This window comes from Methylobacterium sp. J-088, from assembly GCF_022829295.1.
GTDB lineage: Bacteria > Pseudomonadota > Alphaproteobacteria > Rhizobiales > Beijerinckiaceae > Methylobacterium.
This window is the reverse complement of sequence record NZ_JAKSYH010000281.1, coordinates 1-41,310: the sequence shown is the minus strand read 5'-3', so window position 1 is coordinate 41,310 and position 41,310 is coordinate 1. Positions and strand designations below refer to the sequence as shown.

At 70.3% G+C, this 41,310-nt stretch carries 44 protein-coding genes and 1 pseudogene; 24 read left to right on the top strand and 21 right to left on the bottom strand.

The genetic code is table 11. The annotated features are described in order from the left end of the window. Both MKK63_RS31565 and MKK63_RS31560 read right to left on the bottom strand, forming a co-directional pair. A partial coding sequence (locus tag MKK63_RS31565; RefSeq protein ID WP_244008399.1) for a Y-family DNA polymerase occupies window positions 1–1,405 on the bottom strand: 1,405 nt, incomplete at its 3' end. After that, the gene (locus MKK63_RS31560) at window positions 1,332–2,111 is read right to left on the bottom strand and encodes an ImuA family protein (RefSeq protein ID WP_244008398.1); all 780 of its coding nucleotides are present in this window, start codon (window positions 2,109–2,111) and stop codon (window positions 1,332–1,334) included. The genes MKK63_RS31560 and MKK63_RS31565, both read right to left, overlap by 74 nt. Before the next feature lie 232 nt (window positions 2,112–2,343). On the opposite strand from MKK63_RS31560, the gene MKK63_RS31555 reads away from it, so the two are divergent. After that, window positions 2,344–3,144, top strand: coding sequence for a collagen-like protein (locus MKK63_RS31555; RefSeq protein ID WP_244008397.1), 801 nt, complete (start codon window positions 2,344–2,346; stop codon window positions 3,142–3,144). 10 nt (window positions 3,145–3,154) lie between these two features. On the opposite strand, the gene MKK63_RS31550 is transcribed toward MKK63_RS31555, so the two are convergent. Continuing rightward, window positions 3,155–4,372 (bottom strand): TIGR03862 family flavoprotein, encoded by a 1,218-nt coding sequence (locus MKK63_RS31550; protein ID WP_244008405.1) that lies wholly within the window; start codon window positions 4,370–4,372, stop codon window positions 3,155–3,157. Window positions 4,373–4,578: 206 nt separating this feature from the next. Here MKK63_RS31550 and MKK63_RS31545 point away from each other — a divergent pair, with 206 nt between their 5' ends. Further along, window positions 4,579–6,093: an MDR family MFS transporter gene (locus MKK63_RS31545; protein ID WP_244008396.1), complete on the top strand. Its 1,515-nt coding sequence runs from the start codon at window positions 4,579–4,581 to the stop codon at window positions 6,091–6,093. 20 nt (window positions 6,094–6,113) lie between these two features. On the opposite strand, the gene MKK63_RS31540 is transcribed toward MKK63_RS31545, so the two are convergent. Beyond that, on the bottom strand, window positions 6,114–6,791 hold the full coding sequence (locus tag MKK63_RS31540; RefSeq protein ID WP_244008395.1) for an HD domain-containing protein: 678 nt from the start codon (window positions 6,789–6,791) through the stop codon (window positions 6,114–6,116). Between the two features lie 117 nt (window positions 6,792–6,908). On the opposite strand from MKK63_RS31540, the gene MKK63_RS31535 reads away from it, so the two are divergent. Continuing rightward, window positions 6,909–7,868 carry a GlxA family transcriptional regulator gene (locus MKK63_RS31535; protein ID WP_244008394.1) on the top strand — a complete coding sequence of 320 codons (960 nt, stop codon included), beginning with the start codon at window positions 6,909–6,911 and terminating at the stop codon, window positions 7,866–7,868. A 137-nt stretch (window positions 7,869–8,005) separates the two neighbouring features. Then, window positions 8,006–9,034, top strand: coding sequence for a TerC family protein (locus tag MKK63_RS31530; RefSeq protein ID WP_244008393.1), 1,029 nt, complete (start codon window positions 8,006–8,008; stop codon window positions 9,032–9,034). Window positions 9,035–9,101: 67 nt separating this feature from the next. On the opposite strand, the gene MKK63_RS31525 is transcribed toward MKK63_RS31530, so the two are convergent. From MKK63_RS31525 to MKK63_RS31515, 3 genes are all read right to left on the bottom strand, one after another. Then, entirely contained in the window at window positions 9,102–9,860 is a 759-nt protein-coding gene (locus MKK63_RS31525; RefSeq protein WP_244008392.1) for an N-acetylmuramoyl-L-alanine amidase, read from the bottom strand. Between the two features lie 537 nt (window positions 9,861–10,397). After that, complete coding sequence (locus tag MKK63_RS31520) at window positions 10,398–11,138, bottom strand: TerB family tellurite resistance protein (protein ID WP_244008391.1); 741 nt, start codon at window positions 11,136–11,138, stop codon at window positions 10,398–10,400. Between the two features lie 149 nt (window positions 11,139–11,287). Continuing rightward, window positions 11,288–11,557 (bottom strand): hypothetical protein, encoded by a 270-nt coding sequence (locus MKK63_RS31515; protein ID WP_007560631.1) that lies wholly within the window; start codon window positions 11,555–11,557, stop codon window positions 11,288–11,290. Window positions 11,558–11,779: 222 nt separating this feature from the next. Between MKK63_RS31515 and MKK63_RS31510 the strand changes: the two genes are divergently transcribed. Further along, a complete protein-coding gene (locus MKK63_RS31510; RefSeq protein ID WP_244008390.1) occupies window positions 11,780–12,379 on the top strand; it encodes an urease accessory protein UreE in 600 nt (199 codons plus the stop codon). Window positions 12,380–12,745: 366 nt separating this feature from the next. Beyond that, on the top strand, window positions 12,746–13,549 hold the full coding sequence (locus MKK63_RS31505) for an outer membrane protein (RefSeq protein ID WP_244008389.1): 804 nt from the start codon (window positions 12,746–12,748) through the stop codon (window positions 13,547–13,549). 153 nt (window positions 13,550–13,702) lie between these two features. Here MKK63_RS31505 and MKK63_RS31500 read toward each other — a convergent pair whose 3' ends face one another. Continuing rightward, window positions 13,703–13,915 carry a hypothetical protein gene (locus MKK63_RS31500; RefSeq protein ID WP_244008404.1) on the bottom strand — a complete coding sequence of 71 codons (213 nt, stop codon included), beginning with the start codon at window positions 13,913–13,915 and terminating at the stop codon, window positions 13,703–13,705. A 477-nt stretch (window positions 13,916–14,392) separates the two neighbouring features. On the opposite strand from MKK63_RS31500, the gene MKK63_RS31495 reads away from it, so the two are divergent. Next, on the top strand, window positions 14,393–15,268 hold the full coding sequence (locus tag MKK63_RS31495; protein ID WP_244008388.1) for an SDR family oxidoreductase: 876 nt from the start codon (window positions 14,393–14,395) through the stop codon (window positions 15,266–15,268). Window positions 15,269–15,362: 94 nt separating this feature from the next. Here MKK63_RS31495 and MKK63_RS32325 read toward each other — a convergent pair. Next, a pseudogene (locus MKK63_RS32325) lies at window positions 15,363–15,472 on the bottom strand (methyl-accepting chemotaxis protein); the annotation flags it as partial. A 332-nt stretch (window positions 15,473–15,804) separates the two neighbouring features. Between MKK63_RS32325 and dusA the strand changes: the two are divergent. Further along, window positions 15,805–16,872 (top strand): tRNA dihydrouridine(20/20a) synthase DusA, encoded by a 1,068-nt coding sequence (gene dusA / locus MKK63_RS31485; RefSeq protein WP_409564584.1) that lies wholly within the window; start codon window positions 15,805–15,807, stop codon window positions 16,870–16,872. Between the two features lie 10 nt (window positions 16,873–16,882). On the opposite strand, the gene MKK63_RS31480 is transcribed toward dusA, so the two are convergent. Genes MKK63_RS31480 through cobS form a run of 3 tightly spaced genes read right to left on the bottom strand, consistent with a single transcriptional unit; the run spans window position 16,883 to window position 18,662 of the window. After that, complete coding sequence (locus tag MKK63_RS31480; protein ID WP_244008385.1) at window positions 16,883–17,575, bottom strand: TIGR02281 family clan AA aspartic protease; 693 nt, start codon at window positions 17,573–17,575, stop codon at window positions 16,883–16,885. Next, window positions 17,572–17,784 carry a DUF1289 domain-containing protein gene (locus MKK63_RS31475; protein WP_244008384.1) on the bottom strand — a complete coding sequence of 71 codons (213 nt, stop codon included), beginning with the start codon at window positions 17,782–17,784 and terminating at the stop codon, window positions 17,572–17,574. The genes MKK63_RS31480 and MKK63_RS31475 overlap by 4 nt, the downstream gene beginning before the upstream one ends. Before the next feature lie 53 nt (window positions 17,785–17,837). Further along, a complete protein-coding gene (gene cobS, locus MKK63_RS31470) occupies window positions 17,838–18,662 on the bottom strand; it encodes an adenosylcobinamide-GDP ribazoletransferase (RefSeq protein ID WP_244008383.1) in 825 nt (274 codons plus the stop codon). A 117-nt stretch (window positions 18,663–18,779) separates the two neighbouring features. On the opposite strand from cobS, the gene cobT reads away from it, so the two are divergent. Further along, window positions 18,780–19,811, top strand: a complete 1,032-nt coding sequence (cobT, locus tag MKK63_RS31465; protein WP_244008382.1) for a nicotinate-nucleotide--dimethylbenzimidazole phosphoribosyltransferase — start codon at window positions 18,780–18,782, stop codon at window positions 19,809–19,811. 122 nt (window positions 19,812–19,933) lie between these two features. Here the strand turns inward: cobT and MKK63_RS31460 are convergent, their stop codons facing one another. After that, window positions 19,934–21,526, bottom strand: a complete 1,593-nt coding sequence (locus MKK63_RS31460) for an ABC transporter substrate-binding protein (RefSeq protein ID WP_244008381.1) — start codon at window positions 21,524–21,526, stop codon at window positions 19,934–19,936. Between the two features lie 116 nt (window positions 21,527–21,642). Here MKK63_RS31460 and MKK63_RS31455 point away from each other — a divergent pair, with 116 nt between their 5' ends. From MKK63_RS31455 to MKK63_RS31435, 4 genes are all read left to right on the top strand, one after another. Continuing rightward, on the top strand, window positions 21,643–22,332 hold the full coding sequence (locus MKK63_RS31455) for a GntR family transcriptional regulator (RefSeq protein WP_244008380.1): 690 nt from the start codon (window positions 21,643–21,645) through the stop codon (window positions 22,330–22,332). A 329-nt stretch (window positions 22,333–22,661) separates the two neighbouring features. Continuing rightward, window positions 22,662–23,018 (top strand): 6-carboxytetrahydropterin synthase QueD, encoded by a 357-nt coding sequence (queD, locus tag MKK63_RS31445; protein WP_244008379.1) that lies wholly within the window; start codon window positions 22,662–22,664, stop codon window positions 23,016–23,018. After that, window positions 23,008–23,727 (top strand): 7-cyano-7-deazaguanine synthase QueC, encoded by a 720-nt coding sequence (gene queC / locus MKK63_RS31440; RefSeq protein WP_244008378.1) that lies wholly within the window; start codon window positions 23,008–23,010, stop codon window positions 23,725–23,727. The genes queD and queC overlap by 11 nt, the downstream gene beginning before the upstream one ends. A 396-nt stretch (window positions 23,728–24,123) precedes the next feature. Further along, complete coding sequence (locus tag MKK63_RS31435) at window positions 24,124–25,122, top strand: helix-turn-helix domain-containing protein (RefSeq protein ID WP_244008377.1); 999 nt, start codon at window positions 24,124–24,126, stop codon at window positions 25,120–25,122. Between the two features lie 158 nt (window positions 25,123–25,280). On the opposite strand, the gene MKK63_RS31430 is transcribed toward MKK63_RS31435, so the two are convergent. Then, window positions 25,281–25,844 carry a TetR/AcrR family transcriptional regulator gene (locus MKK63_RS31430; protein WP_244008376.1) on the bottom strand — a complete coding sequence of 188 codons (564 nt, stop codon included), beginning with the start codon at window positions 25,842–25,844 and terminating at the stop codon, window positions 25,281–25,283. Window positions 25,845–25,971: 127 nt separating this feature from the next. On the opposite strand from MKK63_RS31430, the gene MKK63_RS31425 reads away from it, so the two are divergent. The 4 genes from MKK63_RS31425 (at window position 25,972) to panB (ending at window position 29,336) form a co-directional block, all read left to right on the top strand. Further along, window positions 25,972–26,940 carry a quinoprotein relay system zinc metallohydrolase 2 gene (locus MKK63_RS31425; protein ID WP_244008375.1) on the top strand — a complete coding sequence of 323 codons (969 nt, stop codon included), beginning with the start codon at window positions 25,972–25,974 and terminating at the stop codon, window positions 26,938–26,940. Window positions 26,941–26,982: 42 nt separating this feature from the next. Next, the gene (locus MKK63_RS31420; protein WP_244008374.1) at window positions 26,983–27,810 is read left to right on the top strand and encodes a quinoprotein dehydrogenase-associated SoxYZ-like carrier; all 828 of its coding nucleotides are present in this window, start codon (window positions 26,983–26,985) and stop codon (window positions 27,808–27,810) included. A gap of 12 nt (window positions 27,811–27,822) precedes the next feature. Then, entirely contained in the window at window positions 27,823–28,410 is a 588-nt protein-coding gene (locus MKK63_RS31415) for a rhodanese-like domain-containing protein (RefSeq protein WP_244008373.1), read from the top strand. Between the two features lie 107 nt (window positions 28,411–28,517). Then, on the top strand, window positions 28,518–29,336 hold the full coding sequence (gene panB / locus MKK63_RS31410; protein ID WP_244008372.1) for a 3-methyl-2-oxobutanoate hydroxymethyltransferase: 819 nt from the start codon (window positions 28,518–28,520) through the stop codon (window positions 29,334–29,336). A gap of 8 nt (window positions 29,337–29,344) precedes the next feature. On the opposite strand, the gene MKK63_RS31405 is transcribed toward panB, so the two are convergent. Further along, window positions 29,345–29,905, bottom strand: a complete 561-nt coding sequence (locus MKK63_RS31405) for a sugar O-acetyltransferase (protein WP_244008371.1) — start codon at window positions 29,903–29,905, stop codon at window positions 29,345–29,347. Window positions 29,906–30,126: 221 nt separating this feature from the next. Here MKK63_RS31405 and MKK63_RS31400 point away from each other — a divergent pair, with 221 nt between their 5' ends. Then, on the top strand, window positions 30,127–30,288 hold the full coding sequence (locus MKK63_RS31400; protein WP_244008403.1) for a hypothetical protein: 162 nt from the start codon (window positions 30,127–30,129) through the stop codon (window positions 30,286–30,288). Window positions 30,289–30,303: 15 nt separating this feature from the next. Next, window positions 30,304–30,582 carry a helix-turn-helix domain-containing protein gene (locus MKK63_RS31395; protein ID WP_244008370.1) on the top strand — a complete coding sequence of 93 codons (279 nt, stop codon included), beginning with the start codon at window positions 30,304–30,306 and terminating at the stop codon, window positions 30,580–30,582. Window positions 30,583–30,635: 53 nt separating this feature from the next. On the opposite strand, the gene MKK63_RS31390 is transcribed toward MKK63_RS31395, so the two are convergent. Next, window positions 30,636–31,631 (bottom strand): NUDIX hydrolase, encoded by a 996-nt coding sequence (locus MKK63_RS31390; protein ID WP_244008369.1) that lies wholly within the window; start codon window positions 31,629–31,631, stop codon window positions 30,636–30,638. 285 nt (window positions 31,632–31,916) lie between these two features. Between MKK63_RS31390 and thiE the strand changes: the two genes are divergently transcribed. From thiE to MKK63_RS31375, 3 genes are all read left to right on the top strand, one after another. Further along, the gene (thiE, locus tag MKK63_RS31385; protein WP_244008368.1) at window positions 31,917–32,624 is read left to right on the top strand and encodes a thiamine phosphate synthase; all 708 of its coding nucleotides are present in this window, start codon (window positions 31,917–31,919) and stop codon (window positions 32,622–32,624) included. Further along, window positions 32,621–33,436, top strand: coding sequence for a bifunctional hydroxymethylpyrimidine kinase/phosphomethylpyrimidine kinase (gene thiD, locus MKK63_RS31380; RefSeq protein WP_244008367.1), 816 nt, complete (start codon window positions 32,621–32,623; stop codon window positions 33,434–33,436). Before thiE ends, thiD begins: the two co-directional genes overlap by 4 nt. A gap of 107 nt (window positions 33,437–33,543) precedes the next feature. Beyond that, window positions 33,544–34,170: a helix-turn-helix domain-containing protein gene (locus MKK63_RS31375; protein ID WP_244008402.1), complete on the top strand. Its 627-nt coding sequence runs from the start codon at window positions 33,544–33,546 to the stop codon at window positions 34,168–34,170. Between the two features lie 7 nt (window positions 34,171–34,177). Here the strand turns inward: MKK63_RS31375 and MKK63_RS31370 are convergent, their stop codons facing one another. The 5 genes from MKK63_RS31370 to MKK63_RS31350 all read right to left on the bottom strand — a co-directional run bounded on the left by MKK63_RS31370 (window position 34,178) and on the right by MKK63_RS31350 (window position 39,263). Next, a complete protein-coding gene (locus MKK63_RS31370; RefSeq protein ID WP_244008366.1) occupies window positions 34,178–34,759 on the bottom strand; it encodes an ABC-type transport auxiliary lipoprotein family protein in 582 nt (193 codons plus the stop codon). 121 nt (window positions 34,760–34,880) lie between these two features. Next, window positions 34,881–35,963, bottom strand: a complete 1,083-nt coding sequence (locus tag MKK63_RS31365) for an MlaD family protein (protein ID WP_244008365.1) — start codon at window positions 35,961–35,963, stop codon at window positions 34,881–34,883. Between the two features lie 95 nt (window positions 35,964–36,058). Continuing rightward, window positions 36,059–36,859 carry an ABC transporter ATP-binding protein gene (locus MKK63_RS31360; protein ID WP_244008364.1) on the bottom strand — a complete coding sequence of 267 codons (801 nt, stop codon included), beginning with the start codon at window positions 36,857–36,859 and terminating at the stop codon, window positions 36,059–36,061. Between the two features lie 25 nt (window positions 36,860–36,884). After that, the gene (locus MKK63_RS31355; protein ID WP_409564583.1) at window positions 36,885–38,036 is read right to left on the bottom strand and encodes an ABC transporter permease; all 1,152 of its coding nucleotides are present in this window, start codon (window positions 38,034–38,036) and stop codon (window positions 36,885–36,887) included. A gap of 51 nt (window positions 38,037–38,087) precedes the next feature. Further along, on the bottom strand, window positions 38,088–39,263 hold the full coding sequence (locus MKK63_RS31350) for an MFS transporter (RefSeq protein WP_244008400.1): 1,176 nt from the start codon (window positions 39,261–39,263) through the stop codon (window positions 38,088–38,090). Between the two features lie 133 nt (window positions 39,264–39,396). Here MKK63_RS31350 and MKK63_RS31345 point away from each other — a divergent pair, with 133 nt between their 5' ends. Further along, window positions 39,397–40,413: a hypothetical protein gene (locus tag MKK63_RS31345; protein ID WP_244008363.1), complete on the top strand. Its 1,017-nt coding sequence runs from the start codon at window positions 39,397–39,399 to the stop codon at window positions 40,411–40,413. Between the two features lie 125 nt (window positions 40,414–40,538). After that, window positions 40,539–40,979: a DUF1489 family protein gene (locus MKK63_RS31340; protein ID WP_244008362.1), complete on the top strand. Its 441-nt coding sequence runs from the start codon at window positions 40,539–40,541 to the stop codon at window positions 40,977–40,979. The last annotated feature ends 331 nt before the right edge of the window (window positions 40,980–41,310 follow it).

Genomic DNA, 41,310 nt, shown 5'->3' with positions numbered 1-41,310 from the left:
CCTGCGCAGCAGGGGGGGAGAGGGGAGCGACGGTGCAGATCGGGGCGCCGGCTTTCATGAAGGTCACGCTACATCCGGAAGCGTCGCTCCCCTCTCCCGACCCCTGCTGACGCAGGGACCACCCTCCCCCGCAGAGGGGGGAGGGAGGAGGCGCCTGTGTCCGGTCGAGGTCCAAACTCGGCACCGATCCGTGCCCCTCTCCGGCCCTCCAAAGAACACCCCGCTCCCCCCGCTCCGGCAGATGGCTCGCCCGCGGTTCGAGCCGCAGCAGCGCCCGCCCGAGCCGCTGCGCCAGGGCGTCGGCCAGGAATCCGACCCCGTCGCCCGGGGCGGCCGCGCCGAGATCCGTCTGGCGGGCCGGCATGGCCCCCGTCACTGTCACGGTCAGCGTCACCGTCTCGAAGCCGAAGCCCGCATCGAGGGCGGCCCCCAGCCGGTCGAGACGCAGGGAGACCAGGGCCGCGACCCGCTCGGGGTCGCGCTCGGGGCGGGACAGGCCGAGATCGAGATCGCGGACCGCGCCGTCGACCCGATGGAGAGCAAGACGCATCGCGCAGGCGCCGCGCCCGTCCCGCTCCAGCCGGGGCGCGAGTTCCGCCATCAGGTCCCGGGCGGTCCGGACGATGTCCGATTGCCGGCCGATCGGGTCGAGGAAGCCGCGGGCGGCGGCGTAGTCGGCCGCCTCCGTCAGGGGTGTCAGCGGCTCGGGCCGGCGCGCCAGGGCCTGATCGAGCCGCAGCAGCAGCGCCGCCCCGAAGCGCCGGGCGAGCGAACCTCGGGGCAGGGCGTCGAGTTCACCAATCCGGCGGAGGCCGAGCCGCCTGAGGCCCGAGACCGTGCCGGGATCGAGGCGCAGGCCTTCCACGGGCAGGGATCGCAGCGCCTCGGCGGCCCCGCCCGGCGGCACGACGATCCGGTCGGTCGCGCCGTGTCGGGCCAGCGCGAAGGCGCCGCCGGGGGTGTCGCCCAGCGCGATCCGCGCCGGGATCTTCGACCGCGCGAGGCGTCCGGCGAGGTCGGCGACGAGGCTCGCCTCGCCGCCGCACAGGTGGCTCGCCCCGGCAACGTCGATGTAGAGCCCGTCCGAAGCCTCGGCCGGCCCGAACGGCGCCACGAGGGGCGCGTAGCGGTAAGCCCATCGGCAGAGGCGCAGCAGGGCGTCCCGGTCGGCATCCCGGTCGGCGGGATAGACTTGGAGCGGCACACCGATCCGCGCCCGGACCCGGCCGAGGGGCTCGCCGGGCCGCAAACCGAGGGCGAGGGCCTCCGGGTCGAGGGCCACGAGCCGCAGGCCGCCCGGCCCCTCGGCCGCCACCGCCTGCGGGCCGCCCTCAGGCGCGAGACCGGCCCGCCGCAGCCGCGTCACCGGCCAGTGGCTCAAGCAGATGCAGACGATGCGCGGCATGGTCCCACTCCAGAAGCCAGTCGCCGCCCCGCCCGTTGCGGCAGCGTTCGAGCCGCGCCCGCCAGCGCGGCCTGTCGAGGGTGCCGAACCGGTCCCGGGATGCGGGCGCGGGGGCGATCCGCCAGCGGGTAGCGGCTCCGTTGGGCATCCCGGCCTCCGCGGGCCGCAGGATCAGCAGGAGCGGCGGGTCCGGGCCTTCCGCGGCGAGTTGCAGGCGCCGGCCCGGCTTCAGCGGCATCCCGTCCCGCAGCAGGCCGATGAGAGTCGTGAGCGCACGGGCGTGCAGGGCCGCTTCCAGCGCGCGAAACACCTCCGCATCGCTGCCGGCCTCCAGCAGCAGCAGGCGGGTGGGATCGAGGCCGAGGCCGGCGAGGCCATGGCCGTAGGGCAGCGGCTGGCCCGGTGCGGCCACGATCAGCGTCGCGCCGGGCTGCCCGGCGAGGTGACGGGCACAGAGCGCCAGGGCGAAGCCGAGGGCCGCGATCGTGTCCGCGGGCGTCGCCGGCGCGATCTCGTGGGGCGGCCCGAGCACGAGGCCGCCGCCGGGCAGGTGAGCATCGAGGGCGGGCAGGCCGAGCGGCAGGACCGGGCGCGGATCCCGGCCACCGTCTTGCGGCGCGAGCCGTACCCGCAGGGCGGCCAGCCGTTCCTGGCGTAACCCGCGTGCGGGGTCCCGGTCGGTCTCGTCCGCAGGGTCCAGCCCCATCTCCGTCGGCTCCAGTCATGCCGGACGATAAGAACATAACAAGAACATGCACAAACGGTTTCGGCGGGACTCCTGAATCTCGCATCAAGGCAGCAGCTTGGCCTGTGGACAGGTGTGGACACCTGTGGAGTCAGCCGCTCCCACCGGTTTCAACGGCCCCGGTTGACCGCAATCGCAGGGCGAGCCCACAAGGCGGCTGCCGCGTGCCTGACGCGGCCGATACGGACCGCGCATGCGCTCAAGCCTCGCCCTCACGCTCCTGCTCGCCCTGTCGGGGGCGGCTTTGGCCCAGCAGCCGGCGGATCCGGGGGGCCGGGGCGTCTCTGCTCCGCGACGTCCGGCCCGTCCTCCACAAACGCCGAGCCAGCCGATCATGGTCTACGACGCCCGCATCGAGGCCGGCGACCTGCGGGTCTCGGGCTCGGTGCGCAAGCCCGGCGCCATCGTGGTGCTGGACGACGACATTTCGATACAGGCCGACCGACGGGGCCGGTTCGTCTTCCGGGTGCCCTACCGGCCCGCGACCTGCGTGGTGACGCTCAAATCCGAACCGGACGAACGCGAGGCGGTGGTGGCGAACTGCGCCCCCGAGGGACAGCCGGGCCCGCCCGGCCCCCAGGGCGCCGCAGGGCCGCCCGGTGAAACGGGCCCTAAGGGCGATCAAGGTCCCCAGGGCGAGGGGGGGCCCCGGGGCGAAGCCGGTCCCCAGGGTCCGGCTGGGCCGCAGGGCGCACCCGGCCCGAAGGGCGAACCGGGCGAGACAGGGATTTCTGGGCTCCAGGGCGCTCCGGGGCCGAGGGGTCAGTCTGGAACGCCAGGCGGCACAGGAGCGCGGGGTGAGGCCGGCGCCAGCGCCGTCCTGCGGCCGGTGCGCAAGTCCGACTGCGCGGGCGGCTGCACCGTGACCTGCGAGACCGGGGAGACGCTGGTTACCGCCCATTGCCTCAAGGCCGGCACGCCGACCTATGACGGGGAGGGCGCCGCCTGCCCGGCGGAGGCCACGGGAATCGTGGGCTTCTGCACGCGGCCGTAGGTCGCCGACATCAGCCGCCGGTCTCGGCCAGCCAGTCGAGCATCCCGGCGGCCGTCGCCCGGCCGCCCGCGATGGAGCCCTGGAGCAGGTAGCCACCGGTCGGCGCCTCCCAGTCCAGCATCTCGCCGGCCAGGAACAGGCCCGAACGGGCGCGCAGCATCGATCGCCCGTCGATTGCGTCGAGCCGGACCCCGCCCGCCGTCGAGATCGCCCGCTCGATCGGCGCCGGGGCGGTGAGAGCCAACGGCGCCGCCTTGATCAGCCCGGCGAGCGTCCCGGGATCGGCCGGGAGGGCGGCGCCGGCCGCCTCGCGCAGAAGGCCCGCCGCCACGGGCGGAAGCCCAGCAGCCTTGCGCAGCCGGGTCGCGACCGTATCGCCGGGCCGGGCACCGGACAGGCGGCGGGCGAGGGCGTCCCGGGTCAGGTCGGGGCGCAGGTCGAGGACGAGTTCGGCGCTCCCTCGGGCGGCGATCGCCTCGCGTAGGATGCGGGACAGGGCGTAGACCGCCCCGCCCTCGAGACCGGTTTGCGTGACCACGGCCTCGCCGCGCGCCGTGGCGCCGTCGCAGGCGAGCGCCACCCGCTTCAGCGGCGCGCCGGCGAAGCGCTGCCGGAACAGGTCGGACCACGCCACCGCGAAGCCGACATTGGCCGGGCGCAGCGGCGACACCGCCACGCCGAGCCCCTCGAGGAGCGGCACCCAGCGCCCGTCCGAGCCGAGCCGCGGCCAGCTCGCCCCGCCGAGCGCCAGAAGTGTTGCCCGGGGCCGGATTTCGAGGGGGCCGTCCGGGGCCTCGATCGTCAGCGCCGCGCCCAGGGCCGTGAGCCGGTGCCGGGTCCGGATCCGGACGCCGAGGCGGTCGAGCCGCGCGAGCCAGCCCCGCAGCAGGGGCGAGGCCTTGAAGCTCTGCGGGAAGACGCGCCCGCTCGATCCGACGAAGGTCGGCTCGCCGAGGTCCGCGCACCAGTCCCGCAGGGCCTCGGGCGGGAAAGCCGCGATGGCGGCGTCGAGATACCCTTGCGGATGGTAGCGGCCGAGGAAGTCCGCCCGCGCCTCGCTGTGGGTGATGTTGAGGCCACCCCGCCCGGCGATCAGCAGCTTGCGGGCGACTGAGGGCATCCGCTCGTAGACCGTGACGGCGCGGCCGGCCTCGCCCAGCACCTCGGCCGCTGCGAGCCCGGCAGGCCCGCCGCCCACGATGGCGATTTCGTCCCTGTCCTGCGGCATCCGTCGGGAGAGCGGCAGGCGGCCCCGTCCTGTCAAGGGCAGGTCGAGTTGGGCAGGTCGGGTTGGGCGGGCCGGGTTGGGCAGACTGAGCTCGAGCCGCGTCGGGACCCGGACCTGCAGAAAAAAATTCTCCTCCGTCCTCGAAGCTGCCGCGATCGACGCGCCAGGCTCGGCCGAGCTACCCCGAACCGCAGAGGCTCAGACACGTGGCCAGCCCCGTCGCCATCACCGGGACCCCGAGCATCCCCGCCCCACAGGCCCAGCTCGGCTCCGGCGAGATCCGCGCGATCGTCTACGGCCTGATGACCGCGATGCTGCTCGCCGCCCTGGACCAGACCATCGTGGCGACCGCGATGCCGACCATCGGGCTGGCTTTGGGCGACGCGGCCAATCTCCCCTGGATCGTCACCGCCTACCTGCTGGCCTCCACGGCGGTGACGCCGCTCTACGGCAAACTCTCCGACATCCACGGCCGGCGGATCATGCTGCTGATCGCCATCGCGACCTTCGTGATCGGATCGCTCGCCTGCGCGCTGGCCCCCACGATGGTGACGCTGGCGCTGGCCCGGGGCCTCCAGGGCATCGGCGGCGGCGGGCTGATCGCGCTCGCCCAGATCATCCTGGCCGACATCATGTCGCCCAAGGAACGGGCGCGCTATCAGGTTATCATCGCGGGGGTGTTCGTGACGGCTTCGGTGGCGGGGCCGCTGCTCGGGGGGTTCTTCGCCCAGCACCTGCACTGGTCGCTGATCTTCTGGATCAATCTGCCAATCGGCGTCCTCGCTTTCGTGCTGACCAACGCCAACCTGAAGCGGCTGCCGCGCCACGACCGCCGGCATCGGCTCGACTGGCCCGGGGCCGCTCTGATGGTCGCGGGCTCGATCACCCTGTTGCTCGCCCTGAGCTGGGGCGGCGTGCGCTATCCCTGGGGCTCGGCGCCGGTGCTGGGCCTCCTCGCCCTGGCCCTGGTGCTCTGCGGCGGCTTCGCAGCCCGGCTCGCCACGGCGGCAGAGCCGCTGATCCCCACCGAGGTGCTGCGCAACCAAGTGGTCTACAGCGCGACACTGTCGGCCTGCTTCGCCATGGGCACCTTCATCGGGCTGACCATCTACGTGCCGATCTTCCTTGAAGGGGTGATCGGCCTCTCGGCGAGCGAGTCCGGCGTCGCGCTGGTGCCGCTGATGGTCGGTACCGTGACGGGCGCGACCCTGTCGGGCCGGTCGATGATCTATTTCCGGCACTACAAGCGCCTGCCGCTTGCCATGATGAGCGTCAGCCTCGCCTGCTGCGCCGTCATCGCGTGGCAGGGGCGGGCGCTACCCTTCTGGTTGATGGAGGTGCTGTTCGCGCTGCTCTCCATGGGGATCGGGACGATCCTGCCGCTGTCGACCATCGCGATCCAGAACGCCGTGGCCCGCCATCAGCTCGGCATCGCCACCGCGGCGATGAATTTCTTCCGGTCGCTGGGCGGTGCGCTGATCGTGGCGGCGTTCGGCACGATCGTGCTCGGCGGCGCCACGGGCGGGGCCGGGGGCCATGACGTGGAGAGCCTGATCCGCGGCGCCGACCCGGCGCAGCTCGCCCTGACCTTTCGGTACGTGTTCGTGGCTGCCTGCCTGGGCCTGCTGGCGGCCTTCGGGTTCCTGGCGCTCATGGAGGAGCGCCCGCTTGGTGGGCAGGGAACGCCCAAGATGAGCGGCGCGCCGGAGACGTCGACCTGAGCGTCACACGCGGATACGCCTCAAGCGTGCTGGCCGCAGCCGCAGCCGAGCTCATGCGCGCCGCCGGGCCAGCGTGAAGCCCGGATCACGCTGCAGAAGTTGCCCCTGCGGAAGCTCGGGTCCTTGTCGGCGATCACGTCGGCCTTCACGTTGCCGAAGGTGGTGTCCGGCTTGTGCCGGATGCCGTCGTAGAAGGCCTGGATGATGTCCTCCTTGAAGTCCGGCGTGCGGGGATAAGCCGAGACGACCATCTCGCGCTCGGCATCGGAATACTGCCCGTAGGTCAGGCCCAGCACATCCATCTCGACACCGGCCGTCACCAGCGCAACCACCGGATGCATGTGGACCGGGATGCCGGGTGTGGTGTGGAGCGCGATGGCGGTCCAGACCGTAGTGACGTCCGCTTCCGGCACCCCGTGGGCCTTGAGGAAATCGCGAGCGGCATTGGCGCCGTCCACCTCGAAGCGCTCCGTGGCACTGCTGTGATCCGGCATCAGGCCGAGATCGTGGAACATAGCGCCCGCGTAGAGCAACTCTCGGTCGAAGGTCAGGCCGCGCTTGATCCCGGCGAGGGCACCGAACTGATAGACCCGGCTCGAATGGTTGAAGAGCAGCTCGGTCTCGCTGTCGCGGACGAATTCGGTGATCGCACGGGCCAGCGTGCTGTCGGGGAGGGCGGCTTCGGACCGGAAACTCATGGATGGGCTCCTTTGCGCTGAGGACCGCTTCGAGCTACGAGGCAGCCGGCTTGGCATCAATCGCCGTGAGACGACGATCTCTGCCAAGATGCTGGCACCGTCGGCCACGGAGTCCCCATGTCGCCCCGATCGATCGCGCTGCTCGCCCTGCCCGATGTCCAGCTCCTCGACGTGGCAGGGCCGCTCGATGTCTTCGCCGAGGCGAACGTGCAGAGCGGTCGCGCGGCCTACGGCCTCGCGCTCGTCGGGACGGAAGCCGGACCGATCACGACCTCGTCGGGCCGGCGCCTGCTGCCGGATCTGGTCGCCCCCGCAGATGTGGCCTTCGACACGCTCCTCGTCGCCGGCGCGCCGCGGATCCATGATGCGGCATTCGGGCCCGATCTCCTCGCGTGGCTCAGTCGAACGGCGGCGCGGTGCCGACGCTACGGCTCGGTCTGCAGCGGGGCCTTCCTTCTCGGGCAGGCCGGCCTCCTCGACGGCCGCCGGGTCACGACGCACTGGGCCGTCGCGGACAAGCTGGCCGCGCGCTACCCTCAGGCACGGGTCGAGCCCGACGCGATCTGCCTGTTCGACGGGAAGCTCCGGACCGCGGCCGGCGTCACGGCCGGGCTCGACCTCGCGCTGGCGCTCGTGGAGGAGGACGAGGGGCCCGAGATCGCCCGTCTCGTGGCGGCCCAGCTCGTGATGTTCTTCAAGCGCGGCGGGGGCCAAATGCAGTTCAGCCGCCGCGGCGTCAGCGCCCCTTCCGGCCGCTCGGCCCTCCAGGAGGTGCAGCGCTGGGTCGCCGCCCACCCGGCGGGAGATCACGGCGTCGATCAGCTCGCCGGGCGGGCCGGGATGAGCCCACGCCACTTCGCGCGCCTGTTCCGGGCCGAGACCGGCCTGACCCCGGCCGCCTATGTCGAGACCGTGCGGATCGAGGCCGGCCGCCGCCTCCTGGAGACGGACGGAATCGCCCTGAAGCAGGTCGCGGGGGCCTGCGGGTTCAAAGACGCCGACACCTTCCGACGCGCTTTCCAGCGGCGGGTCGGCACGACACCCGCGGAGTATCGGCGGCGGCAGGCCCGTGGCTAAGGCGCGTTGCCCTTGATTCGCCCGGATCACCGCTTAACTCGAACCCATCGGCTGCGGGCCCCTCTGGCGGGCGCTGTTCAGCGCCCGTGATGTCGGAGCCGATGCTTTCCTTTCGGAATCAGCATCAGGTCCCGCGTATGATGGACGTTCTCACCGTCGAATGGCTGGGCAAGCCGTTGTGGATGTGGCTCGGGTTCCACGTCCTGATCGCGTGCCTGCTCGCCTTCGATCTCGGTCTCCTGCACCGGGACAAGGAGCACGAGATCGGCGTCCGGGAGAGCCTCCTGCTCACCGGCTTCTACCTCGCCCTCGGCCTCGCCTTCGGCGGCTGGATCTGGTGGTATCTCGGGCCTCAGGCCGGCGAGGAATACGTCACCGGCCTCGTGGTCGAGAAGTCGCTGTCGATGGACAACGTCTTCGTCATCGCGATGATCCTTGCGGCACTCGGCATTCCCCGCGCCGCCCAGCACCGGGTCCTGCTCTGGGGCATCCTGGCGGCGGTGCTGTTGCGGGGCCTGATGATCGGGCTCGGCGCCGCCCTGGTGCATCAGGTGCACTGGGTGCTCTCGCTGTTCGCCGCCTTCCTGATCTATGCCGGCCTGAAGATCCTGTTCTCGGGGGCTGAGGATGAGGGCGACTTCCAGAACAGCGCCGTGGTGCGCTGGTTCAAGAAGACCTTCCGGGTCACGCCGGCCCTGCACGGCCAGCGCTTCGCGATCCGCAAGACCGATCCCAAGACCGGCAAGGTCGCCGTGTGGTTCACGCCGCTGGCGCTGGCCCTGGTGCTGGTCAACGGCGCCGACGTGATCTTCGCGGTCGACAGCGTGCCGGCGATCTTCGCGATCACCACCGACACCTTCGTGGTCTACACCTCCAACATCTTCGCGATCTTAGGCCTGCGCGCCCTCTACTTCGCGCTCGCCGCGATGGTGGACCGCTTCGCCTATCTCAAGACGGCGCTGGCCTTCATCCTGATCTTCATCGGCACCAAGATCGTGGTTGCCGACACGTTCGGGCTCATCACGGTCCAGCCGTGGGTCTCGCTGGTGGTGACGCTCACCTTCCTGGCGGCCGGCGTCGCCTACAGCCTGTGGCGGACCCGGACCGACGCGCCGAAGGCGGTGACGGGCCCGGCACCCCGAGAGGCGAACGCGCACCGGGCCTGACATCAGGTTTCGAAAGGACCGGGTCGTTTCGCGGGTCCAGGGCAGAGCCCAGGTATCCCGGCGACCATCAGCCCCGCGTCGGCAAGGCCGCGATGAGATCGCGCAGGGTGGTGATGGTCGAGGCGTCGGCCACGCCGTCCACCCGCGCCTGCCGGAAATGGCGCTGGAACGCAGTGACCACGGCCCGGGTGCGCGCGTCGAACAGGCCGGTGACCGGCAGATCGTAGCCGTAGAGGGCGAACATCGCCTGCAGCGCCTCGACGGGTTGGCCGGCATCGCCCTGGGCGAAAAAGCGGCCGTCCCGGAGGGTGCCAGGTGGCACGTGGTGGCCGATTCCTGCCGCCGCGAGCCGGTCCCAGGGGAAGGTCTCGCCCGGATCCTCCTTGCGCTCGGGTGCCACGTCGGAATGGGCGAGCACCCGCTCCGGCGGGATCGGCCATCGGCCGAGGATGTCCTGCGCCAATGCGATCACGGCTGCGACCTGCGCCTCCGGGTAGGGTGGTAGCCCACCAGCATGGCCGGGATGGACGATCTCGATACCGACGGAACAGGAGTTGATGTCGGTCTCACCCTTCCACGTGCCCGCACCCGCATGCCACGCTCGGCGCGCCTCCGGCACCAGCTGGACGATGCCGCCATCCTCGAACACGAGGTAATGGGCCGAGACCTCGCTCAGCGGGTCGCGCAACCGTGCCAGGGCAGCGGCTCCGCTCTCCATGCCGGTGTAGTGCAGGACCAGCATGTCGGGACGGCTGCCCCGGCGCTCGCCATGGTTCGGCGAAGGGGCGACGCGGCGGGCGAGGGGGCTGTCTGGGGTCAGCGTCATGGCGCGCTTGTGCCACGGTTCACGCCGGGAGGCACCGGACCGTCCGACCCTTGATGGCGATCCGGACGGCGCACCGGACCAGCATGCAGCATGTTCAGCGGATCCGACCCCGGCGCGTCCACCCTGTAGACCCCACGGCTCTTGAAGGGACTCCCAGCCGGCGCAAGCGGGCCCGGCCGGTCTCTGTGGGGAACTGGCCCTCGCCCGGCTCCGGACGATCCACGTTCTGCTCCAGCGCGTCGCAAGTAAAGCCATCCAGCCAATCGGGACTTTGCTGAGAGCCGACCACATACGGATTGTCATGGGACAATCGACCAGCCTTTCTGGCCTCGACGCCCTCTTGCCACTGAGCAGAATGTGTCGGTATAAATCATCTGCGGTTCGTCAAGACGCGGCGGATCGATGCGCTACACGTGCTTCGGTTCATCGCGCCAGATCGCAACACCGTCGATGCACCCGGTCAGAAGCCCGTCCGCGAACCCATCATCGCGTTGAAGGGCAGTTGCGCGGATCCAAAAGCCTGAAGACGGCGGACGCTCACCGCAGGCCTCGCTCCTCCACGATCCGATCGTACGCGGCGTTGATTGCCGCAAGCCGCCGCGTGGCGATCGCCACCGCCTCCGTGGGCAGGCCGCGGGCCAGCGCCCGGTCGGGATGATGCTCGGCCACGAGCGCCCGGTGGCGGGCCTTCAGGCCGGCATCGTCGGCGTCCCGGTCGAGGCCGAGGACGGCGTAGGGGTCGTCCGGCAGCCGCACGTGCCGGGCGGCGATGCGCCGGAACGCGGCCTCATCGAAGCCGAAGATGCTGGAGACGGCGCGGAGGTAGCGCTCCTCCGCCTCGTGGAGCGCCCCGTCGGCGCCCGCGATCTGGAACAGGCCATCGAGCACGTCCTCGAGCAGGGCCGGCTCGTCGCCGAAGGTCGTGGCGAGCTGGCGCGCATAGGCCTCGAAGCCGTTCGTGGTCTTCTTCGCCAGATCGAACAGGCGCTCGACGCCCGCACGCGCGGCGGGCTCCACCTGCACGACCCGGCCGAAGGCCTCGACCTCGGAGGGCAGCACAACGCCGTCGGACTTGGCCATCTTCGCGGCCAAAGCCACGAGGCCGGTGGTGAACACCACGTCGCGCGGGGTCCGGCCGAAGGGCGCGCCGACGCGGTCCAGCAGAAAATGGCCCGCGACACCCCCGACCAGCGCCCCGAGGGGACCACCGATCGCGAGGCCTAGGCCGGCGCCGCCGATCTTGCCCCACACGCCCTGAGATTCGGCCGCCGACGTCATAGGCGACCCGGTTCAGGGGCGAATCGTGGACACGGTGCGGTCATCGGAGGCGGCGTAGGTCCGGCACCGGGACGCCCCGGCTCAGCGCCGGAATAAACGCTCCTCAAGCCGTGCGGAAGGGCCGGGCCATAGCCCGGCCCCGCTTTGGCTCAGCGGCAGTAGATGTTGCCGTAGGCGTCGCGATAAGTGCCGTAGGGGCAGCGCGGCGCGGTCGAGGCGCCCACGATGGCGCCACCGGCACCGCCGATCGCCGCGCCGGCGAGCGCGCCGCCCGCGCGACCCGTCGCGGCTGCGCCGATCGCCGCGCCGGTGAGCGCACCGAGGCCGGCGCCGCCGAGCGCCCGGTCCTCGGGGGTGTTGCAGGCGCCGAGCGACAGGGCGGCGATGGTGGCGAGGGCGGCGGCAGTGAGCTTCTTCATGGTCCCCAGAACTCCCTTGTGCGTCCGGTCTGTGCAGCCGGTCCGGCCAATGGCCGTGATCGTGGCGGATCGCCCCGAGCTTAGCAGCAATGCAATCGCGACCCTACGGCTAAGGTTCCATCGGCGCGCGACCGGAGTTGCGCCCGGTTCCCGTCTCGCCCTATGCCTCACGCCTCAGACGGCCCCCTGACCGGGGGCCGCGGCACCATGTCGGAGGGTCCCATGCCCACAGCCACCACGATCGTCCGCCGGGCCGCGGTGCGCGCCGACCGCGTCGCCGACACCGTGAGCCTCGACCATGCAGGCCGGTCCGCGCTGCCCGAGACCCTGGTCGCCGAGGGCGGGCTCGATTTCACGGTGGCGCTCACGAAGGCCGCGGACCTCGACGACGGCGATGCGCTGCGCCTCGACGACGGTCGCCTCGTGGCGGTGCGGGCCGCCGCGCAGGATCTGTTCGAGGTGCGCGCCGAGAATCCGGCCCGGCTGATGCGCCTCGCTTGGCAGCTCGGCAGCAGCCACGTGCCCGCCGAGATCGCCGCGGACGCGCTCTATGTCCCGGCGACCGCCGCCGCGGCCGAGTTGGTGCGGGGCCAGGGTTGCCTCGCCAGCCCGGTCTCGCGGCCCTTCCGACCTGAGCGCACGGCCCACGATCACAGCACCTGCGGGCACGATCACGGGCACGACCATCACGGGCACGATCATGGCCACGACCACCAGGACCATGATCATCACGTCCACGCCCACGAAACCCACGACCATGCGCATGACCACGGGCATGACCACGGCCACGTTCATGGCCCAGGCTGCGGACACGACCATTAGAGACAGGCCACCAGCGCGGACGAGGCGGCGGCGCGGGGCCGTCGCGGCGAAGCCACAGCGGCCGGGGACGGCGCCCGATCGTGCTCCGCCATTGCTCCGCGGGACGGACGAGGCGCCGCGTAAGCAGCAAATCCCACCCGCATGCCGAGGTCATTTTTCTAAATCGATGTCGATTTTACAGGACACAAAAATCGCGGTCCGATGCATGAATAACTGAATTTGACCCAGTAAAAATAGTTACATATCCAAATATCGCACAGATATTTAATGAATATGCTATGAAATGAACTGTTGCAGTTCAATCACAGCGCCCAGGATGGGCCATTGTTACATCCGCCTTAGGGTCTTCATCCTGGAACGGTTCCTATGAACAAGCTCATTGTCTCCGCGGCAGCCTTCGCAACCTTGACGGCTGCGGCCTCGGCTGCCGATCTGCCCCGCCGCGCGCTCCCGCCGGCGCCGATCCCCGTGCCGGTCTTCAAGTGGACGGGCACGTATTTCGGCGTCAACGCCGGCTACATCACGACGACCCAGGATACGGTGCGGACGGCGGGCGTCTTCCCGGGCAACGATGGCGTCCGCATCGGGAACCGTCCGGCCGCCCTCCCGCTGCCGCAGGACGGTTTCACCGGCGGTGGGCAGCTCGGCTATAATTATCAGTTCACCCCCGGCTCGGGCTTCGTGGTCGGCGTCGAGACCGACGCAAGCTATACGGACCTGAACCGCACCCGCCGCGTCGTCGGCCAGTTCGGCGGCATCAGCACCTATCGGCAGGCGGGCGACTTCCTGGGTACCGTGCGCGGCCGCGTCGGCTACGCCTTCGATCGCGTCCTGGTCTACGGAACCGGCGGCTTCGCCTACGCGTCCGTCAAGGACCGGGCCGCCTTCCAGACGCCTGCGGGCGAGCCGACCTTCTTCGGCAACCGTTCGCGCATCGATACCGGTTATGCGGCCGGCGGCGGCATCGAGTACGCTCTGCCGAGCGACTCCTTCGTGAATGTCGTCCACGGCAACGCCGTCACCGTGAAGGCCGAGGCGCTGTACTACAACCTCGGCAACAGCACGGTTCTGCTGCCGGCGATCGGGCGCGGCCAGGGCGCCTACGTCACGCGCTTCCAGAACGAGGGCGTGCTCGGTCGCGTTGGGTTGAACTACAAGTTCGGCAGCTGAGCTGCGTCGCGCTGGAGCGGAGATCGAGCCGGCTTCGTACCGCGATCCTCGAGTAGCCCGCACCGGGGCCGCCCAGCGCCGATCCGATCGAACGTCCCGAGACTCCGCGCCCGGGACGTTTCGCATGCGTGGATCCGGGCCGGCGGCCCCGGTTCAGAGGCGCTTCGGCACGGGTCGCCGGCAGTAGTCGCGCGCCTCCTCCGGCGCGAGGCCATCCTGCACCGAAACGCACTGGTCGAGCGTCAGTCCGATGCTGGCCGCGTAGGTCTCGTTCGGCGACAGCGCGTCGCGGGCGAGGTTGGCCAGGTAGATCAGAAAGGCCGCGACCGCGAGCAGCGCGGCCACGAGCAGGGCGCGGTTCAGCATCACGGCCGATCGCCATCGCCGGGCCACGGTCCGAAGCGGCCGGTCACGGGAAACCGACAAACAGGAGCGCCAGCGCGAGCAGCACGAGCCCCGCGCCGATCAGCACGCCCGCGATCCCGTCGGATCCGCGCCGCCCCGGGCGGCCGATCCGCATCACCGGTCGCGATCCGCAACCGGACGCCGCAGCGGGCTCATTGCAGCAACCCCCAGAGTCCGGTGGCCAGACCGAAGGTGAGCGAGAGCATCGCGGCCCCGAGCAGGACACGGTCGATCAGGCGGGCCGCACGATCCTCGGGCTGGAACTCAATCATCGTGGCGCCTCCTCGGTGCCGAGACTGGGGGGCGCCTGTTGCTGACCTGTGTCGGCATGCACGCCCTGCACACCCACCGCGACATCGGCGGATCGGGCGCGGCGACGCGGTTCGGAACACCCCCTGTCGCCATCCGGTTGGACCGGCATTCAACCGGAGACGATACGTGACCACGGACCCACGACAAAAATATCCCCGCCCGCCCTTCCCGGCGCAGCCGCAGAGCTTCCCCGGCAAGACCGGCCGCATGGAGCCTGAGCCCGATCACGGGGAGCAGAGCTACAAAGGTTCGGGCAAGCTCACCGGCCGTGTGGCGCTGATCACCGGCGGCGACAGCGGCATCGGCCGTGCGGTCGCGATCGCGTTCGCCCGGGAGGGGGCGGATGTCGCGATCTCCTACCTGCCGGAGGAGCAGGCGGATGCGGAGGCGGTGAGCCAGTGGATCGAGAAGGCGGGCCGGCGTGCGCTGCTGCTGCCCGGCGATCTTAAGGACCCCGCCTACGGGCGCCAGATCGTCGCCCGCACGGTAGAGACATTCGGACGCCTGGACGTGCTGGTCAACAATGGCGCGTTCCAGCAGCCGAACCAGGATCTCGACAGCATCGAGGATACGATCTTCGAGGATCATTTCCGCACGAACGTGTTCGGGCCGTTCTACGTGACCAAGGCGGCACTCCCCCACATGAAGCCCGGCGCCTCGGTGATCTTCACCTCCTCGGTCAACTCGAAGCACCCGATGCCGACGCTCATGGCCTACAGCGCCACCAAGGGTGCTCTGAGCAACATGGTGCTGAGCCTCGCGCAGCTGCTGGCCGAGAAGGGCGTGCGCGTGAACGGCGTGCTGCCGGGGCCGATCTGGACCCCGTTCATCCCGTCCGGGATGAGCCAGGATGCGGTGACGTCGTTCGGCAGCCAAGTGCCGTTCGGCCGCCCCGGTCAGCCGGCCGAGCTCGCCTCGGCCTACGTGATGCTGGCCTCGGACGAGAGCAGCTACACCTCGGGGGCGCTCGTCACTGTGGCGGGGGCGATGCCGGTTCTGTGACACCGCCGGCCGGCGGGATCCCACAGGGCACACAGCCCTTTTGAGACTTTGGTTTTCCAGAGAGCGGCAAGTCTCGTGTGACCCGCCGCGGCCTCTCGGTGGCCTTGGCGGTCTGTCCGGCCAGCCGTTCAACTCGGCGACTACCACGGCGAGACCGCGGCCCGCTTCGCCCGCTCGCGCCGCCTCGATGGTGGCGTTAGAGCGCGAAAGCGATGATCCGCTGCATCGGCAGCGACGACCGTTGACGGATCGCGCCCCAAGGTCGGATCCTCGACCTTCGCCTGGGCGAGGGCGCCACGCGCGTCGAGTTCCGCCTCGGGCTTCTTGATCCAGGCCGCAACCGTGGCACGCTGGTCAAAGATCCGGGCCTCGCGGTGAACGACGCCGTCCCTTTTGATGACGATCTGGGCGTGATAGCCCGTCGTCCCGTTCTGCCTCACACGCTCGACGATGGTTCCCATCGCGCGCGCGCGCGGTGGTACAGCATGGGGGCGAGCGGCTACAGCATTGCTGTACTCCGATCAATCCGAGGCCCGATGAGGTACGTCGAGCCCCGACGAGGTACAGCACGAGAGCGACGGCAAGTGGTTGGCGGACCGGAAGAACCCAGAACTCTCAATGGATGGCGCTTCTCCGTCGCCCCGATGATGGATTGGACGGATCGCCATTGCCGCGCGTTCCATCGGACGCTCTCGGCCCGCGCGCGGCTCTACACCGAGATGGTGACCACCGGCGCCGTTCTGCACGGGCCGCTTGAGCGCCTGCTCGGCTTCTCGGCGGTGGAGCATCCGGTTGCCGTTCAGCTCGGCGGATCGGCCCCGGCGGAGCTGGCGCAGGCGGCGCGGATCGCCGCGGAGTTCGGCTATGACGAGGTGAACCTCAACGTCGGATGCCCCTCGGACCGGGTTCAAGAGGGCCGCTTCGGCGCCTGCCTGATGCGCGAGCCGGCCCTGGTGGGCGACTGCGTCGCCGCCATGAAAGCGGCGGTCGCCGTACCGGTGACTGTGAAGTGCCGGATCGGCGTCGACGATCAGGATCCCGAGACAGCCCTCGACACCCTGGCCGACGCCGTGGTCGCGGCGGGCGTCGACGGGCTGATCGTCCACGCCCGCAAGGCTTGGCTCCAGGGTCTCTCGCCCAAGGAGAACCGAGATGTGCCGCCCCTCGATTACGGCCGGGCGACGCGGCTGAAGCAACGGCTTCCCCGCCTGCCGATCGCGGTCAACGGCGGCCTGCGCGATCTGGACGCCGTGCAGGCGCGCCTAGCGGAGGTCGACGGCGTCATGGTCGGGCGCGCCGCCTATTCCGAGCCGGCGCTGCTGCTCGGCGTCGATCCAGACGTGTTCGGCGTGCCCGCGCCGGCAGCCGATGCCTTCGCGGCGATCGAAGCCTTCGAGCCCTACGTGGCCGGAATCCTCGCTCAGGGCGAGCGCCTGCACGCGGTGACCCGGCACATGTTGGGGCTGTTCAATGGACGGCCCGGCGCCCGGGCCTACCGGCGTCACCTCTCGACCCACGGCATGCGGCCCGACGCCGGTCTCGCCACCCTGCGGGAGGCCGTCGCACTCGTCTCCCGGGCGGCGCCCGAGGCGCGGGCCGCCTGAGCGACGGGCCTTACGGCGGGCTCAGGATCAAGCGGTCGCCGCGGACCTCGTAGCCCGAGAGGCGCGTCAGGAAGGTCTGGCCGAGGAGATTGGCCGACAGTGCGCCGGGCTTGGCCACCATGGCATTCACCCGCCGCTCGGTGATTGTGCCGACGCCGAGGGAGTCGAGCTGAACGGGCGCCGCATAGGTGAGGCCGTTGGCGGTGGAGACGCGGGCCGTGAACTGGGAGGCCGCGGGCGTGAGGCCGAGCGCGGCGGCGTTCTCGGCGGTCAGGACGACGCTGCTTGCGCCCGTGTCGAACAGGAACGGCTGCGGGCGGCCGTTGACCTCCGCTTCGACCCGGAAGTCGCCGTCGGCCCGCCGGACGATCGTGACGGTGCCGTCGGCGCGTGTGGTCGCGGTTCCGGGCCGCACTGCGCCGAGCACCCGGGAACTGATGCCCTGGATCCGGTCGCGCTCGCTGTAACCGATCACGAGGGCGAGGCCGATGAGCGCCCAGGCGAGCAGCGCCCGCAGGTTCGCGCCGAGTTGGGCCGTGAACTGCCGCCAGAACCCGGCCACCACCAGGATCAGGATCATCCCCGTCCAGGCGAGGCTGGCGAGTTGATCGGGCCCGATCAAGCCGCCGACGCTGTCGCTACCGTCGCTGAGAACCAGGGCGACGAGGATCAGCGCGACCGCGCCGAGCCCGAGATAGATCATGACGGCAGTGCCCCCTCCGGCGGGATCAGGTCAGCCGCGCGCATCCGGGCCTCCAGCCCGGCCATGACGGTGCGGCGCTGGACCTCCGACATCCCGCCCCAGGCGGCGATCTCGGCGCGGGTTCGGCCACAGCCGCAACAGAGGCCGGTCGCAGCGTCGAGCACGCAGACCTGGGTGCAGGGCGAGGAGGGTTTTGGCGCGGGCGGCATCGAAAAACCTTGGCGGGCTGATCGTGGCCGGGTGATGACCTTCCCCGCGCGCGCTAATTCGCCACTGCAGCGACCAGGGCGACCAGCGCGGCGATCTCGGCGACCTGCTGGCAGGCGCCGATCACGTCTCCGGTCTGGCCGCCGATTTTTTTGCGCGCCAGGGCCGTCAAGCTCAAAACCGTGAGGCCAGCGCACATCATCATCAGCGCCACCCCGCCGAACGGCAGGCCGAGGAGGCACGCGGCGAGCGCCAGCGCCAGACCGAGGCTGAGGGCGGTGGCGAGGCTCGCCCGGCTCGGGCGTCCGACCGAAGCGGAGAGACCGCCCGGACGCGCCGGCGCCAGCAGCACCATCGGCGCCAGGGCGGCGACCCGCGACAGGGCAGCGGCCAGGATCAGGGCGGTGGCGGCGGCATAGCCGGTGCGATCGAGCAGCGTCGCCAGGGCGCCGATGCGCAGGGCGAGTGACAGGACCAGGGCCGCCCCGCCATAGGCGCCGATCCGGCTGTCGCGCATGATCTCCAGGCGGCGCTCCCGGGTGGCGCCGCCGCCGAAGCCGTCGGCGACATCGGCGAGCCCGTCCTCGTGCAGCGCGCCGGTCGCCACCACCAGGGTCGCCACCGCAAGGGTGGCGGCCAGGAACGGCCCGAGCCCGATCCACCAGGCACCCGCCAGAACGACCGCGGCCGGCAGAGCGAGGACGAGGCCGGCGAGCGGCAGCATCCGGGGCAGGGTGGTGAAGTCGGGGCTGCGATGCGGATCCGGCTCGCCGGACAGTTGCGGCACCGGCAAACGCGAGTAGAAGCGCAAGCATCCGGCGAGGTCGTAGAGGGCGCCGCGCCCGGGCCAGTCGGCCTCACCGCCGGTCTGCCTGTCCATCGCGGTCACTCGCATCCGCCCGCCGCCCCGCTCGTCTGGCGCGCGCGGGTCCAGTATACGCGGCCGGAACCGGCTCCGTCCCCCCGTCCGCGGGCACCCACAGGAAATCATCGGCCCATGCCCGATCCAGGCCCGTTCGACGACATCCGCAACCTGCTCAAGGCCATGCCCGGCCCAGACCGGGAAGCGCAGGACGCGGTGGCCGCCCGGGACGCGACTTTGACCAAGCCCGCGGGCTCCCTCGGTCGGTTGGAACACCTCGTGGCGTGGCTGGCAGCGTGGCAGGGTAAGGCGCCGCCGAGCTTCGACCGGCCGCTGGTCTGCGTCTTCGCCGGCAGCCACGGGGTGACCCGCCGGGGGGTTTCGGCCTTCCCGGACGCGGTCAACCGCCAGATGCTCGACAATTTCGCCGCCGGGGGTGCGGCCATCAACCAGATCTGCGCGGCCTACGGGCTCGGCTTCAAGGTGTTCGACCTCGCCCTCGACATGCCGACCGGCGACATCACCGAAGGACCGGCCCTCGACGAGCGCGCAACGGTCGCCACCATGGCGTTCGGCATGGAGGCGGTGGCCGCCGGCACCGATTGCCTCGGCGTCGGCGAGATGGGCATCGGCAACACCACCGTGGCGGCGGCCCTCTACGCCGCCCTGTTCGGCGGCGATCCCGCCCATTGGGTCGGGCACGGCACGGGCGTGGATCACGACGGCCTCAGCCGCAAGGTCGCGGCTGTCGAGGCAGCGCTCGCGCACCATGCCGGCCATCTCGACGACCCGCTCCAGGTGCTGGCGCGGCTCGGCGGCCGGGAGATCGCCGCCATGGCGGGGGCGATCCTGGCGGCCCGGCTACAGCGGATCCCGGTGGTGATCGACGGCTACGTGGCCACCGCTGCGGCGGCCGTGCTGCACGCCGCCGACGCAAGCGCCCTCGACCATTGTCTGGCCGGCCACGTCTCCGCGGAGGGCGTCCACGCGGAGGTGCTGGAGCGGCTGGGCCTCGTGCCGCTTCTGGCGCTCGGCATGCGGCTCGGGGAGGCGTCCGGTGCTGGCATGGCGATGGGCCTGCTCAAGGGCGCGCTCGCCTGCCACACCGGCATGGCGACCTTCGCGCAGGCGGGGGTGTCCGGGAAAGAGGCGGCGTCCGCAGACTGACGCGTCGGGGTTTCACCCCGACACCCCACCAAAGGGACACGTCCCTTTGGAATCCCGCGATTGGAGCGCTCTCCGCCGAAGTGGATACCGGTTCGGCGCAAGAGTGCGCGTTAAAACAAGAGCTAGCCGGTCTTCTCGATGTTCCAGAAGAACTGGACCGGGGCCATGACCATGCCCTTGAGCTTCGTGCTGATCGCCATCGGCTGCTGCACGAGCCCCGCCGGAGCGTAGGGCACGACCGCGAAGGCCCGCTCCTCGATCTGCGCGGCCAGCGCTTTCTGCTGCGCCTCGTCGCTGGTGGCGATCCACGCGCTGCGCAGGCTCTCCAGGGTCGGATCGTCCGGCCAGCCGAACCAAGCGGCCTGGCCGTTGGCCCGGATCAGCGGATGCAGGGCCGGGTTCAGCACGTCGGCGCCCGACCAGAGCGTGTGGAACAGCGACCAGCCCCCGGCCTCGACCGGCCCGCGGTTGCCGCGGCGGGCGATGAAGCTGCCCCAGTCGGTCGAGACCAGATCGACGTTCATCCCGAGCTGCTTGAGCAGGTCCTGGGTCACCAGCGACTGGTTGTAGGCGATCGGCTGGTCGGCCGGGGCCAGCAGCACGACCGTCTCGCCCTTATAGCCGGCCTTGGCCAGCATCGCCTTGGCCTGGGCGACGTCCGCCTGCATGGCGGCCACCCCGCCGGCCCCGGTCGACATCGGCGAACCCGGGGTGAAGAAGGTCTTGGCCTCCCGGTAATAGTCCGGGTCGCCGACCACCGCCTGCATGTAGTCGTCCTGCTGCATGGCCATCATCACGGCCCGGCGGATCTCGGGATTGTTGAACGGCGGCTGCGTGTGGTTGAACCGCATCAGCAGGATCAGCCCGAGCGGGACGTTGCGGATCTCGATCCCCGGCTTGCCCTTGAGGATCGGGATCAGGTCGATCGCCGGCTGCTCATACCAGTCGACTGCCCCCTGGAGCATCGCGCCGACCGCCGCCGAGGCTTCCGTGATGGCGAGCCACTCGATCCGATCGACCTTCGCGATCTTGCCGCCGGCCGCCCAGGAGGGTGCCTCCTCCCGAGGCCGGTAACCGGCGTGGCGGGTGTAGATCGCGTTCTGGCCCGGGATCCATTCCCGCGCCTCGAAGCGCCAGGGCCCGGAGCCCATGGCGTCGGCGATCGGCTTGGAGGCATCCTGCAGGGCGATGCGCTCCGGCATGATGAACGGCACGTTGGACGACAGCTTGCCCAAAGCTGCCGGGAGCAGGGGGAAGGGTTTCTTCAGGTTGATGGTGAAGGTCCGCGCGTCCTCCTGGCCGTACCCCTCCACGAAGCCCGCCAGGGTCTGCCCGAAGGCATCCCGCTTGGACCAGCGCGCGATGGAGGCGATGCAGTCCTTCGCCTCGACGGGAGACCCGTCGTGGAAGCTGAGGCCGTCCCGGAGATGGAAGGTCCAGCGCAGGCCGTCGGGCGCGGTCTGCCACGCACTGACCATCTGGGGCTGGATCCGGAAGTTCTCGTCTGTGGCGAACAACGTATCGTAGACGAGGTAGCCGTGGTTGCGGATGACGTAGCTCGTGGCGACGATCGGATCGAGGGAGGGCAGGGGCGTCGAGGGGATGAAGCGCAGCACGCCGCCACCGGACTGGGCCCGGGCGCGGGACGGGCGGCCGAGACCGGCGGCGAGCGCCGAGGCGGTGCCCGCCAGAAGCTGGCGGCGGTGAAGCGTCATCGCGGTCGACCCCTCTTGTCATCGGGCGCCCATGCCCGCAATATTTTATACAATTTCAAGTGTTGGACCCGCCGTCAAGGGTCCCATGGAGCCCCGAGCCTGATGGGAGCCAGACGATGAAGAACCGGACCATGGCGGGTTCGATCGGGTCCGAGATTCGGCGGCGCATCCTCGACGGGCGCTATCCGGCCGGGTCGCAATTGCGCCAGGACGGGTTGGCCGCGGAGTTCGGCGCCAGCCGGATCCCTGTCCGCGAGGCGCTGTTCCAGCTCGAAGCCGAGGGTCTGGTGCGGATCCACCCGCATCGAGGCGCGACGGTCGCGCCACTCTCGTCCGCGGACGCAGCTGAAGCTCTGGAACTGCGCGCGGCTCTTGAGCCGCGCCTCCTCACTCTGTCCGCGCCGCTGTTGACCGAGGCGGATTTCGATCAGGCGGATAAGCTCTTGGAGGATTACGCTGCGGCCTTGAGCGACGGGGCCACGGCGCGTTGGGGGACGCTCAACACGGAGTTGCACCTCCTGCTGTACAGCCGGGCGAACCGCCCCCGTGCGCTCGGCCTCGTCGGCTCCCTGCTGTCGGAATGCGACCGCTACACCCGCCTGCAGCTCTCGACCGATGCGGCGGAGCTGGAGCGGGCAGACCGGGAGCACCGTGAAATGGTCCGGCTCTGCCGGAACGGTCATGTCTCGGCCGCCTGCGCCCTGCTGATCGACCATATCGGCCACGTCGCCACCGCGTTGCTGGCCTTTCTCGGCGAGCCCTCCGGCGAAACCAGAACGCCCGCTATGCCGCAGGTGATTGTATAAAATCTTTATCCGAATCGGCGGTCCCCGCCGCGAAGGGCCCCGCCGCCCGGCGTGCCCCTGCCACGACGCTGAACCCTTCTTGGACCGGATCGGTCGCTCGATTTCGAGGCCCTGGCCCGGAAGGGGGAAGGCGCGGCGGCAGCGATGTCGATGGTCGTCTCTTGCGCCTCGATGAGCGACCGACCGCTTCTGACCGTTCGATCCAGCAGCCCGCCCCGTTCGACGGGCGCGGGTTCTGCAACACGGGCCAGCGCCAACCGCCTTTGCGTGGAACGGCCCGTCGGCGTTATGGCGGGTGCGCGATCGTCCTCAGCCCGCGAACCCTGCCCATGAAGATCACCCAGGCCTTCACCTTCGAGGCGGCCCACCGGCTGCCGAACGTGCCCGAGACCCACCGCTGCCACCGGATGCACGGGCATTCCTACCGGGTCGAATTGACGGTGGCCGGCCCCGTCGATCTGCACACCGGCTGGGTGATCGACTTCTACGACATTGAAAGCATCTTCGCCCCCCTGCTCGCCCGCCTCGACCACCATTGCCTCAACGAGATCGAGGGGCTGGAAAACCCGACCGCCGAGAACATCGCGGCCTGGATCTGGCATCGGCTGCGGCCGGATCTGCCGGGGCTCGCCCGCGTGCGGGTGGCTGAAACCCCGATGTCGTGGGCCGAGTACGATGGCGACTGATATCCCGGGCGATCGCTCAGCGCTGGTGCTGTTCTCGGGCGGCCAGGATTCGGCCACCTGCCTCGCCTGGGCGCTCGACCGGTTCGACCATGTCGAGACCCTGGGCTTCGATTACGGTCAGCGCCACCGGGTCGAGCTCGACCGGCGCGCGGCCCTGCGGGCCGGCACGACGCGGATCAACCCGGCCTGGGCGCCGCGGCTCGGCGAAGACCACACCCTCGCCCTTGAGGCCCTCGGGCAGGTGTCCGAGACGGCGCTCACCCGGGAAGCCGCGATCGGCTACGAGGCCTCGGGCCTGCCCAACACCTTCGTGCCGGGGCGCAACATCGTGTTCCTGACCTTCGCGGCGGCGCTCGCCTACCGGCGGGGCCTGCGCCACGTGGTCGGCGGCATGTGCGAGACCGACTATTCCGGCTATCCCGATTGCCGGGACGACACAATCAAGGCCTTGCAGGTGGCGCTGAACCTCGGCATGGAGCGCCGGTTCGTGCTGCACACGCCACTGATGTGGCTCGACAAGGCGCAAACCTGGGGCCTCGCCGAGACGCTCGGCGGACGCGCGCTGGTCGACCTGATCGTCGAGGAAAGCCACACCTGCTACCTCGGCGAGCGCGGGCAGCGGCACCCCTGGGGCTACGGCTGCGGCACCTGCCCGGCCTGCCGCCTGCGGGCGGATGGGTATGCGCGGTTCAGCGCGAAGGCAGATTAGCGGCCTCGCTCGATCGTCGCTGCCCACTGGTATCGCGCGGGCGCGGCAAGCTTCTCGCCTCGACGTCCGCCGGCACCTGCACTCCTTGAGAGAGATCGGCCAGAAGGGCTTTCAACCCGCTCCAACGGCGACGCCAAACGGAGTATCAACGGCCTGCTCCAAAGCCCCAACCCGTTGATCGGTCGATTTTTATACATTTCAATAAAGCTTTGCGTCGGCATTCCGACAGATGGTTATTCGATACCCAGGCCGCAGTCGGCGACAGCGTTTGGCCGTCATCAATATAACTGGTATCGTATACTCAACCGACTCTATGTATAATACCATACTTAGAGGCGATAAATCGGTAAATCTCTTAATAAGAACCTCATCAACCGATCGCTGCACGCCGCGCCCATGCAATCCCTGTTTTCGACGGAAGGTCTCCATCCGAGCACCGGCTTCAAACTGTGGCGCGAACTCCTGGGCGAGCGGCTCGTCCCCATCGAAGTCGAACGTCTCCATGCGGATGGCCCCTTCCGAGGCAAGCTCGACATCGCCGAAGTCGGCCCCCTCCATATCTCGCGCCTGACGCAGAGCGCGCTGCGGTGTGAGACGACGCCCACGGCAGCCCGGCGCCACGACAGGGCCGGCATGATCGTGGTGCTGTTCAAGGTGGCGGGCATGTCGACCAGTGTTCAGGACGGCCGCGAGGCGGTGCAGCGCCCCGGGGATATGGTCGTGCTCGACCATCGGCCCTCCGTGCTGACGACCCATGAGGATAGCCAGGCCCTGTTTCTCGAGCTGCCCCGTGAACGTCTGGAGCGCGTGCTCGGCTCGACACGCCTCTATACGGGACTGTCCCTCAGCGCGGATCTCGCGTCCACCCAATTGACCACGTGCTTCATCCACGAGCTGATCCGCGTGCGTCGCCAGCTGACACCCGATGCGGCGGAGCGCATGGCGGCGATCGGCGTCGATCTGATCGTGGCCAGTCTCGCCGAGCGGATGGCGCAGAACGTACCCCGGCCGATCCACGGCAGCGTCGTGGTCCAGCGCGCCAAAGCCTATGTCGAGGCCAATCTTCAGGACACCGCCCTGGACCCCCCACACCTCGCCGCCGCGGTGGGCGTTTCGCTGCGCCGGTTGCAGGAGCTGTTCCACGAACGCGGCCAGCACATTTCCAACTGGATCTGGGAACGCCGCTTGGCCGTCGCCGCCACGCGCTTGGCCGATCCGGCCTGCGTTCACCTGCCGATCGGCACGCTCGCATACGGATGCGGCTTCATCAGCCAGTCCCACTTCGCGCGTCGCTTCAAGCACCACCACGGCATGAGCCCGCGCGAATACCGGTATGCCGCAATCCTAAACGGTCGCGAATACAGGGCTGCTGTCGCTTCGCACCGTGTTTCCTAAGCCGCCTGTCTGCGAACGGCCGGCCAACATCTCCCGCCGACTGGCCGGAGCGGGTGATGAGCGGGCCATCGCACCCCGCCCCCCCAATCACCGTCATCGGTAAACCGAAAACGTTCGGCCCCGTGCGTTGGCCGGGAGGGGGGCTATCGCCTACAGCGTCATGCCCTGAGCCCGTCGACCAGCACCGCCAGCGTCCCCCGAAACGCATCGGGGCTCGCGAACAGGCGTTCCATCAGGAGCGCTCCCTCTAAGGTGGCGATGACGAAGCGGGCCAGCGCCGCCGGATCCGTGCCCGCGCGGACGGTGCCGTCCGCCTGACCCGCGCGTAATATTTCCTCCAGCCACACGAGGTGGCCCGCGAAGAAGGCCGCGATGTCTCGGCGCAGGCGCTCGGGCAGCGCTTCACCCTCGATCGCCAGCGCCGCGCACAGGCAGCCGAGCCCCTGCTCGACGCCGCCGAGATAGAGCCGGCCATAGGCCTCGATCCGGCCCGGCCCGTCCGGCGCATCGGCGCGGATCGCCGCCAGGGCGGCGGCGTAGCGAGCCGCGTAGGCCGCCACCAGGGCGGCGCCGAGATCCACCTTGCTGGGGAAATGGTGGTGGATGCTGGCCTTGCGGATGCCCACCGCCTCCGCGAGGTCGGCATAGCTGAACCCGGCATAGCCACGTCCCCGGACCAGGGCCTCGGCCTGGATCAGCAATTCGGCGCGGGTGTCTCTCATCACGGCCTCGTCCGGGGCAGGGATCACACGAACGTGCGGCCGGCACCCGTCCCGCTCCTTCTGTGCCACTTGACGGAACGGAAATCTACCTACCTAATGGTAGACAAGAACAACAGGAGGATGCGGCATGACGGCTTCCGCCGTCCAACCGGGGGCGCTCGCGGGCGGCCGTGCCCTGTCGCGGCGGGGCACCCTGTTCGGCGGCCTGTGCCTGTGCTGCCTGCCGACTCTGGGCCGCGCCGCCGAATCGTTCACGCTGGAGGAGGTCGGCCCCGGCATCTTCGTCCGCAAGGGCCTGATCGCCGACGCCAGCCCCGAGAATGCCGACGCCATCGCCAATATCGGCTTCCTGATCGGCAAGACCGGCGTGCTGGTGACGGAATCCGGCGGCAGCCTCGCGGATGGCCAGTGGCTGCGCGCCGAGATCGCCAAGCGCACCCCAAAACCCGTCACCCACGTGGTGCTGACCCATGTCCATCCGGATCACGTGTTCGGGGCCGGGGCCTTCGTGGCGGACAAGCCCGTGTTCATCGGCCACGCCAAGCTCACCGAAGCGCTCTCCGCCCGGGGGGAGTTCTACCGCAGCCGCCTGATCGACCTGCTCGGCGAGGACCGCACCGGGCCTGTGGTCTATCCGACGATGAGCGTCGCCGACACCGCGGAGGTCGATCTCGGCGACCGGCGCCTGACCTTCACGGCGCACGGGCCGGCCCACACCACCTCGGACCTGTCGATGATCGATTCCGGCAGCGGCCTGCTGTTTCCCGCCGACCTGCTGTTCGTGAACCGGATCCCGTCCCTCGACGGCAGCCTGAAGGGCTGGCTCACGGAGATCGAGCGCCTGAAGGCCATGGGTCCCGCCCGCGCCGTGCCGGGCCACGGGCCGGTGGCGGTGGACCTCGCCCCGGCGCTGGCCGACCTCACCGGCTACCTGACGGCGCTGCGCGACGGCACCCGCGCTGCGATCGCCAAAGATGTGCCGATCGACAAGGCGGTGGACAGCGTCGCCCGGGACCAGCGGGACAAATGGGCCCTGTTCGACACCTATAACGGTCGCAACGTCACCGTGGCCTACCAGGAACTCGAGTGGGAATAGGTTTTCGCGACCACCATATCTGATCACATCGGGAGGCACGCCATGACGTTCAGAATCGGAAAGACGGTTTCAAGCTTCGCCCTCGGCCTCGCTCTGGCCACGACGGCGCTCACCCCCGTCGCGTGGGCCGCGGGCGCCTCCGACACCGAGCAGGAGCGCACGGCCCGCTGGCAGGAGATCGCCAAGTCGATCTTCGGCGACCGGCAGATCGCCCAGACCGACAGTCTGGTGAAGATCGAGGCGCCGGCCCGGGCGCTCGACGCCGCCCTGGTGCCGATCACGCTGACCATGCCCAAGGACGGGCAGATCAAGGCGGTCTCGCTGATCATCGACGACAACCCGGCGCCCTACGCGGCCCACTTCGAGTTCGGCCCGGCCGCCGATCCGGCCGAGTTGAAGCTGCGCGTGCGGGTCAACAATTACACCGACATGCACGCTGTGGTGGAGACGCACGACGGCAAGCTCTACGAGGCCAAGCAGTTCGTGAAGGCGTCGGGCGGTTGTTCGGCCCCGATGGGCATGAGCGACGAGGAGGCCATGAAGGGCATGGGCGACATGCGCATGAAGTTTGCCGAAACCCAGCCCGGCAAGCCAGTCGAGGCGACGCTGATGGTGCGTCACCCGAACTTCTCCGGCATGCAGATGAACCAAGTGACCCGCGAGTACACGCCGGCGCGCTACATCGACAAGCTGACCGTCTCGGCCGGCGACCAGACGATCTTCACCCTGACGGGCGACATCTCGATCTCGTCCAATCCGGTGATCAACTTTGCGTTCAAGCCGGACGGGAAGCCGATCCAAGTCGCGGCCTCCGACAACCAGGGCGGACGCTGGCAGCACAGCTTCAATCCGCCGAGCCCCACGAACTGAGCGATGCGGGACATGCGCCTGATCGTCCGGGTCGCGGCGTCCTGCGCGGCGCTCCTGTGCCTCGCGGCCGCCCCGGCGGAATCTCCGGTCGCCGTGCCCGAGCCGGACGGGCTTTATGCCGGGCCGCCGAAGGGCTACACGCCGCCGACCCTGAAGGGCGCCACCGTGATCGACGCTGATGGCCTCACCACTCTGATGGCGGGGCCAAACAAGCCGGCGCTGATCGATGTGGCAGCCCCGGACCGCAAACCGTCGAACTTTCCAGCCGGACGGCTCTGGCTGCCGGTGCATCCCTCGATCCCCGGGGCGGTCTGGATGCCGGAGGCGGGTGCCGAGCCCCTGGCCCCCGAGCGGGAAGCGTTGTTTTATAGGCGGGTCGCGGAGCTGACTGGCGGCGACACAGCCAAGCCGGTCGTGGTGTTCTGCCATGTCGAGTGCTGGGGCAGCTGGAACGCCGGCAAGCGCCTCGTGCTGAAGGGATATACAGGCGTGCGCTGGTTCCCCGAGGGCGTCGAGGGCTGGCAGGACAAGAACGAGACGGCGAGCCTGCACGTCGATCCGGCATGGAAGGCGGGGGCCGAGCCGCAGGCGGGGCGCTGACCGGCGGCGGCTCCCGGTGTAAGAGGGTTTTCGTGCCTCATCGACGCGCATGCCCTCTCCCCTCTGCGGGGGGAGGGAGAGACGCGCCGCCGAAAGGGATATGAACCATGTCGCAGGTCGTGCAGTCCCGCCGGCTCCGGGCGATCGATATCGGCAAGCGCAAGGCCGAGGGGCGCAAAATCATCGCGCTCACCGCCTACCACGCCCACACGGCCGGCATCGTCGATCCCTATTGCGATTTCATCCTCGTGGGCGATTCCCTCGGCATGGTCATGCACGGGATGGAATCGACCATTCCCGTCACCCTGGAGATGATGATCCTTCAGGCGCAGGCGGTGATCCGCGGCACCGAGAAGGCGCTGGTGGTGGTCGACATGCCGTTCGGCTCCTACGAGGCGAGCAAGGAGCAGGCCTTCCTCAGCGCCGCCCGGGTGCTCAAGGAGAGCGGCGCCGGCGCGATCAAGCTGGAGGGCGGCGCTCATTTCGCCGAGACGGTGGCGTTCCTGGTCCAGCGCGGCGTGCCGGTGATGGGCCATATCGGCTTGACCCCGCAGGCCGTGAACACGATGGGCGGCTTCAAGGTCCAGGGACGGGCGCCCGACGACGAGCGCCGCTTGCTGGAGGATGCCCGGGCGATCTCCGAGGCCGGCGCCTTCGCGATCGTACTGGAGGGCATCGTCGAGCCGGTGGCGCGGGCGATCGCGACCTCGCCGCGGGTGTCGGCGGCCACGATCGGCATCGGCGCCTCGGCTGTCTGCGACGGTCAGATCCTCGTGCTGGAGGACATGCTCGGCCTCTCCGAGCGCACACCGAAATTCGTGCGCCAGTTCGGGAGCCTGCGGAGCCACATCGAGGAGGCCGTGAAGGCCTACGCGGAGGAAGTGCGGGCCGGGCGCTTCCCGGCGGCGGACCACACCTACGGGTAGGCTCGCCCTCAGCCCGGCGGCAGCGGCCGCGCCGGATTGCCGACGACAGTAACGCCCGCCGGCACATCACGGGTAACGACGGCGCCCGCGCCGATGATGGCATCGTCGCCGACCGTGACGCCAGGCAGGATCAGTGCGCCGCCGCCGATCCAGACATTCGCCCCAATCATGATGGGCCGGCCAGATTCTAGGCCCGCCCGCCTCAGTTCCGGATCGCGCGGATGGTCGGCGGTGAGGAACTGCACACCGGGGCCAACCTGGGTGAGATCGCCGATGGAGACCGGGGCGACGTCCAGGATCACGCAGTTGAAGTTGAGGAACACCCCGTCGCCGACCGAAATGTGCTGCCCGTAATCGCAGAAGAACGGCGGGCGGATCACCGCGCCCTCGCCGACGTGGCCGAGGAGTTCGCGCAGGAGGACGCGGCGCTCGTCGGGGGAGGCCGCCAGGGTGGCGTTGTAGCGGACCATCCAGGCGCGAGCGCGCCGCGCGTCGGTGGCGAGTTCCGGGTCGCCCGGTCTGTAGGGCTCGCCGGACAGCATTTTCTGCTTTTCGGTCTTGGTCGTCATGTGGGCTCTCCTGCGGTGCCCGGCGGCGGCCGCCGATCCTCCGCTTGAATGATGGCCACGGCCTGATGAAGGCCACGGCAATATGCGGCGCCCATAGCAGTGCCGTTAGGACCTACGGCTGATGATCATACGGAAATTCCGTATGATCCCACTCAATGACGGCCGACAGGTTTGATCCCGCCCAGGATGCGACCAATCGCAGGAAGCACCAGCTGTCCCTGGTGTTTGGTGACCAGATCTTTGAGGACGGCCATCATCTGCTCATCCCCTCCATTCGGGAGATCGACGGAGAGGAAAGGTTCAAGGCGGTCGGGCTGGTGGCGGGAAACTGTTCACTGGTGTGTTCGTCTGGCGGGCGGACCAGCCCCGTTTCATCTCGGTGAGAAGGAGCAACACGGGTGAAGAACGAGTCTATCGCGCTGCCGGCTGACCCGGCCGATGCCGAGGATTTCGACGCGACGGACGAAGCGGTGGCCCGCGGCCAGCGCGCACGCCTGATCCGCAGGACGCGGACCGGGCTCGGCCTGTCGCAGTCCGAGTTCGCCAGCCGCTTCCGGGTTCCGATTGGTACGCTGCGCGACTGGGAGCAGGCGCGGACCGCCGCGCCGGATGTCGCCATTGCCTACGTGCGGGTGATCGAGCAGCATCCCGATATGGTGGCGAAAGCGGTCGGCTGAAGGACAAGCATCTACGGGGCGCCTCCGCCTGCGGCCACAGGTATGAGGCTCTCTCACCCCACCCGCCGCAAGGGCAGCCGCAACCCCGGCGCTGGGCGCTCCAGCAGCACCTCCCGCCGGAACCGCACCAGCCGCGCCGGCCGCCCGGCGGCGCCGCTGGTGACGCTCTCGGTCTCTTCCACTAGCCCCTGCTGCGCCACGAGCCGGCGAAAATTCTGCTTGTGCAGCTGCGTGCCCGAGAGCGCCTCCACGGTGCGCTGAAGCTGGAGCAGAGTGAATTCCGGCGGCATCAGCTCGAACACCACCGGGCGGTACTTGATCTTGCCGCGCAGCCGCCCGATCGCGGTAGCCAGAACCCGCCGGTGGTCGAACGCCATAGGCACGCCGGTCGGGTCGTTCGGAAGCGCCGGGCCGGTATTGCCGCCGGCCTCCGGGATCAGCCTGGCCTCGAACAGCAATTCGTAGCGCTCCAGCACGCGCTCCTCGTTCCAGGTGCCGCCGTTCATGCCGAAGGTCAGGCCCAGGCGGTCGAAGCGGCGGGTGCGGGTGGCGCAATCCGCGGGCTCGGCCGCCCAGGCCGCGAGCCGCGCCTCGATCGCGTCGAGTTGGTACGGGCGCCCCTGACGGAAATCCTCGTAGGGCAGGTAGCGGTACCAGTTCTGCCACGCGGCCTCGGCGAGGCCAGCCGGCCGCTCCTCACGGACGAGCGCTAGATAGGCCACCGACAGCGAATGCACCCCCGACTGCTCCGAGGCCCCCGAGCGGTCGCGGTCACCGAAGGTATAGAGCTGCTCCACATAGCCGAGGCGCTGATGCGTCTGCCGCTCCACCCAGGCGCGCAGGCCGCGCTCTAGGGTTGCGTGCTCCGGGACCAGCGGTCCGGCTGGCAGGCCGTCGCCGCGGCCCTGCGCCTGATCGGGCACGCGGATCGTCAGCGCGCGCGGCTCTCCCCCGGTCGCGGCGACGATCACCGCAACGAGGCCCACGGAAGAGCGCTCCGGCAGGGCCTGCGCCCCGCGCGCACCCGTCTGCGCCGCGGCAACCGTCATTGTCCCTCGACCACCCGTCCTATCGAATGCGCTCTCAAGCCGAACGTTTCCGCGGACACCAGCGCTCGCATCGGCGGAGCGCGTCCCGGCGGATCCCGCCTATAGGGGGACAGGATCACCGCGCGTCAACGCCGCCGCATGACGCTCGAGGAGCGCAGGGCCATGGCGGACGCTTCCAATAAGGCGCTTCACGGCGCGCTTGCCAAGGCGACCGCGTCTGACCAAACAGAACCCTTCTGAAGGGGTCGGCCCCGAGCCGACGGGGACGGAGGCCAGGCGAGACCGATGCCAGCCAGCGCGAACGCTGCACAGACCGGGGGCAAGGCGGTCGACCTGCGGCTCTACGGCCTCCTCGATGTCGGCGTACTCGGCGGCGACAGCAACCGTCTCGCGCGGCTCGGTGCCGAGGCGGTCGCGGGGGGCTGCACGCTGTTGCAGTACCGTGAGAAGGACATCCCCAATGCCCGCGCCGCCCTGGCGCGGATCCGGGCGATCCGCGAGGCGGTGGGTGGGCAGGTGCCTGTGCTCGTCAACGATCGCGTCGACCTCGCCCTCGCAGCGGGGGCGGAGGGCGTGCATCTCGGCCAAAGCGACCTCCACCCGGCCGATGCCCGGCGGCTCCTGGGGCTGGGCGCGATCATTGGCCTCACCGTGAAGACCACGGCGCAGGCCGATGAACTGTACCGGCTGCCCGTGGACTACGCCTGCATCGGCGGCGTTTTCGCCACCACCAGCAAGGACAATCCCGACCCACCGGTCGGCCTCGACGGCTTCGCCAGCATCGCCTTCCGGGCTCGGCTCGCCCGAGGCGCGGGCCTGCCGCTTGGCGCCATCGCGGGGATCGGCCCGGAGAACGCCGCCGCCGTGGTCGCCGCGGGGGCGGATGGGGTCGCGGTGATCACCGCCCTGTTCGGCGCGGAGCCGGTGCGCCAGCGGGCCCAAGACCTGCGCACACGGATCGACACCGCCCTGACGGAGCGCGCGGCGCGATGAGCGACCCCACCCCAATCGCCGTGACTATCGCGGGCTCGGATTCAGGCGGGGGCGCCGGCATCCAGGCCGACCTCAAGACCTTCTCGGCGCTTGGCGTCTACGGGGCCAGCGTGATCACGGCGCTGACTGCGCAGAACACGCGGGGCGTTCAAGGCATCCACGACGTGCCGGCGGAGTTCGTCGCTCGACAGATCGACAGCGTCTTCTCCGACCTCGCGGTGCGCGCCGTGAAGATCGGCATGCTGTCACGGACCGACGTGATCGTGGCCGTGGCCGAGGGCCTCGCGCGGCATGCCGGGGCAATCCCCGTCGTCCTCGACCCCGTGATGGTCGCCACGAGCGGCGACCGGCTGATCGCCGACGACGCCGTGGCGACTCTCCGGGACCGGCTGCTGGCGCAGGCCGACCTGATCACCCCCAACCTGCCGGAGGCCGCGGTGCTGCTCGGCGAGTCCGTGGCCGAGGATCCGGCAACCGCCGCTGCCCAGGCCCGGCGACTCCTGGCGCTCGGCGCCCGGGCGGTTCTGATCAAGGGCGGACACGGGACGGGGCGCGACAGCATCGACCATCTGGTCACGGCGGACGGCACCCTTCAGACCCTGGTGGCGCCGCGGATCGCCACCGCCAACACCCACGGTACCGGCTGCACCCTCTCGTCGGCCATCGCTGCGGGTCTGGCCCGCGGCCTTGCGCTGCCGGCCGCGGTGGCGGAGGCCAAGACCTATCTTACGGCAGCCCTCGGCGCCGCGGACCAGCTCCAGGTCGGCACGGGCCACGGGCCGGTCCACCATTTTCACGGCCTCTGGGCGTAGCTCGAAGAGCCGGCGCGATCTCCATCGCCTTGCAACCGGGCGACGATTGCGTTTGAAGAAGCGCACGATCGTTCGGATAATGGAACGGCGCGGGCGGGCCGGTGACAATGCAGGATCAGGCGGAACGGCCAGACCGGGCGCGCGGGCGCGACCTGCTGACGGGCGCGCAGGTGCTTTCCGGGCAACTCGGCAAGACCATCCAGCGGCTGCGCAAGGCTTACAACCTCTCGCTGTCGGAACTCGCCGAGCAGTCGGGTGTGGCCAAGTCGATCATCAGCCAGATCGAGCGCAACGAGACCAACCCGACGCTGGCGACCATCTGGCGGCTCTCCCAGGCGCTCGACGTGTCGATCGAGCGCGTCCTGGCGACGGGCGACGAGGAGCCGTTCATCGAGAAGACCTCCCGGGCGGATACGCCGATCCTGGTCTCCGAGGATGGGAAGGTGCGGCTGGCGATCATCGGCTGGCTGAAGACGATCGAGTGGCTGCAATGGTACGAGGTCTCAGCCGATTCCGGTGGCGTCCTCGACTCGGACCCGCACCAGCGCGGCTCGGTAGAATCGCTGTCGGTCGGCGAAGGGGCGTTCGAGGTCGAGATCGGCGGCATCGTGCAACGGGCTCGGGCCGGCGAGACCCTGCGCTACCGCTGCGATCGCCCCCACCTCGTGCGCTGCACCGAGGGTCCGGCCCGGGCCACAATGGTGGTGATCCTGAAGGCCGCCGTGATGGAGTGAGGTGCGCTCAGCGCCCCGTATTCACCCACCGCACCACGTCGGCCAGCACAGTGGTGAGCGCCTGATCCAGGGCGCGCGCGCCGTTGCCGGCGTCGATCTTGGCCACCGGCACCCGGGCCACGAAGATCCGCGCGGCGGTCACCTTCCCGGTGCCGTCAGCCACCAGCTTGAGCGCTAGGTCGACCACCGCCTCACCGGTCACCGACTGGACGTCGAAGGCGCGGATCTCGCTGACCAGCTGGTAATCGGCCACGATCTTGTCGCCGGGCCGGCTCACCGAGCGCAGCCGCCCGGAATTCTCGAGGCTCTGGATGATCCGGGACTGGATCAGCCGCGGCAGTCGATCGGCCCATTGCCCACCGCCCAGGAAGGCGAGTGACCCACCGCTCTCGCGCACGATGATCCGGTCCGCCTCAAAGGGCTGGATGCCCACCGGCTCCGACACCGCGATCGAACGGCCGGCCGCCACCGGCCGCCCGGCCGCAGGCAGGGCCGCGAGATCGAAGGTCAGCGGCGCCGCGCCGCCGCCGCAGCCACCCAGCAGGGCGGCAAGCAGCGCAGTAGCGGCGATATGGGACGAGCGGACCATACACATGACCTGAGGAACCCCGCCGACGAACGGCGGAGTTGTATAAGCTATGCCGTTAAAACTACCCGGCGCTGGTATCTGTGCCGTGCGCCGGGACACATCGACCCGGCGGGCGGCGTTTTCACCGGCCGCCGTTGTATTCCGGCAACGATGGTTTGCCGCCGAAGATCACCTGGCTCGGGTCGCGCTCCAGGCTGCGCACGGTGCGGTTGAGGGTGCTGAGCGTGCGCTGGCCGTCCCCCGACAGGGCCTCGACCTCCCGGCGGCCGGTGCCGCTCAGGCGGCCAAAATTGGTCGTGATGCTGGCCGTGCGCTTGTCGAGATTCTCCGACATGACCCGGAAGGCCTTGCCGGCGTCGCGCACCGAGATCGCCGCCGCGCGGATCTCGGCGAAGGTGCTGGAGCCCTCCTGGCCGGAAGCCGAGCCGAGGAAGCCCTGGGCGCCGTTGAGGACCGCGTCGATCTTGTCGGCCGAGGCGTTGAGCTTGGCGGCGAGCGAGCGGGCATCGTGCACGGCGCCCTCGATGTCGGGGCTCGATTTGGACAGGGCCGCGGAGAAGCGGTCGGCATTGTCGATCACGTGGCCGAGCTTCGCTCCGTCCACCGCCTTGACCAGCGCCGAGATGTTCGGACCGGCATCGGCCAGCGTCTTCGAGAAGGTATCGACGTTGGCGAGCGACCGGCTGATCGCTCCCTCGTTGGCCGAGACGACCCGGTCGAGGCGGGCCAGCATGTCGTCAGCTCGCTGCGCCACCTGGCGGGCGAGCGCCATCATGTCCTGCATGTCGGAGGAATCGGCGAAGATGGTCGGCGGCTCGCCATTGGCCATCGGGGTCAGCACCGGCGCGTCGGCGTTGCCGCCGGAGAGCGAGATCACCGAGACGCCCGTCAGCATCGCCGAATCGAGCCGGGCGCGGGTATCGGCCCGAAGCGGGGTCGAGGGGTCGACCTTGATCTGGGCCAGCACCCGGCGCGGATCCTGCGGGGCGAGGCGGATGTCGGTGACCTCGCCGACCTTGATGCCGTTGAAGTTCACGCTCGATCCGCGCGAAAGGCCTCCGACCGAGCCGGAGAAGACGATCCGCACCGTCTGGCTGACCTGCCGGGACGAGCCGCCGGAGAGCCACAGCACGGTGCCGAACCCCGCCAGGATGACGGCGATGGTGAAGGCCCCGATCAGGGCGTAGTTCGCGCGGGTTTCCATGCGCTCAGCCTGTGTGTCTGCCCGGCGGGGATCCTGCCGGGCGTCTGGCCCCGGCTCCCGAGCGGGAGCGGGGCGGGATTGGGTCGGGACGACGCTTAGGCATGGGCCGCAGCGCCACCCGTCGCGATGGTCCGGGCGCGCTTGCCGTGGAAGTACGAGCGCAGCCAGGGATGGTCGCTCGCCAGCATCTCCTCGATCGTGCCGGCCGCGATGATCTGGCCGTCACCGATCGCCGCGATGCGGTCGCAGGCGGTGTAGAGGCTGTCGAGGTCGTGGGTGACCATGAAGACGGTCAGCCCCAGCGTCTCCTTCAAGGTCGAGACGAGGTCGTCGAACTCGCCCGCGCCGATCGGGTCGAGGCCCGAGGTCGGCTCGTCGAGGAACAGGATCTCGGGATCGAGCGCCAGGGAGCGGGCGAGCGCCGCGCGCTTGATCATGCCGCCAGACAGTTCCGAGGGCAGCTTGTCGGCGGCGTCGGGTTGCAGGCCGACCATCTCGATCTTGAGCCGGGCGAACTCGTCGAGCAGGCGCTCGGACAGGTTCAGGTGCTCGCGCATCGGCACCTGGATGTTCTGCTTGACGGTGAGCGCCGAGAACAGCGCGCCCTGCTGGAACAGCACGCCCCAGCGCTGCTCCATGCGGCGCCGCTCGGCGTAGCTCAATTGATCGACGTCACGGCCGAACACCTCGATCGTGCCCGCCCGCTTCGGATTGAGACCGAGGATCGTCCGGGTCAGCACCGACTTGCCCTGGCCCGATGGCCCGACGAATCCCAGGATCTCACCGGCCCGGATGTCGAGGCTCAGGCCTTTGAGGATGTTGCGGTCGCGGAAGCCGACCACGACGTCGCGCACGCGGATGATCGGGGCGGGATCCGCTTCGGCGTGCACGTTCATGGCGGGGGCGATCACCGGGCGGGGCTCAAAAATCGATCGCGGCGAAGAAGACCGCGAACAGGCCATCCAAGAGGATGACCATGAAGATGGACTTCACCACCGATGCGGTGACGTGGCGGCCGAGGGATTCCGCCGAGCCCTCCACGGCGAACCCCTCGATCGTAGCGAGCACCCCGATGATCAGCGCCATGAACGGCGCCTTGATCAGGCCGACCATCACGTGGTGGACGCCCACCGCCGCCTGGAGCCGGGCGAGGAACTGATCGAGGGTCAGCCCGCCATACAGCATAGCGGTGATGCCGCCGCCGGCGAGCGCCGCGATGTCGCCGATCAGCGTCAGCATCGGCAGGCCGATCATCAGGGCGAGCACCCGGGGCACGATCAGGATCTCGACGGGGTCGAGGCCCATGACGCGCAAAGCATCGACCTCCTCGCGCATGCGCATGGAGCCGATCTCGGCGGTGATCGCCGAGCCGGAGCGGCCGGCCACCATGATCGAGGTGAGCAGCACGCCCATCTCGCGCAGGATCAGCAGGCCGATCAGGTTGACCACGAAGGTCTGGGCGCCGAAGCGCTGGAGCTGGAAGATCCCCTGCTGGGCGACGATGCCGCCGACCAGGAACGAAATCAGCACGATGATCGGCGTGCCGTTCAGCGCCACCTGCTGGATCTGGTTGATCAGGGCGTTGCCCCGGAAGGTCCCGGGCCGCAGGGCAACGCGGCCGCAGGCGGCGATCAGCTCGCCCAGGAAGGCAAGGGCGGTGACGAATTCCTGCCCGCCGCGCACGGTCTGGCGGCCGGTGGCGTCAAGGGCGCCGACGATCGGGCCATGCCGCCGCGGCGCCGGCGGCTCGGGCTCGCGCAGGCGGACCTCGCCGAGCAGGGTGCGGTGCTCCGGCCGGACAGCGAGATAGGCGAAGGTGCCGCCCGCCTGCTCGATCTCCGCGCGGGTGCGCTCCAGCACCCAGGCGCCGAGCGTGTCGAGGCGCTCGATCCCGGATAGGTCGAGCGCTACGGGGCCCGCCCGGCCGGAGGCCGCGATGCGCGCGGCCGCGGCCTCGACGGCGGGTGCCTGGTCGGCGGTCCAGCGACCGTCGAGCTGCAGCCGGCCGTCCTCCGGCCGGTCCCGCACCGATGCACCCGCCGGGGTGGCGGGAACAGTGCCCTGACTCAGCAAGACCCTCTCTCCTCGATCGCAGCGCCACCCTGCCGGGCGGTTATGTCGACATTACGGTTGACGATTCGTGTCGGTCCTCACCCCTGCCGGATGGCGGGACGCGAGGGCCAGCCCGAGGCCGGCAGCGGCGAGCGGCGCCATCAGCAGGAAGGCGAGGGGGCCGCCGGCCCGATAGGCGAAGCCGCTTACCAGGGTGGCGACCACGGCGATGCTGGCATTGACCGCGCTGAGCGTGCCCTGCGCCCGGCCCCGCGCCCCGTCCGGGGCATAGGCCGAGACCGCCGCCATGGCGCCGAGCTGCGTCGCCCCGAAGGTCAACCCGTGCAGGCATTGCAGCGGCACGAGGGCGGCGAGACGGTCGCCGATCAGGAACATGCCGACCGCCCGCAGGATCGCGGCGGCAGCGCCGAGGCTCAGGAGCCGCACCGGGCTGCGCCACGCGGCCGGCAGGGTGGGCATGGCGGCGAACAGCACGATCTCCGAGAGCACGCCGACCGCCCAGAGCGACCCGACCCAGGCGGCCGGGATGCCCGCGCTGGTCCAGTAGATGCTGCCGAACCCGTAGATCGCCCCGTGGCTCGCCTGGATCGCCGCGGCCGCGCCGATGCAGAGCCAGAGGCTCGCAGGCAGCTTCGGCCGGCCGGCCCCGGCTTCGGAGTGCGGCAACCCCGTCACCGAGCGGCTGCGCCAAGCCACCACAGCGGCCCCCAGCGCGAGGCCGGTCAGCAGCAGCGGCACCGCGAGCTTTCCGCCGAGCGCCGAGAGAAGGAACCCGCCCGCGAGATTGGCGAGCAGGAAGGCGATGGAGCCCGCCATCCGGATCCGGGAATAGGCGAGGCGGCTGTCCCGGCGCACGGCCGCCAGGGTCAGGTAGTCGATGCATGGCACCAGGGGTGAGCCCGCCACCGCGTTCAGCACGATCAATACGGCGAGCAGCGGCCAGCCGATCCCGGCGGCCCCCGGCATCAGCGCATAGGTGAGGCTGAGCACGAGGCTGCCGGCGAGGATCATCCGGCGTGGCCCGAGCCCCCGGTCGAGCAGGCTCATCAGCGGCGCGGTCGCGGCGATCCGGGTGGCGATCGGCAGGGCGAGCAGCACCCCGATCACCGCGGCATCGAGCCCCAGGGCGTCGAGCCAGAGCGGCATGAACGGCATCGCGATGCCGATCTCGGTGAAGACCACGGCGTAGAGCAGCGACAGGCGCGCCGGGCCGGACGGGCGGGGCAAGGTGAGGCTCGGGGCGGGGGCTTCGGGGCGCGTGCGGACGAAGCCCGCGGCGGGCGCCCCGTAAGCGCCCGTTAAACGGATCCTGTCAAATTCCGCATTGCCGCGTGCGCCGAGCCCGCGTTCAGGGAAACCCATGTCCGGTCCCGCAACACCGAGCCCGAACGCGCTGGCCGAGTACGAGGCCATCGAAGCGACCATCTCGGACACCGAGCGCGGGCGCTGGTTCCTGGCCGAACACACCCGCCGCAACCGCGGCGCCGAGACCGAGATGCTGCTTGGGGCGATCGCCCGCCTGGAGCGGACCGTCACCGCGGATCGCGGCCACGAGGCGTTCGGACACCTGCGCGGCAACCTCGTCGACATGGCCGACACGATCAGCCGGACCAAGGCCGAGATCGCCGCGATCAGCGCCGCCAACCACGAGCAGACGCACTTGGTCCAGGCGTCGCTGGCGCTGGACGGCATCGTGCGCGAGACCGAGCGGGCGACCTCCGACATCCTCGGTTCCGCCGAGGCGATCCAGGAGGCGGCCTGGACCCTGCGCGAGGCGGGCTCCGACGCGGCGGCCTGCGACGCCCTCGACCATCACGCGACCGCGATCTACACCGCCTGCTCGTTCCAGGACCTCACCGCGCAGCGCACCGCCCGGATCGTCTACACCTTGCGCTACCTCGAAGATCGCCTGTCGGCGATGATCGCGATCTGGGGCGAGGAGGCCGAGCCGGTCCCGCCGCTGACCGAAGCCGGCCCCCCGGAGATCGGCGCGTCCGATCTCTGCCAGAGCGACATCGACCGCTATATCGGCATGGATGTCCCGGCCGTCACGGCCGCCGCCCTGGTGGCCCGTCCGGGAAGCCTGCCGCTGCACGAGGATCTGGTGTTCCTGCCGGTCGCCGGCGAGCCCGAGCCCGAGGAGTTTGTCTCCGAGGACGCGGTCTCCGAGAGCCCGGAAGACGAAAGCGCCGTGGCCGAGAGCGCCTCGGACGACGAGCCGGCCGGCGACGCGAACGCGTTCGACTGGTCCGGGTTCGCCGCGGACGCCCCCGATCCGGACGGGGGTCAGGCCCAGCAGGGCGAACCGGAAACGGTCCTGAGCCTCGCCGAGATCGATGCGCTGCCGCCGGAGGAGCGGCTGGCGCTGTTCGCCTGAGCGACCCGCCCCGGGATCGCCCCGGACATCCGTCGGCGGATCACGAATCTGCGAAGCCGCATCCCCCTTCCGCGCCGCATGCCCTATCAGGGGCGCCCCGCCGAGACCTCCGAGACCGCCCGCCCGTGGCCCTGCACCTGATCAAGCTCTGCGTCGGCCCCGCCTCGATCGCCGACCTCGAGGCGCGGCAGGCGCGCTACCGGGCCGAGGCGCAGCGGGACGGGCGGCCTGCCGCGCCGGTCCACGTCACCCGGACCCTGCCGAAGCGCCACCGCGAGATCACCGGCCAGGGCTCGATCTACTGGGTGATCCGCGGGACCCTGTCCTGCCGGCAGGCGATCACCGCCATCGAACCACTCACGGGCGAGGACGGCATTCCGCGCTGCCGGCTGGTGTTCGACCCGCGCCTCGTTCCGGTCGCCCCGCGGCCGTACCGCCCGTTCCAGGGCTGGCGCTATCTCACGGCCGGCGACGCGCCGGCCGATCTCGGCGCGGCGGCCTCGGGCGACCTCGCCGAAATGCCCGAGGCCCTGCGGCGGGAACTGGTCGGCCTCGGGCTGCTGTGACGGGGCGGGGCAGGGTTCTGTGTGGGTGCCTGACACGCCTCATCGTCCCCACCCGCCATTGGCGCCGGGGGCATGGCCCAAGAAGCAACACGAGGGACGCGGGACGCCGCGGGAACCCAGGTCTCGGCCAAGTACGCGCGGGATCCGATCCCCGCGGCGACCGCGGCATCGACCGGGCATGGTCCCCGGCCGGTGCCGTCTTTCTCGTCGCGGCGCCTTGTCGGCGTCCCGGTCCTGCCACCCCCCGTTCGCGGTCTGCGGCCGGGTGCACGCCACCCCGGCACCAGCCACGGCGCCGTGCCCTTCCAGCCGTCCCCCCCCCCGTTGTGGG

Coding starts and splice junctions, on each gene's coding strand:
- MKK63_RS31560 (WP_244008398.1), bottom strand. CDS start 2,111: ATGGGGCTGGACCCTGCGGACGAGACCGACCGGGACCCCGCACGCGGG.
- MKK63_RS31555 (WP_244008397.1), top strand. CDS start 2,344: ATGCGCTCAAGCCTCGCCCTCACGCTCCTGCTCGCCCTGTCGGGGGCG.
- MKK63_RS31550 (WP_244008405.1), bottom strand. CDS start 4,372: ATGCCGCAGGACAGGGACGAAATCGCCATCGTGGGCGGCGGGCCTGCC.
- MKK63_RS31540 (WP_244008395.1), bottom strand. CDS start 6,791: ATGAGTTTCCGGTCCGAAGCCGCCCTCCCCGACAGCACGCTGGCCCGT.
- MKK63_RS31535 (WP_244008394.1), top strand. CDS start 6,909: ATGTCGCCCCGATCGATCGCGCTGCTCGCCCTGCCCGATGTCCAGCTC.
- MKK63_RS31530 (WP_244008393.1), top strand. CDS start 8,006: ATGATGGACGTTCTCACCGTCGAATGGCTGGGCAAGCCGTTGTGGATG.
- MKK63_RS31525 (WP_244008392.1), bottom strand. CDS start 9,860: ATGACGCTGACCCCAGACAGCCCCCTCGCCCGCCGCGTCGCCCCTTCG.
- MKK63_RS31520 (WP_244008391.1), bottom strand. CDS start 11,138: ATGACGTCGGCGGCCGAATCTCAGGGCGTGTGGGGCAAGATCGGCGGC.
- MKK63_RS31515 (WP_007560631.1), bottom strand. CDS start 11,557: ATGAAGAAGCTCACTGCCGCCGCCCTCGCCACCATCGCCGCCCTGTCG.
- MKK63_RS31510 (WP_244008390.1), top strand. CDS start 11,780: ATGCCCACAGCCACCACGATCGTCCGCCGGGCCGCGGTGCGCGCCGAC.
- MKK63_RS31505 (WP_244008389.1), top strand. CDS start 12,746: ATGAACAAGCTCATTGTCTCCGCGGCAGCCTTCGCAACCTTGACGGCT.
- MKK63_RS31500 (WP_244008404.1), bottom strand. CDS start 13,915: ATGCTGAACCGCGCCCTGCTCGTGGCCGCGCTGCTCGCGGTCGCGGCC.
- dusA (WP_409564584.1), top strand. CDS start 15,805: ATGAGGTACGTCGAGCCCCGACGAGGTACAGCACGAGAGCGACGGCAA.
- MKK63_RS31480 (WP_244008385.1), bottom strand. CDS start 17,575: ATGATCTATCTCGGGCTCGGCGCGGTCGCGCTGATCCTCGTCGCCCTG.
- MKK63_RS31475 (WP_244008384.1), bottom strand. CDS start 17,784: ATGCCGCCCGCGCCAAAACCCTCCTCGCCCTGCACCCAGGTCTGCGTG.
- cobS (WP_244008383.1), bottom strand. CDS start 18,662: ATGGACAGGCAGACCGGCGGTGAGGCCGACTGGCCCGGGCGCGGCGCC.
- cobT (WP_244008382.1), top strand. CDS start 18,780: ATGCCCGATCCAGGCCCGTTCGACGACATCCGCAACCTGCTCAAGGCC.
- MKK63_RS31460 (WP_244008381.1), bottom strand. CDS start 21,526: ATGACGCTTCACCGCCGCCAGCTTCTGGCGGGCACCGCCTCGGCGCTC.
- MKK63_RS31455 (WP_244008380.1), top strand. CDS start 21,643: ATGAAGAACCGGACCATGGCGGGTTCGATCGGGTCCGAGATTCGGCGG.
- queD (WP_244008379.1), top strand. CDS start 22,662: ATGAAGATCACCCAGGCCTTCACCTTCGAGGCGGCCCACCGGCTGCCG.
- queC (WP_244008378.1), top strand. CDS start 23,008: ATGGCGACTGATATCCCGGGCGATCGCTCAGCGCTGGTGCTGTTCTCG.
- MKK63_RS31435 (WP_244008377.1), top strand. CDS start 24,124: ATGCAATCCCTGTTTTCGACGGAAGGTCTCCATCCGAGCACCGGCTTC.
- MKK63_RS31430 (WP_244008376.1), bottom strand. CDS start 25,844: ATGAGAGACACCCGCGCCGAATTGCTGATCCAGGCCGAGGCCCTGGTC.
- MKK63_RS31425 (WP_244008375.1), top strand. CDS start 25,972: ATGACGGCTTCCGCCGTCCAACCGGGGGCGCTCGCGGGCGGCCGTGCC.
- MKK63_RS31420 (WP_244008374.1), top strand. CDS start 26,983: ATGACGTTCAGAATCGGAAAGACGGTTTCAAGCTTCGCCCTCGGCCTC.
- MKK63_RS31415 (WP_244008373.1), top strand. CDS start 27,823: ATGCGCCTGATCGTCCGGGTCGCGGCGTCCTGCGCGGCGCTCCTGTGC.
- panB (WP_244008372.1), top strand. CDS start 28,518: ATGTCGCAGGTCGTGCAGTCCCGCCGGCTCCGGGCGATCGATATCGGC.
- MKK63_RS31405 (WP_244008371.1), bottom strand. CDS start 29,905: ATGACGACCAAGACCGAAAAGCAGAAAATGCTGTCCGGCGAGCCCTAC.
- MKK63_RS31390 (WP_244008369.1), bottom strand. CDS start 31,631: ATGACGGTTGCCGCGGCGCAGACGGGTGCGCGCGGGGCGCAGGCCCTG.
- thiE (WP_244008368.1), top strand. CDS start 31,917: ATGCCAGCCAGCGCGAACGCTGCACAGACCGGGGGCAAGGCGGTCGAC.
- thiD (WP_244008367.1), top strand. CDS start 32,621: ATGAGCGACCCCACCCCAATCGCCGTGACTATCGCGGGCTCGGATTCA.
- MKK63_RS31375 (WP_244008402.1), top strand. CDS start 33,544: ATGCAGGATCAGGCGGAACGGCCAGACCGGGCGCGCGGGCGCGACCTG.
- MKK63_RS31370 (WP_244008366.1), bottom strand. CDS start 34,759: ATGGTCCGCTCGTCCCATATCGCCGCTACTGCGCTGCTTGCCGCCCTG.
- MKK63_RS31365 (WP_244008365.1), bottom strand. CDS start 35,963: ATGGAAACCCGCGCGAACTACGCCCTGATCGGGGCCTTCACCATCGCC.
- MKK63_RS31360 (WP_244008364.1), bottom strand. CDS start 36,859: ATGAACGTGCACGCCGAAGCGGATCCCGCCCCGATCATCCGCGTGCGC.
- MKK63_RS31345 (WP_244008363.1), top strand. CDS start 39,397: ATGTCCGGTCCCGCAACACCGAGCCCGAACGCGCTGGCCGAGTACGAG.